At 69.7% G+C, this 53,301-nt stretch carries 61 protein-coding genes, 4 pseudogenes and 2 riboswitches (1 of these 67 only partly in view); of the genes and pseudogenes, 26 read left to right on the top strand and 39 right to left on the bottom strand.

The features are described 5' to 3' along the window. The 11 genes from ABVF28_RS14980 to ABVF28_RS14930 all read right to left on the bottom strand — a co-directional run. Nucleotides 1-31, bottom strand: the start of a protein-coding gene (locus tag ABVF28_RS14980; RefSeq protein ID WP_371031103.1) for an SDR family NAD(P)-dependent oxidoreductase. 764 nt of this gene lie to the left of the window's left edge; only the first 31 of its 795 coding nucleotides appear in the window; the start codon lies at nt 29-31; its stop codon lies off the left edge, out of view. A 41-nt stretch (nt 32-72) separates the two neighbouring features. Beyond that, nucleotides 73-1,635, bottom strand: a complete 1,563-nt coding sequence (locus ABVF28_RS14975; RefSeq protein WP_371031102.1) for a CHAD domain-containing protein — start codon at nt 1,633-1,635, stop codon at nt 73-75. A 48-nt stretch (nt 1,636-1,683) separates the two neighbouring features. Then, entirely contained in the window at nt 1,684-2,091 is a 408-nt protein-coding gene (locus tag ABVF28_RS14970) for a DoxX family protein (RefSeq protein WP_371031101.1), read from the bottom strand. Between the two features lie 78 nt (nt 2,092-2,169). Next, nucleotides 2,170-2,973, bottom strand: a complete 804-nt coding sequence (locus ABVF28_RS14965; protein ID WP_308807258.1) for an alpha/beta hydrolase — start codon at nt 2,971-2,973, stop codon at nt 2,170-2,172. A 73-nt stretch (nt 2,974-3,046) separates the two neighbouring features. Next, nucleotides 3,047-4,333, bottom strand: coding sequence for an adenylosuccinate synthase (locus tag ABVF28_RS14960; RefSeq protein WP_371031100.1), 1,287 nt, complete (start codon nt 4,331-4,333; stop codon nt 3,047-3,049). Between the two features lie 146 nt (nt 4,334-4,479). Next, nucleotides 4,480-4,917, bottom strand: coding sequence for a DUF3151 domain-containing protein (locus ABVF28_RS14955; RefSeq protein WP_179555904.1), 438 nt, complete (start codon nt 4,915-4,917; stop codon nt 4,480-4,482). Nucleotides 4,918-5,009: 92 nt separating this feature from the next. Then, nucleotides 5,010-5,453, bottom strand: a complete 444-nt coding sequence (locus ABVF28_RS14950; protein ID WP_371031099.1) for a PaaI family thioesterase — start codon at nt 5,451-5,453, stop codon at nt 5,010-5,012. Nucleotides 5,454-5,584: 131 nt separating this feature from the next. Further along, entirely contained in the window at nt 5,585-5,770 is a 186-nt protein-coding gene (locus ABVF28_RS14945) for a hypothetical protein (protein WP_371031098.1), read from the bottom strand. A gap of 77 nt (nt 5,771-5,847) precedes the next feature. Further along, entirely contained in the window at nt 5,848-6,411 is a 564-nt protein-coding gene (locus ABVF28_RS14940) for a MarR family winged helix-turn-helix transcriptional regulator (RefSeq protein WP_371031097.1), read from the bottom strand. A 165-nt stretch (nt 6,412-6,576) separates the two neighbouring features. Then, a complete protein-coding gene (locus ABVF28_RS14935) occupies nt 6,577-7,002 on the bottom strand; it encodes a hypothetical protein (RefSeq protein ID WP_371031096.1) in 426 nt (141 codons plus the stop codon). Beyond that, nucleotides 6,999-8,621 (bottom strand): AAA family ATPase, encoded by a 1,623-nt coding sequence (locus ABVF28_RS14930; protein WP_371031095.1) that lies wholly within the window; start codon nt 8,619-8,621, stop codon nt 6,999-7,001. The genes ABVF28_RS14935 and ABVF28_RS14930 overlap by 4 nt, the downstream gene beginning before the upstream one ends. Before the next feature lie 223 nt (nt 8,622-8,844). On the opposite strand from ABVF28_RS14930, the gene ABVF28_RS14925 reads away from it, so the two are divergent. Continuing rightward, the gene (locus ABVF28_RS14925) at nt 8,845-10,215 is read left to right on the top strand and encodes an NAD-dependent succinate-semialdehyde dehydrogenase (protein ID WP_371031094.1); all 1,371 of its coding nucleotides are present in this window, start codon (nt 8,845-8,847) and stop codon (nt 10,213-10,215) included. Nucleotides 10,216-10,318: 103 nt separating this feature from the next. Further along, complete coding sequence (locus tag ABVF28_RS14920; RefSeq protein WP_371031093.1) at nt 10,319-11,485, top strand: AAA family ATPase; 1,167 nt, start codon at nt 10,319-10,321, stop codon at nt 11,483-11,485. An 18-nt stretch (nt 11,486-11,503) separates the two neighbouring features. On the opposite strand, the gene ABVF28_RS14915 is transcribed toward ABVF28_RS14920, so the two are convergent. Continuing rightward, nucleotides 11,504-13,138 (bottom strand): bifunctional 3'-5' exonuclease/DNA polymerase, encoded by a 1,635-nt coding sequence (locus tag ABVF28_RS14915; protein ID WP_104310305.1) that lies wholly within the window; start codon nt 13,136-13,138, stop codon nt 11,504-11,506. Between the two features lie 107 nt (nt 13,139-13,245). Between ABVF28_RS14915 and ABVF28_RS14910 the strand changes: the two genes are divergently transcribed. From ABVF28_RS14910 to ABVF28_RS14900, 3 genes are all read left to right on the top strand, one after another. Beyond that, a complete protein-coding gene (locus tag ABVF28_RS14910; protein ID WP_371031092.1) occupies nt 13,246-13,893 on the top strand; it encodes an SRPBCC domain-containing protein in 648 nt (215 codons plus the stop codon). 74 nt (nt 13,894-13,967) lie between these two features. Then, nucleotides 13,968-14,981, top strand: coding sequence for an LLM class flavin-dependent oxidoreductase (locus ABVF28_RS14905; RefSeq protein WP_371031091.1), 1,014 nt, complete (start codon nt 13,968-13,970; stop codon nt 14,979-14,981). 47 nt (nt 14,982-15,028) lie between these two features. Further along, complete coding sequence (locus ABVF28_RS14900) at nt 15,029-15,358, top strand: DHCW motif cupin fold protein (protein WP_371031090.1); 330 nt, start codon at nt 15,029-15,031, stop codon at nt 15,356-15,358. Between the two features lie 33 nt (nt 15,359-15,391). Here the strand turns inward: ABVF28_RS14900 and ABVF28_RS14895 are convergent, their stop codons facing one another. After that, complete coding sequence (locus tag ABVF28_RS14895; RefSeq protein WP_371031089.1) at nt 15,392-15,676, bottom strand: hypothetical protein; 285 nt, start codon at nt 15,674-15,676, stop codon at nt 15,392-15,394. A 125-nt stretch (nt 15,677-15,801) separates the two neighbouring features. On the opposite strand from ABVF28_RS14895, the gene ABVF28_RS14890 reads away from it, so the two are divergent. Continuing rightward, on the top strand, nt 15,802-16,299 hold the full coding sequence (locus ABVF28_RS14890; protein WP_371031088.1) for an SRPBCC family protein: 498 nt from the start codon (nt 15,802-15,804) through the stop codon (nt 16,297-16,299). A 20-nt stretch (nt 16,300-16,319) separates the two neighbouring features. Here the strand turns inward: ABVF28_RS14890 and ABVF28_RS14885 are convergent, their stop codons facing one another. Beyond that, the gene (locus ABVF28_RS14885; RefSeq protein ID WP_371031087.1) at nt 16,320-17,258 is read right to left on the bottom strand and encodes a LysR family transcriptional regulator ArgP; all 939 of its coding nucleotides are present in this window, start codon (nt 17,256-17,258) and stop codon (nt 16,320-16,322) included. 70 nt (nt 17,259-17,328) lie between these two features. Between ABVF28_RS14885 and ABVF28_RS14880 the strand changes: the two genes are divergently transcribed. The 3 genes from ABVF28_RS14880 to ABVF28_RS14870 all read left to right on the top strand — a co-directional run bounded on the left by ABVF28_RS14880 (nt 17,329) and on the right by ABVF28_RS14870 (nt 18,674). After that, on the top strand, nt 17,329-17,943 hold the full coding sequence (locus ABVF28_RS14880) for a LysE/ArgO family amino acid transporter (protein ID WP_179555887.1): 615 nt from the start codon (nt 17,329-17,331) through the stop codon (nt 17,941-17,943). 102 nt (nt 17,944-18,045) lie between these two features. Further along, nucleotides 18,046-18,192: a hypothetical protein gene (locus ABVF28_RS14875; RefSeq protein WP_167516425.1), complete on the top strand. Its 147-nt coding sequence runs from the start codon at nt 18,046-18,048 to the stop codon at nt 18,190-18,192. Between the two features lie 176 nt (nt 18,193-18,368). Beyond that, the gene (locus tag ABVF28_RS14870; protein ID WP_371031086.1) at nt 18,369-18,674 is read left to right on the top strand and encodes a hypothetical protein; all 306 of its coding nucleotides are present in this window, start codon (nt 18,369-18,371) and stop codon (nt 18,672-18,674) included. On the opposite strand, the pseudogene ABVF28_RS14865 reads toward ABVF28_RS14870, so the two are convergent. Continuing rightward, nucleotides 18,671-19,105 (bottom strand): annotated as a pseudogene (locus ABVF28_RS14865) (winged helix-turn-helix domain-containing protein); the annotation flags it as partial. The gene ABVF28_RS14870 and the pseudogene ABVF28_RS14865 sit on opposite strands and share 4 nt — an antisense overlap. Nucleotides 19,106-19,140: 35 nt before the next feature. Then, a pseudogene (locus ABVF28_RS14860) lies at nt 19,141-19,698 on the bottom strand (MFS transporter); the annotation flags it as partial. A 22-nt stretch (nt 19,699-19,720) separates the two neighbouring features. Here ABVF28_RS14860 and ABVF28_RS14855 point away from each other — a divergent pair. Further along, nucleotides 19,721-20,311 carry a TetR/AcrR family transcriptional regulator gene (locus ABVF28_RS14855; protein WP_371031085.1) on the top strand — a complete coding sequence of 197 codons (591 nt, stop codon included), beginning with the start codon at nt 19,721-19,723 and terminating at the stop codon, nt 20,309-20,311. Nucleotides 20,312-20,325: 14 nt separating this feature from the next. Here the strand turns inward: ABVF28_RS14855 and ABVF28_RS14850 are convergent, their stop codons facing one another. Beyond that, nucleotides 20,326-20,952: a biotin transporter BioY gene (locus ABVF28_RS14850; protein WP_371031084.1), complete on the bottom strand. Its 627-nt coding sequence runs from the start codon at nt 20,950-20,952 to the stop codon at nt 20,326-20,328. Between the two features lie 69 nt (nt 20,953-21,021). Between ABVF28_RS14850 and ABVF28_RS14845 the strand changes: the two genes are divergently transcribed. After that, a complete protein-coding gene (locus tag ABVF28_RS14845) occupies nt 21,022-21,672 on the top strand; it encodes a TetR family transcriptional regulator (protein WP_371031083.1) in 651 nt (216 codons plus the stop codon). On the opposite strand, the gene ABVF28_RS14840 is transcribed toward ABVF28_RS14845, so the two are convergent. Continuing rightward, entirely contained in the window at nt 21,669-22,316 is a 648-nt protein-coding gene (locus tag ABVF28_RS14840; protein WP_371031082.1) for a TrmH family RNA methyltransferase, read from the bottom strand. The genes ABVF28_RS14845 and ABVF28_RS14840 overlap by 4 nt on opposite strands. Nucleotides 22,317-22,391: 75 nt before the next feature. On the opposite strand from ABVF28_RS14840, the pseudogene ABVF28_RS14835 reads away from it, so the two are divergent. The 7 genes and pseudogenes from ABVF28_RS14835 to ABVF28_RS14805 form a co-directional block, all read left to right on the top strand. Then, nucleotides 22,392-23,075 (top strand): annotated as a pseudogene (locus tag ABVF28_RS14835) (NUDIX domain-containing protein); the annotation flags it as partial. Nucleotides 23,076-23,112: 37 nt separating this feature from the next. Then, nucleotides 23,113-24,411 carry a quinolinate synthase NadA gene (nadA, locus tag ABVF28_RS14830; RefSeq protein WP_371031081.1) on the top strand — a complete coding sequence of 433 codons (1,299 nt, stop codon included), beginning with the start codon at nt 23,113-23,115 and terminating at the stop codon, nt 24,409-24,411. Between the two features lies 1 nt (nt 24,412). Further along, on the top strand, nt 24,413-26,188 hold the full coding sequence (nadB, locus tag ABVF28_RS14825; protein ID WP_371031080.1) for an L-aspartate oxidase: 1,776 nt from the start codon (nt 24,413-24,415) through the stop codon (nt 26,186-26,188). Further along, nucleotides 26,188-27,075 carry a carboxylating nicotinate-nucleotide diphosphorylase gene (gene nadC, locus ABVF28_RS14820; protein ID WP_371031079.1) on the top strand — a complete coding sequence of 296 codons (888 nt, stop codon included), beginning with the start codon at nt 26,188-26,190 and terminating at the stop codon, nt 27,073-27,075. Before nadB ends, nadC begins: the two co-directional genes overlap by 1 nt. 1 nt (nt 27,076) lies before the next feature. Beyond that, a complete protein-coding gene (locus ABVF28_RS14815; protein WP_371031078.1) occupies nt 27,077-28,306 on the top strand; it encodes a cysteine desulfurase family protein in 1,230 nt (409 codons plus the stop codon). Further along, nucleotides 28,303-28,443, top strand: coding sequence for a hypothetical protein (locus ABVF28_RS14810; protein WP_371031077.1), 141 nt, complete (start codon nt 28,303-28,305; stop codon nt 28,441-28,443). The genes ABVF28_RS14815 and ABVF28_RS14810 overlap by 4 nt, the downstream gene beginning before the upstream one ends. Beyond that, nucleotides 28,444-28,599, top strand: coding sequence for a hypothetical protein (locus tag ABVF28_RS14805; RefSeq protein ID WP_371031076.1), 156 nt, complete (start codon nt 28,444-28,446; stop codon nt 28,597-28,599). Nucleotides 28,600-28,685: 86 nt separating this feature from the next. Here ABVF28_RS14805 and ABVF28_RS14800 read toward each other — a convergent pair whose 3' ends face one another. Beyond that, nucleotides 28,686-29,591 carry a site-specific DNA-methyltransferase gene (locus ABVF28_RS14800; RefSeq protein WP_371031109.1) on the bottom strand — a complete coding sequence of 302 codons (906 nt, stop codon included), beginning with the start codon at nt 29,589-29,591 and terminating at the stop codon, nt 28,686-28,688. 118 nt (nt 29,592-29,709) lie between these two features. Here ABVF28_RS14800 and ABVF28_RS14795 point away from each other — a divergent pair, with 118 nt between their 5' ends. Next, the gene (locus tag ABVF28_RS14795) at nt 29,710-30,288 is read left to right on the top strand and encodes a sugar O-acetyltransferase (protein WP_371031075.1); all 579 of its coding nucleotides are present in this window, start codon (nt 29,710-29,712) and stop codon (nt 30,286-30,288) included. Between the two features lie 17 nt (nt 30,289-30,305). Beyond that, nucleotides 30,306-30,980: a TMEM175 family protein gene (locus ABVF28_RS14790; protein ID WP_371031074.1), complete on the top strand. Its 675-nt coding sequence runs from the start codon at nt 30,306-30,308 to the stop codon at nt 30,978-30,980. A 106-nt stretch (nt 30,981-31,086) separates the two neighbouring features. Here the strand turns inward: ABVF28_RS14790 and ABVF28_RS14785 are convergent, their stop codons facing one another. From ABVF28_RS14785 to ABVF28_RS14730, 12 genes are all read right to left on the bottom strand, one after another. Next, on the bottom strand, nt 31,087-32,154 hold the full coding sequence (locus ABVF28_RS14785; RefSeq protein ID WP_371031073.1) for an ABC transporter substrate-binding protein: 1,068 nt from the start codon (nt 32,152-32,154) through the stop codon (nt 31,087-31,089). Nucleotides 32,155-32,182: 28 nt separating this feature from the next. Continuing rightward, nucleotides 32,183-32,992 (bottom strand): ABC transporter permease, encoded by an 810-nt coding sequence (locus ABVF28_RS14780; protein ID WP_371031072.1) that lies wholly within the window; start codon nt 32,990-32,992, stop codon nt 32,183-32,185. A gap of 101 nt (nt 32,993-33,093) precedes the next feature. Next, a riboswitch (FMN riboswitch) is annotated at nt 33,094-33,220 on the bottom strand. A 75-nt stretch (nt 33,221-33,295) separates the two neighbouring features. Further along, a complete protein-coding gene (locus ABVF28_RS14775) occupies nt 33,296-33,493 on the bottom strand; it encodes a hypothetical protein (protein ID WP_371031071.1) in 198 nt (65 codons plus the stop codon). A gap of 26 nt (nt 33,494-33,519) precedes the next feature. Next, the gene (locus tag ABVF28_RS14770) at nt 33,520-33,708 is read right to left on the bottom strand and encodes a hypothetical protein (RefSeq protein WP_371031070.1); all 189 of its coding nucleotides are present in this window, start codon (nt 33,706-33,708) and stop codon (nt 33,520-33,522) included. A gap of 98 nt (nt 33,709-33,806) precedes the next feature. Then, on the bottom strand, nt 33,807-34,232 hold the full coding sequence (locus ABVF28_RS14765) for an SRPBCC family protein (protein ID WP_104310269.1): 426 nt from the start codon (nt 34,230-34,232) through the stop codon (nt 33,807-33,809). Nucleotides 34,233-34,271: 39 nt separating this feature from the next. Beyond that, nucleotides 34,272-34,814, bottom strand: a complete 543-nt coding sequence (locus tag ABVF28_RS14760; RefSeq protein WP_371031069.1) for a septum formation family protein — start codon at nt 34,812-34,814, stop codon at nt 34,272-34,274. 11 nt (nt 34,815-34,825) lie between these two features. Continuing rightward, nucleotides 34,826-35,374 carry an orotate phosphoribosyltransferase gene (gene pyrE, locus ABVF28_RS14755; protein ID WP_371031068.1) on the bottom strand — a complete coding sequence of 183 codons (549 nt, stop codon included), beginning with the start codon at nt 35,372-35,374 and terminating at the stop codon, nt 34,826-34,828. Between the two features lie 29 nt (nt 35,375-35,403). Beyond that, nucleotides 35,404-35,607, bottom strand: a complete 204-nt coding sequence (locus ABVF28_RS14750; RefSeq protein ID WP_371031067.1) for a hypothetical protein — start codon at nt 35,605-35,607, stop codon at nt 35,404-35,406. 280 nt (nt 35,608-35,887) lie between these two features. Continuing rightward, a complete protein-coding gene (locus tag ABVF28_RS14745; RefSeq protein WP_371031066.1) occupies nt 35,888-36,724 on the bottom strand; it encodes an alpha/beta fold hydrolase in 837 nt (278 codons plus the stop codon). Nucleotides 36,725-36,840: 116 nt separating this feature from the next. Beyond that, a complete protein-coding gene (locus tag ABVF28_RS14740; RefSeq protein ID WP_371031065.1) occupies nt 36,841-37,917 on the bottom strand; it encodes a GNAT family N-acetyltransferase in 1,077 nt (358 codons plus the stop codon). Continuing rightward, nucleotides 37,914-39,014, bottom strand: a complete 1,101-nt coding sequence (locus ABVF28_RS14735; RefSeq protein WP_371031064.1) for an LLM class flavin-dependent oxidoreductase — start codon at nt 39,012-39,014, stop codon at nt 37,914-37,916. Before ABVF28_RS14735 ends, ABVF28_RS14740 begins: the two co-directional genes overlap by 4 nt. Then, nucleotides 39,011-39,877: a DUF1684 domain-containing protein gene (locus ABVF28_RS14730; RefSeq protein WP_371031063.1), complete on the bottom strand. Its 867-nt coding sequence runs from the start codon at nt 39,875-39,877 to the stop codon at nt 39,011-39,013. Before ABVF28_RS14730 ends, ABVF28_RS14735 begins: the two co-directional genes overlap by 4 nt. Nucleotides 39,878-40,110: 233 nt before the next feature. On the opposite strand from ABVF28_RS14730, the gene ABVF28_RS14725 reads away from it, so the two are divergent. From ABVF28_RS14725 to ABVF28_RS14715, 3 genes are all read left to right on the top strand, one after another. Further along, entirely contained in the window at nt 40,111-41,379 is a 1,269-nt protein-coding gene (locus tag ABVF28_RS14725) for an ammonium transporter (protein WP_104310262.1), read from the top strand. Nucleotides 41,380-41,521: 142 nt separating this feature from the next. Beyond that, nucleotides 41,522-42,100, top strand: coding sequence for a hypothetical protein (locus tag ABVF28_RS14720; protein WP_371031062.1), 579 nt, complete (start codon nt 41,522-41,524; stop codon nt 42,098-42,100). A 100-nt stretch (nt 42,101-42,200) separates the two neighbouring features. Then, nucleotides 42,201-42,497 carry an ATP-dependent DNA ligase gene (locus tag ABVF28_RS14715; protein WP_179557073.1) on the top strand — a complete coding sequence of 99 codons (297 nt, stop codon included), beginning with the start codon at nt 42,201-42,203 and terminating at the stop codon, nt 42,495-42,497. Here the strand turns inward: ABVF28_RS14715 and ABVF28_RS14710 are convergent. The 3 genes from ABVF28_RS14710 to ABVF28_RS14700 form a co-directional block, all read right to left on the bottom strand. Beyond that, complete coding sequence (locus ABVF28_RS14710; protein ID WP_371031061.1) at nt 42,494-43,156, bottom strand: lytic transglycosylase domain-containing protein; 663 nt, start codon at nt 43,154-43,156, stop codon at nt 42,494-42,496. The two genes, ABVF28_RS14715 and ABVF28_RS14710, sit on opposite strands and share 4 nt — an antisense overlap. 423 nt (nt 43,157-43,579) lie before the next feature. Then, nucleotides 43,580-43,942 carry a multidrug efflux SMR transporter gene (locus ABVF28_RS14705; protein ID WP_104310258.1) on the bottom strand — a complete coding sequence of 121 codons (363 nt, stop codon included), beginning with the start codon at nt 43,940-43,942 and terminating at the stop codon, nt 43,580-43,582. Between the two features lie 2 nt (nt 43,943-43,944). Next, nucleotides 43,945-44,259 (bottom strand): multidrug efflux SMR transporter, encoded by a 315-nt coding sequence (locus tag ABVF28_RS14700; protein WP_211892149.1) that lies wholly within the window; start codon nt 44,257-44,259, stop codon nt 43,945-43,947. 10 nt (nt 44,260-44,269) lie between these two features. Further along, nucleotides 44,270-44,336, bottom strand: a riboswitch (guanidine-III (ykkC-III) riboswitch). 188 nt (nt 44,337-44,524) lie between these two features. Between ABVF28_RS14700 and ABVF28_RS14695 the strand changes: the two genes are divergently transcribed. Then, on the top strand, nt 44,525-45,865 hold the full coding sequence (locus ABVF28_RS14695) for an APC family permease (RefSeq protein WP_371031060.1): 1,341 nt from the start codon (nt 44,525-44,527) through the stop codon (nt 45,863-45,865). Between the two features lie 129 nt (nt 45,866-45,994). Beyond that, nucleotides 45,995-46,948, top strand: coding sequence for a manganese catalase family protein (locus ABVF28_RS14690; protein WP_371031059.1), 954 nt, complete (start codon nt 45,995-45,997; stop codon nt 46,946-46,948). Nucleotides 46,949-47,100: 152 nt separating this feature from the next. Here ABVF28_RS14690 and ABVF28_RS14685 read toward each other — a convergent pair whose 3' ends face one another. Next, a complete protein-coding gene (locus tag ABVF28_RS14685; protein ID WP_371031058.1) occupies nt 47,101-48,582 on the bottom strand; it encodes a DUF222 domain-containing protein in 1,482 nt (493 codons plus the stop codon). A 113-nt stretch (nt 48,583-48,695) separates the two neighbouring features. On the opposite strand from ABVF28_RS14685, the gene ABVF28_RS14680 reads away from it, so the two are divergent. Continuing rightward, nucleotides 48,696-49,196 carry an MSMEG_6728 family protein gene (locus tag ABVF28_RS14680; protein WP_371031057.1) on the top strand — a complete coding sequence of 167 codons (501 nt, stop codon included), beginning with the start codon at nt 48,696-48,698 and terminating at the stop codon, nt 49,194-49,196. Here the strand turns inward: ABVF28_RS14680 and ABVF28_RS14675 are convergent. The 4 genes and pseudogenes from ABVF28_RS14675 to ABVF28_RS14660 all read right to left on the bottom strand — a co-directional run. After that, nucleotides 49,132-50,700, bottom strand: coding sequence for a PepSY-associated TM helix domain-containing protein (locus tag ABVF28_RS14675; RefSeq protein ID WP_371031056.1), 1,569 nt, complete (start codon nt 50,698-50,700; stop codon nt 49,132-49,134). The two genes, ABVF28_RS14680 and ABVF28_RS14675, sit on opposite strands and share 65 nt — an antisense overlap. Further along, nucleotides 50,697-51,962 carry a Dyp-type peroxidase gene (locus tag ABVF28_RS14670; RefSeq protein ID WP_371031055.1) on the bottom strand — a complete coding sequence of 422 codons (1,266 nt, stop codon included), beginning with the start codon at nt 51,960-51,962 and terminating at the stop codon, nt 50,697-50,699. The genes ABVF28_RS14675 and ABVF28_RS14670 overlap by 4 nt, the downstream gene beginning before the upstream one ends. Continuing rightward, nucleotides 51,962-52,567, bottom strand: a complete 606-nt coding sequence (locus ABVF28_RS14665; protein ID WP_371031054.1) for a copper chaperone PCu(A)C — start codon at nt 52,565-52,567, stop codon at nt 51,962-51,964. The genes ABVF28_RS14670 and ABVF28_RS14665 overlap by 1 nt, the downstream gene beginning before the upstream one ends. A 49-nt stretch (nt 52,568-52,616) precedes the next feature. Further along, a pseudogene (locus ABVF28_RS14660) lies at nt 52,617-53,165 on the bottom strand (copper resistance protein CopC); the annotation flags it as partial. Nucleotides 53,166-53,301: the final 136 nt, after the last annotated feature.

Here is a 53,301-nt window from a genome sequence, read left to right as displayed (position 1 = left end):
GGGCGGCGCGATTCGACAGATCGATGTTCATGGCAGCGATCCTGGCACCACCGCCTGACCGCGTCATGCAGCTCAGGTCACGTTGTCGAGCGCGTCGCGAGCGGTGTCGAGCCCCTCGCCCCGGCGACGCCGGACGCGCTCGCGCACCTCCTCGAAGACGGCGACCGTTTCCGCGACGGCGTCGCCCTGCTCGCGTTCGTGATCGGCGTCGAGGTTCTGGATGATGACGGCGAGCTCCGCGTCGAGCATCGCGGCGTCCTGGAGCTCGCCGAACGCCTGCGCGAGGTGCTTCCACTCCTTGCGCTGCTTCTTCGCCTTCGCATCCGGCAGCTCGTCGATGGCCTCGTACCCGTAGCGAACCGACTTCGCCGCCTTGCGGACGTCATGCCACCGCTCGAGCTTCCTCGGCTTCTTCCGCGCCCGCTCCGCACGCTGCTCGACCGTGACGATCGCCGCGCGGGTCAACCGCCGCATCGCGCCGAGGGCACGCCGATCGGCGTCATCCGTGAACGGCGGCGCCGTGATGAAGGAGACGAGTCGATCGTGGAGCGAATCCCAGCGGTCCGAGTCGACCTCGGCCCTGAACGACGCGAGGGCGGCGTCGTGGCGCTCCGCGAGCACCTGCTCGATGCGAGTTCGAGCTCGCTCCACGGCCTCGGGCCCCGCGTCGAGCTCCGCCAGGACCAGCTCACGAAGCACCTCGGCATCGCGGGGCGCTCCGAGCACTCCGCCAGCCCATTTCAGCTCGGTGGCAAGCTGCTTGACCGCGTCAGCTTCGAAGAGAGAGCCGAAGACCTTCAGCAGGCTGCGCAATCGACGCAGCGCGACCCGCGCCTGGTGGACCGCATCCGGGGCATCTCGCCGAGCCCCGTCCTCGTGGGCCTGGAACTCCCCGAAGCGGCCCGCGATCGCGAAGACCACGGCCTCCCCCGCTGTCGCCTGTCCCGTGGGCGCCTGCGCGGCCTCGACTCCGTCGAGCGTGCGCACGAGCTTCGACGTGTGCACGGACGGCGTCAGGCCGGCGTCGAAGAGCACCGCCTCGATCTCGTCGAAGACCCGAGTCGAGGCGCCCTCAGCCAGCTCGACCTCGAACTCCCGCCACTCCAACGTCCGCTCATCGCCGATGCGAAGGACTCTGGCACGCACGACGTCGTCGCAGATGAGGGCGGCAAGCGCGTCGTCGTCATCTCTGGTGCCTCCGGCGGACCATGCGCCGCCGCCGCGGACCTCGGTGGTCGTGCGAATCGTCATCAGCTCGACGAGCGGGAGCACGGGTCGCTCGCCGATGAGCTCGGCGAACTCGGCGCGGAGCTCAGGCGGGATGCGTCGCGGGGCGCCGACGGGCGCGTGGACCTCGATGCGCTCGTCTCCGCTTCGCGGTCGCTTCAGATGCCAGCCCTCGTCGTCCCCGCCGGTCCGGCGCCGCAGCACGCAGCGGGCGCCGAGGATGGCGAGCTCTGGGGTGTCGACGTACTCAGCGACGAGCGTCTCGGTGCTGGCTCCACCCGCGCGCAGTCCAGCGCCGAGCTTCGACAGCTCAGGTTCACCAGCCCCCTCGGGGATGTCGTACTTCCGCTCGATCTCCCGCTGCTCGGAGGGCGTCCTGACCCGCTCGCTCTGCGCTTCGATGCTCATTCGAAAAGGCTAGCGCGCTCAACTTGCGAGGAGTCGGACTCGAGCGCGTCAGCGCAGCGCGGCCTTGATCAGCGGGATCTGCAGTGGCAGGCGCGCGACGGAGATCGCGAACGCGGCGAACGAGGATGCGTTCCTCTTGCGGAGCACGCGACGCCCGAGGTCGACGCTCATCTGCATGTTCGCGGGCCAGACCGCCAGCAGCACGGCCGCGCTCGCGAGACCGGCGAGGGGTCGCGTCGAAGGATGCAGGAGCCCGGCCGCGCAGGCGAGCTCGGCAACCCCTGATGCGACGACCAGCTCGCGTCCGCGCGCTCGCAGCGGCTCCGGGATGATCGGCTCGAAGACCGCAGGCTTCACGAGGTGGATGACACCGGAGATGGCGAACGGCAGGACCACGATCCACGGGATCGACCCGTCAGGCCTGGTGGTGCGACGCGTGAGTGACGTGGGCGACATGCCCGCATCCTGCCCGCCGCGGCCGAGAGGCATCCCAGACGCCGTGCGGCGCCGTCGGCTACGTGCCGCTGAGGGCGGTCAGCTCTCCTCTGCCAGGAAGGCGAGGGCCGCCGCCCGGAAGTCACGCGAGCCGGGTGCGTTGAAGTGGTGACGCTCGGGGATCTCGAAGAAGCGAGCCTGTGGCGTCGCGGCCGAGAGCGCCTTCGACCCCTCGATGATGCCGTCGAGCGATCCTGTCGCGAACAGGACCGGCTGCTGCGGGACGCGGCCGAGGTCCGGGTCGGCCTTGCCGGAAGCGCGCATCCCCTCAGCGATCGCGAGGAGCGCACGGAGGTCGTTGCCGCCGACCCGCTCCGTCAGGGCGAGGTAGTTCTGCGTCACCGGGTCCTGCACGGGGGTGCCGTTGTCGATGAGCTCGCGTACCTGGCCGATGTCGAGGCGACCCAGTGGAACGCCGTCGGGAACCCCACCGAGGACGACCCGCGGGATGCGGTCGGCGAAGTCCTGCGCGACCTCCCAGCCGACGCGCGCACCGAGCGAGTAGCCGACGTACAGGGCGGTGTCGACGAGGTAGGCGTCGAGCACTGCTTCGACGTCCGAGGCGAGCGTGCGGATGTCGTAGTCGCGGCCCTCGTGGGGCTTGTCGCTCTGCCCGTGCCCGCGCTGGTCGAGGCCGAGCACCCGGTAGCCGGCGCGCAGCAGGTCCCGCACCCAGCCCGTCGCGACCCAGTTGTCCTTCGTGCTGGATGCGAAGCCGTGCACGACGATCACGGTCGGCGCGTCCGTGTCACCCCACGTGTAGGTGGCGATGCGGTGGCCGTCGCCGACCATCACGAACTGGGGGTCGGGTAGCACGGTCAGGGCGGCGGGAACGCTAGTCACGTCGTCGATTGTCTCAGGCCGCGAGAGCCCCGCCGCGCACGCCCGCAACGTGGCGACTCGCCGCCGGCTGACGTCAGTCGATGAGGTCGTGGATCTGGATGATCTCGTCGCGCTTCGGGCCGACGCCGATGGCGGAGATGCGGGCGCCGGAGAGACGCTCGAGCGCCTGCACGTACAACTGAGCGTTCTGGGGCAGCTCGTCGAAGGTGCGGCAGCCGGAGAGGTCTTCGGTCCATCCGTCGAAGTACTCGTAGATGGGCTTCGCGTGGTGGATGTCCGACTGCGAGACGGGCATCTCGTCGAAGCGGACGCCGTCGACGTCGTAGGCGACGCAGACGGGGATGCGCTCGATGCCGCTGAGCACGTCGAGCTTCGTCATCACGAGGTCGGTGACGCCGTTGATGCGTGCCGTGTAGCGGGCGACGGGCACGTCGTACCAGCCGGTGCGACGCGGGCGGCCCGTGGTGGTGCCGAACTCGCCGCCGCGCGTGCGGAGCAGCTCGCCCCACTCGTCGAACAGCTCGGTCGGGAAGGGGCCAGCGCCGACGCGCGTGATGTACGCCTTGACGATGCCGATGATGCGGTTGATCTGGGTCGGGCCGACGCCTGCACCCGTGGACGCGCCTCCCGCGGTCGACGAGGACGACGTCACGTACGGGTACGTGCCGTGGTCGACGTCGAGCATCGTCGCCTGGCCGCCCTCGAAGACGACGTTGCGGCCCGCGTTGAGGGCGTCGTACAGCTCGAGCGACGTGTCGCCGACCATGGGGCGGAGTCGCTCGGCGTGGACGAGGAGCGCATCCACGATCTCGTCGACCGTGATCGCGCGGCGGTTGTAGACCTTGACGAGGAGGTGGTTCTTGCCGAAGAGCGCGGCTTCGGCCTTCTGGCGGAGGATGTTCTCGTCGAAGAGGTCCTGCACGCGGATGCCGATGCGGTTGATCTTGTCGGCGTAGGCCGGGCCGATACCGCGGCCCGTCGTGCCGATCTGGCGCTTGCCGAGGAACCGCTCGGTGACCTTGTCGAGGGTCGTGTGGTACCCCGTGATGAGGTGGGCGTTCGCGGACACACGCAGCTTCGAGGTGTCGACGCCTCGTGCCTCGAGGTGGTCGATCTCGTGGAACAGCACGTCGAGGTCGATGACGACGCCGTTGCCGATGACCGGGGTCACGCCTGGCGTGAGGATGCCAGAGGGCAGCAGGTGCAGCGCGTACTTCTCGTTGCCGATCACGACCGTGTGGCCGGCGTTGTTGCCGCCGTTGAACTTCACGACGTAGTCGATGCGGTCGCCGAGGAGGTCGGTCGCCTTGCCCTTGCCCTCGTCGCCCCATTGGCCGCCGATAATCGCTACGCCTGGCATGTGTGCCCCTGTTCTCTGTCGGATCGGCGCAGCTCGCGCCTGTCGTGTGCGTGGCGTCAGCCACGCGGTCGGTATGACCGGCTCGACGGCCCCGCCCTGTTCCCTGCTGGTGTTGCCGTGACTCGAGCTGTCGCGCTGGTGGGCGCCTAGCTGGCCGCGTGCATCCGCTCGATCTCGGTGATCGCCTGAGGGTCGGCGTCGTGCAGCAGGTCGGCGAGCCGCTCTGGCTCACCTTCCTCCCCGATCTCCGCCGCGCTTCGCCGAAGCGCGTAGAACGCACGGAGGACTCCCCGGTTGGGCTCGTGCGACCACGGCACCGGGCCCTGCCCGCGCCAGCCCGCCTTGCGGAGGGCGTCGAGGCCGCGGTGGTAGCCGACCCGCGCATACGCGTAGGAGGCGATGGTGTTGCCGTCGGCGTGTGCCGCATCCGCGAGGGCCGCCCAGGCCAGCGAGGACGCCGGGTGCTTCTCGACGATGGCCGCGAGCGCGGCCTGGTCATGAGGCAGGTTCGAGAGGTCGTCGACGACCTCTGGCTCAGCAGCGAGGCGTGTCTCGGGGATGCCGAGGAGATTCGTTCCGGTCACGGGCCCGATTCTATCCTGTGGATGTTTCGGGGCGCGGTCGGGGCGGATTGCTGTGGAGAGCGCGCTCCGTTTGCCCAGCGGATCGCCGCGTCTCAGCTCACCGGGAAGATCGCGCAGGTGCTGGTCGCGGTGGCGAGGAGCACGTCTGTCGAGTCTCGAAGCTCCGCCTCGACGAACGCCGCGCGCGCTCCGGACTTCACGACCCGACCGCGAACGCGCACGGGCCCGGTATCCGCCGTCATGGGCCGCAGGAAGCTGACCTTGATCTCCAACGACGTGTAGGCCTGGCCTGGGCGGAGGGTCGTGTGGACAGCGGTGCCGCAGGCGGAGTCGAGCAAGGTGGCGGCGAAGCCGCCGTGCACGGTCCCGATCGGGTTGTAGTGCGTTCGGTCGGGCACCCCCTCGAAGACGACCTCGCCCGCGGCGAAGCTCACGACGGTCATGCCGAAGTGCTGGGCGATGGGAGCGATCTCCGCACCGCTGGCGAGGTGCGCCTGCAGCTGCTCGAGTCCGGTCAACGTTCTCGGGTCGGTCATGTCGCTCCTCTGCACCATCGCACCCAGGCGGATGCACACAGGGAGCCTCGCACCGATCCGTCAGTCGAACCAGCCGATTGTGCCGAACATCCAAGCGGCCGGGAGCACGCTCACGACGGTCCTGCGCCTGGCTACCAGGGCATGAAGGCGAAAAAGGACACGGCGACGCCGATCGAGATCGTGGCGCCGACGAAGCACAGGGCGAGGAGCTCACCTGGCATGACGGTCCGCTGGTAGGCATCCCAGTAGCGGTCTTCGGCACGTCGTCGAGCGTCGGCTACTGCAGTGCGGGTGAGCCTTCGTCGTTGTCTGAGCATATATGTAGCTTATTTAACTAAATAAGATCTGCTCAAGGGTTGACGCCCGCTCATGCGACGGGTATCCCGCGAGCCGCCTAGGAGGGATGCGCGACCATGACGGGAGCTGCATCCGCCACGCCGTCGGCCGTCGGGGCATCGTGAGCGGCGGGCGCTTCGACCGAGCCGACCATGCCAGAGAGGAACTTGGCGACGCCATCGAGTTCCTCGGTGCTGAGGGAGTCGACCACCGCGATCATCCGCTGGTGCATGACCCCCAACGTCTCTCGGACTTCGCGGTCAGATTCGACTGTCGGGGCGATGATCGAGGCCCGACGGTCCGTGGGGTGCGGGCGGCGCTCGACATGCCCGCTCTTCACGAGTCGGTCCACAAGGCCGGTCACCGACGCAGAGGAGATGTTGAGGCGCTGCCCCAGGTCCTTCTGCACCACGACCTTGCCGTGGCGCTGCTGCTGGAGGAGGAAGCGGAGAGCCAGGAGGTCGTTCTCGTTCATGCGCATCGACGACCGCGTCCGCGCACGCATCTTCGCCTCAGCCTCACGGTATTCACGGAGCAGGTTCAGCACGTCGACCGACGTCGCGTGCTGCCCTCCCGTCGGGTACCAGTACCCGGACGAGTGCTCGGCTGGCTTCTGCGCCATGATCCTCCTCGTGCTGGCGCACCGAACGCCAGGAAGCTAGTTCATCAAACTAGCAAAGACCGACGCGCGACCGGAAGCTAAACAGCGGCCGGCCCGCACATCGGTGTTCTCGCAGGACACCGGCCGGCCGGAGCGGCCGCGCGACGACGTCGCGGAGCAGCAGCATCAGTCGATGCAGGGGCCCTCATGATCGAAGTGGACCCCGCGCAACTGGCACGACGCCGCCTCCTGGTCGACACGGTCGATGCCCGTCTTGCCGGCGAAGTCCATCACGATGAAGTGCGACTGCGCGCCGTCGGCGAGCCCCTCGGTGAACTCGGTCGCCGCGTCTCGCGTCGCGAAGCGGTAGTAGTCGGCCTGGTCCGTCGACCATGCTTCGACGCAGTCGACCTCGTCGCCGCAGGCCGACTCCGTGATCTCCGCGGGGTTGCTGGCGTAGTCCGGGCCCGTGTACTCCGCGTCGATCACCGCTTGCCTGATCGTGAGCCCGTACTGCGGGATGAGGATCGAGCATCCGCTCATGGCGAGCAGCGCGCCGACGCCGACGCACACGGCCCCGACAGATCTGCCCCAGACGGACACCGCGTTCACGCTCCGTCCGGCCGCTGCGTGTCCGGATACTCCGGCCCCGATGGCACGCTCGTCGCTCCGGGCTGGGAGCTGTCGCCCGAGGCGGGGACATCCGCGGTCCAGCCGAAGTCGGACTGGACGCCGAGCGGAACGTACGTCGTCGAGTACCGTGCCGGCCCCGTCCCCTCGAACAGCGCAGCCCGCGCCTGAGCCGCTGCGGCTGACATCCCACCTTCGTCGTCACTGCCGTCGCCGATTTCGTCAGGCTCGCCGCCGTCGCCGAGGAGCCGACGCGTGAGGGCGGACTGCGCCGACATGAGCTCGTCGAGTTCGTGGAGCAGGATGTCGTCGTCGACCTCGACGCCCTTCCTCGCCGCCGTGAGCACTGCCCGCCGGACCAGCTCCTTCGAGAACGAGCCGGTGGTCTGCTCGGCGCGTTGCGCCGCCTCAGCCAGCGCCGCCTCGCTGAACGGCAGCCCCGCCGCGTACTTCTCGAGCAGGCGGAAGCGCTCCGGCCTGCCGGGCAGCGCGATCTCCACGGCGAGGTCGACGCGACCCGGCCGGGAGACGAGAGCACGCTCGAGCACCTGCACGCGGTTCGTCGTCATGATGAACGCGACGTCGGCGTCGCCGTCCAGCCCGTCAAGCGCGTCAAGCACTTCGAACAGCAGCGGCTGCGGCGAGGCGTGCCGTTCCATGGCGACGAGGTCGATGTCCTCGAGCCCGACGATCGATGGTTGCAGGGTGCGGGCCAGTTCCGCGGCCGCGCTGATGTGCTGGATGCTCGACCCGGTCAACAGCACGGCGGTCACCCCCTCCGTGCGGCTGAGGAGGTGCCTGACGGTGAGCGTCTTGCCGGTCCCGGGCGGACCGTAGAGCAGCACGCCGCGCTTGAGGTGCTGGCCCGCGGCGAGCAGGACCTCGCGCTGGCGTCCGATCTCGATGACGTGCGCGACCACGGACTCGAGCACGCCGAACGGCAGGATGACATCGCCCTCGGCGACGTCCGGCCGCTCCAAGAACGTCGCACCGGCATCCATCCGGAAGTCGCTGCTCTCGAACGCCAGCACCTTGCCGCGAAGGACGCTGCGCTCGACCATGAGCGAGCGCACCTCACCGAGCAGCTCGGAGACGAGCGCCGGCTCGGCGGTGGTGAGCACCTCGAGCTGGCTCTGCGGCCGCCCCATGTCGGGACGGGATGCGCGCTGCATGATGACGACCCGCGCCCCGCGGTAGGAGAGGAGTCGGGCACCGAAGCTCACGACCTGCCTGGTGGTCTTCGGCCCGGTCGCCTTCTCGGCGAACTCGGCCGGGCCCGGCTTGAAGGGGAGGTGAGGGCTCGAGATGAGCTCGGCGAGTCCGGCGTGCGCATGGGCCGAACCGCCCGCGACACCGACGAGGCGAGCCTCCCCGCGGCCGGCGATCTCCTCGAGTGCGATGTCGGCGTCGACGATTCGGTAGCTCGCGAACTCCTCGACGACCACAGGGAGCGCCTCGGCATCCGCACCGAGGAAGTCGCTCAGCTCCTCGCCGAACGGCGTTCGCGGCACCCTCGCGTCTGGCGGCGTCTCGTTGACCCGCTCGAGGAACCGCTTGAAGGAGCGGTAGAACTGCTCATCGGCGACCTGCGTCTCGCTCATGTCATCCCCTCGCCGGCGGGCGCGTCCCGCCGATCGCGAGCCTAGGACGACGCCGCTGGAAAAGGCACGCTCGGCGCCGCTCCTCGGCGCTGACCATCCCACATCTCGTAAATGAACGAGATTCAGTTAATTCGGCGCGAACCCTGGGTTTCCAAGGCCACATCTCCTAGGCTTCACCCAATCGCGCGATGCTGCGCGCACGCATCCAATGTCTGGAGTGAGTTTGAGCACCTACGTAGTTGTGAACCCAGCGACCGGCGAGCAGGGAGAGGAATTCCCGCTCGTCACCGAGGACGGCATCGAGACTGCGCTGCAGAGCCTCGATACCGCGTACCGCACGTGGTCGAAGCCCAGCTCCGTCGCAGAGCGCGCCGCCCTCATGCGCCGTGCCGCCGAGCTGCACCGCGAGCGCCGCGAGGAGCTCGCCCAGATCATCACCCGCGAGATGGGCAAGCCCATGGAGCAGTCCTACGGCGAGGTCGACTTCAGCGCCGACATCCTGCAGTACTACGCCGACAACGCAGAGAACTTCCTGAAGGACGCTCCGATCGAGCTGCTCGGCGGCGAGGGAACCGCCCTCATCCGGCGCTCGGCCATCGGGCCCCTCCTCGGCATCATGCCCTGGAACTTCCCCTACTACCAGGTCGCCCGCTTCGCCGGCCCGAACCTCGTGCTCGGCAACCCGATCCTGTTGAAGCACGCCGGGCAGTGCCCCGAGTCGGCAACCGCGCTCGAGCAGATCTTCGCGGACGCGGGCTTCCCGACGGGCGCGTACGTCAACATCTTCGCCACCAACGAGCAGATCGCCGACATCATCGCCGACGACCGCATCCACGGCGTCTCGCTGACCGGTTCCGAGCGTGCCGGGGCGGCCGTCGCCGAGATCGCAGGGCGCAACCTCAAGAAGGTCGTGCTCGAGCTCGGAGGGTCCGACCCGTTCATCCTGCTCAGCACCGACAGCGTCGACGAGGCTGTCGAGGCCGCGGTCGCCGCCCGCCTCGACAACTCCGGCCAGGCCTGCAACGGCGCGAAGCGCATGATCGTCATCGACTCGCTCTACGACGAGTTCGCCGAGAAGTTCACGGCCGCGATGACCTCGGTGGCCCCCGTCGACCCGACGAAGGACGACGCCGAGCTCGGCCCGCTCTCCTCGGCGCCAGCCACGAAGAACCTCGCAGAGCAGGTCGAACGCGCGGTCGCTCAGGGCGCGCAGCTGCTCGGAGGCGGCGGTCACGACGGCAACTTCTTCGAGTCGACGGTGCTCGCCGGCGTCACGCCCGACAACGACGCCTACACGGAAGAGTTCTTCGGCCCCGTCGCGGCGCTCTACAAGGTCAGCAGCGAAGAGGAGGCCATCGAGCTCGCCAACGCGACCCCGTTCGGCCTCGGCTCGTACCTCTTCACGACCGACCAGGAGCAGGCACAGCGCGTTGCCGACGCCATCGAAGCCGGCATGGTCTACATCAACGGCGTCGGCCTCGACAGCCCGGAGCTGCCGTTCGGCGGCGTGAAGCGCTCGGGCTTCGGCCGCGAGCTCGGCTCGCTCGGCATCGAGGAGTTCGTCAACAAGAAGCTCATCCGCCAGGTCAAGTAGTCCTGGTCGATCGGGAGCCCCTCGGGCCGGAGCTCACCTCCGCCCGAGGGGCTCTTCCGCTCCCTCAAGCGACATTGTCGGTGGCACCTCCTAGCGTGTGAGCATGCTTGAACTCCTCGCCATCGAGAACTATCGGTCCATCAAGAGCGTCACGGTGGCACTCGAACGCCTCAACGTCATCACCGGCGCGAACGGCAGCGGCAAGTCGAACCTGTACCGGGCCCTGCGCCTGCTGCACGACATCATCCGCGAGGGCGCCCTGTCGTCGCTCGCCATGGAAGGCGGGCTGCGAGCTGCACTGCACGCGGGCAAGCGCTCCCCTGGCACGCCCGTCACCCTCAAGCTCGGCCTCCGCACCTCGACCGCCTCGTACGCGACCGACCTCGGCATGCCTCCTCACGAGCGACCCGGCTCGAGGCCCTTGCAGAACTTCGCGATCGATCTGGGCATCCCCGTCATCTCAGACTTCCCGTTCGACCCGGTCGTGAAGAGCGAGCTCGTCTGGTCGAGTGAGCTGCTGCGACCCTCCACGACCCTCGTCGAACGGCGAGGCAACCTCGTCAAGGTGCGCGACGCAAACTTCAAGCTGGTGCATGCCGAGTGGAGCGTGCGCGAGGCCGAGTCGATGCTCGCCACCCTCGCCGACCCGTCGACGGCGCCCGAGCTCTACGCACTCCGCGAGTCGGCCCGCGGCTGGCGCTTCCTGGACTACCTCCGCACCGACGCAGCAGCCCCGGCGAGGCTGCCGAGCCCCGCGACCTTCACCCCAGTGCTGCCGGATGACGGCTCGCGCCTGCCCGCGGCCCTCGCGACGGTGCAGCGGGTCGGCAACGCGAGAGCGTTCCACGCCGCTATCGATGCCGCCTTCCCCGGTTCCCGGGTGGGCATCGAGGAAGACGCGTCCGGCATGGCGCGGCTCGTCATGTCGCAGCCCGGCCTCGCAAGGCCGCTCGACGCCCGCGAGCTGTCCGACGGCACGCTGCGGATGATCCTCCTCGCCACCGCCCTGCTCTCGCCCCGCATGCCCGAGCTGCTGGTGCTCAACGAGCCAGAGGCGAGCCTCCACCCGAGCCTCCTCCCGACGCTCGCGGGCCTCATCCGCAGCGCATCCGAGCAGACGCAGGTCATCGTCGTCACGCACTCGCAGCCGCTCGTCGAGGGCCTCCGCGACGACGCGAACGTCATCGAGCTCGAGAAGGAGGCGGGCTCGACGAGCATCCGCGGCCAACTCCAGTTCGAGGGTCCGCAGTGGGTGTGGCCGAAGCGCTGAGCGCGCTCCTTCGCTCAGCTACTTCGCCTCGCCGTAGCTGTCGACGACGTGCGCCACCACGGGGAAGGTGACCTGGCTGCCCGAGAAGAGGAGTCGTCCGGCCTCGGCGGCTGCCGCGACGACCTCAGCCGCTGCACGGTCTGCCAGCTCGGCGGGCGCGTGCACCACCACCTCGTCGTGCAGGAAGTACGCCAGGTGCGGGCTGCGCTCGAGCGGCGCATCCACAACCGATCCAACTCCGAGTCGGGCCAGCCGCTGCCGGATGCCGGCCATCCAGGTGAGCGCCCACTCGGCGGCCGTGCCCTGCACGATGAAGTTGCGGGTGAAGCGTCCGAAGTCGCGCGGCGAGAACTCGGCGGGCGGCCACGGAGACGTTCGTCCGAGCCAGGTGTGCACCTGCTGTCCCCGTTCCCCAGAGCGGGCGGCCGAAGCGACGAGCGCCATCGCGTGCGGGTAGGCGCGCTCGAGGCCCGGCAACAGGATCGCGCTCTGCCCGCTCGTCGCGCCGTACATCGCGCCGAGCATCGCCACCTTCGCACTGTCGCGGTCGGGTACGACGCCCCGATCTACGAACGCGGTGTACATGTCGCGCTGCGCGCCCGCTCTTGCCATGGCCTCATCGCCGGACATGGCAGCAAGGATGCGCGGCTCGAGCTGCGCCGCATCGGCCACGATGAGCTTCCAACCCGGGTCGGCCACGACCGCGCTGCGGATCTCCTTGGGGAGCTGCATGGCCCCGCCGCCGCTGGTCGCCCAGCGTCCCGTCACGACGCCGCCCGGAACGTAGTCGGGCCGGAAGCGTCCGCCATGGATCCACTCGTCGCGCCAGGTCCATCCGTTCGCCGTGAACAAGCGGTGCAGACGCTTGTAGTGCAGGAGCGCCTCGACAACCGGATGGTCCTTGCCCCACAGCTCCCACTTGCTGGTGCTTGCCACGTCGAGCCCGGCGCGGCGCAGTGCAGCGAGCAGGTCCTTGGGAGAATCGACGTTGAGGGTCGGCTCGTCCAGCGCGGAACGCACCACCGATGCCGCGGCCTCGAGCTTCGCGGGCCTGCCGCCAGCGCCCCGCGACCCCAGCGCCTCCACGAGGACACGCTCGTGGCGCTCGATGCTGAACGGCATGCCAGCAGCCCGGAGCTCCGCCGCGACCAGGGCTCCCGCGCTCTCGACCCCGACGAGGAACGCGAGCGCACCCTTCCGGGATCCCCCGTGGTTCGCGGCCTCCAGGGCCGCGAGCTGCGCTTCGAAGAGCTCGCGGGTCGCGGCGGGCGTGCCCGGGTTCTCGGCGTCGAGGTCGAAGAGGCCCTCACCGGGCTGAGACCCGCCTCGCGCGTCCGCCACATCGAGGCTCGCATCGAGATAGCCGGCTGTGATGAGGATGCGGCCCGCGAGCCGAAGGTCGTGGCACCGGCCCACCCGCACCCCGTGGGCGAGCAGCCGGGGCACGATGTCCTGGCTGTTCCACACCCAGCGAATCGGGTCGCCTGCTGGGGCCGACCGCTCGCACTCGGACACCAGCTGCGCGAGCCCGATGGCGTCCGGGACGATCCGCACGCGAGGGGCGTGCGAGGAAGCAGCGTCGGCGGTGGGTGCGGCGTCGCGTCGATCTTCGAGCGCGAAGCCGCGCTCGAGCGACGTGACCAGGATGTGCATCCGTTCATTGTGGGGCAGACCACGGACAAGATCCGCCTCGAAGCCGCGCCCTTGCACAATTCCCCGGGTCTGCGCCATTCCACAACAACGCCAGGCACGCTGACCACATGGAAACGAAACCGGTGTCCCCCGCCGGAGCGTCGACCGAGAGCCTGGAGAACGTCACGCGCAGCGTCGCGCGAGACGGCACGAGCTACGTCGTCACGCTCGAGCGCACCTTCCCGAACTCGCCTGAAGCCGTGTGGACGTCGTGCACAACACCAGAGGGCCTCTCGCGCTGGTTCGAACCCGTCGACGGCGAGCTCGCAGAGGGCGGGAGGTACCGGCTGACCGCCAGCGGCACATCCAGCACCATCGAGCGCTGCCAGCCGCACACGGAATTCCGCGTGACGTGGGAGTACGACGGCGACGTCAGCCGCGTCCGCCTGACACTCGACCCCGCCGGACCGGGCACCCGCCTGACACTGCACCACACGGTGCCGGACAACGAGCACTGGGCTCAGTTCGGCCCGGCCGCCACCGGCATCGGCTGGGACGGCGCCCTCCTCGCCCTCACCCTCGCACTCGCTCTCGGCGACGACGGCACCGACGTGCAGGCGGCTCTCTCCACCTTCAACGACACTGCGGAGGGCAAGCGCTTCGTCGAGTGCGCGGCCGACCGCTGGTGCACCGCCCACCTCAGCGCTGGTGCTGACCCCGACGACGCACACGACTCCGCTGCCCGCACCGCCTCCTTCTACCTGGGCGACGAATAGCCACACGGGCTGCGCACGACACGCGACCGCACGCCGGTGGGAACACCTGACGGGGCTCGTGGGTTGCATTCAAGGTGACTGTTCCTCTCTCCCTCCTTGACCTCGCCCCCATCGCCCCTGACCAGACCGTCAGGGAGAGCTTCCAGGCGAGCGTCGAGCTCGCCCAGGCCGCCGAGCGATCCGGGTACCGCCGCGTCTGGTACGCCGAGCACCACAACATGCCCACGATCGCGTCGAGCGCGACGAGCGTCCTCATCGGGCACATCGCATCGCAGACCTCCACGATCCGACTCGGGGCCGGCGGCGTCATGCTGCCCAACCATTCCCCGCTGGTCATCGCCGAGCAGTTCGGCACCCTCGCGACCCTGTATCCGGACCGCATCGACCTCGGCCTCGGACGCGCCCCCGGCAGCGACCAGGCGACGTTCCGGGCCCTGCGCCGCTCCCCCGCGTCCGCGAACGAGTTCCCGCAGGACGTTCTCGAGCTGCAGGCCTTCCTCCGCGGTGAGTCGACCATCCCGGGCGTGCAGGCAGTGCCAGGTGGGGGCACGAACGTGCCCCTCTACATCCTCGGATCCAGCCTCTTCGGCGCGCAGCTCGCGGCGCAGCTCGGACTGCCGTACGCGTTCGCGTCGCACTTCGCGCCAGACCAGCTCTTCCAGGCCGTGGCCCTGTACCGCGAGCGCTTCCAGCCGTCGGAGCAACTCGAGGCACCCCACCTGATCGTGGGCGTCAACGTCGTCGCGGCACTCGACGCGGCTGAAGCGCAGGAGCAGTTCACTCGATCCAGGAGGTCCCGCCTCCGCAGCGTTCTCCTCCGAGGACCCAACTCCGACTTCACGGACGAGCAGATGGACCAGATCCTGGCGAGCCCCCAGGGGCAGCAGATCGCGAACATGATGCGTTATACGGCCGTCGGCACCGGGCCGGAGGTGCGGGACTATCTCACGGAGTTCGCCGAGACGACCGGGGCTGACGAGCTGATCATCGGACACGGCGCGCTGCAGAGCGCCGACCGCATCCGGTCGCTCGAGATCACCGCCGAGGCGATGCGCGCATCCCAGCCGCTCGAGAACGCCGACAGGTAGCCCGACCGGCGGTGAAGGGCGGCTGCGCACGGCGGTAGCGTCGAGCCATGGATCTTCTCGGGCACGCCTTCACCACCACCGACTGGGCCTCACTGGAGCCGACCGTCCACACGGGCACCACGGGCGAGGCGCGGTGGCGGACCCAGCAGATCGGTGACACTCGCATCCGGATGGTCGACTACTCGCCCGGCTACCTCGCCGACCACTGGTGCTCACGCGGACACGTGCTGTTCGTGCTCGACGGCACGCTGGAGACCGAGCTCGACGATGGCCGCCTGGTGACGCTGAGCGCTGGCCAGAGCTACCAGGTCGGGACCGACATGGAGGCCCACCGCTCGCGCACGGAGGCCGGCGCGCGGTTGTTCATCGTCGACTGATCGAAGACGACCGGGCCTGACCCGTGCGACTCGTCAAGCCCCGGCGCGGCGCGCGCCGCCCATGCCACCGGTGCCGTCGTCGTCAGGGTCCGGCGGCAACGTGCCATCGGCCGTCGCGGTCGCCGACGAGGCGTCGGAGAGCTTCCCGAACGCGAACACGTTCGCGAGCTTGCCCACAGCCGCGAGCACGTCGCCCTTCTCACCGGCCGGCTCCGCGCCCGACTTCTCCTCGCTGGCAGTCAGGTCCGCGGGGTCTCCGATCGGATCGCCCGGGATCGAGTCCCCGAGTCGCTCGTCGCTGTGCTGGTTGTCCTTCATGGTTGCTCCCGCCGTTTGCGTCCGTCAGCCACCAGGCAAGCACGTCATCCTCCGCGAACCTGACAAGACGGCGCATCCGTGAGCGCCTCCGCACGTTGCGGGATAGCCCCGTGTGACGATGGGGCATGCCCGTCGTCGAGTCCCGCTGCGTTGTCCCCGTCGACCCAGCGACAGCCTTCGCCGTGTCCCAGACGACCGGCGACGTGCGACTGCGATGGGACCCGTTCATCCGCCGCCAGCGCTTCCTCGACGGAGCCGAGCGGCCGGCGAAAGGGGTGCGCACCTTCACCGTGCACCGTCTCGGGTTCCGCATGATCAGCGAGTACGTCTCCTACAAGCCGCCGTCGAACGTCGGCATGAAGATGACACGAGGATCCTGGTTCTTCGAGCGACTCGGCGGGGGTTGGCGGTTCAGCCCCGCCGAGGACGAGTCCGGCGGCGGCAGACCCGCGACACTCGCCACCTGGCGGTACAACTTCGCCTGCAGGCCGAAATGGCTTGCCCCGCTCGCCGAGCGCATCGGCGGGGCGATCCTGCAACGCGACATCGGCCGTCGCATCCGCGGATTCGCCCGAGGATGCGCGGACCCGGTGGTGCTCGCGGCGGTCGCAGCGGGCCGCTGACGTGGGCTGCCCGTGTGGCGTCAGATGGATGCCCGTAGGGCCACGCGTGCGGCGGCGGACACGGTTGCCGCCGTCCGCCCGAGCGCTTGCGTGTGCAGCTGCCACTGCTGCCAGAACAGGGGCACGTCGACCCAGCCCCGCGGGTCGATCCGCACCAACGAAGGTTCGTCCTCGAGTTGTTGCTCCGGGACGAGCCCCCAGCCGAAGCCGAGGCGGATGGCCGTGACGAAGTCGGCGGACGACGGCACGTAATGGCAGGGCGGGCTTCCGGGGTCGACCCCCACGGCCTGCAGGTAGCGGTCCTGCAGCGTGTCGGCTCGGTCGAAGACCACGACCGGGGCGCCATGCAGGGCATCCGTAAGCGTCTCCCCTGGAACCTCGAACCAGCGAGCGGCGAAGCCGGGAGACGCCATGGGCACGTAGCGCATGGCGCCGAGCAGCACCGAGGTGCAGCCCTGGACGGGCGCCGGGTCGGCGGTGATGGCCGCCGTCACCGTTCCTCGCCGGAGCAGTTCCGTGGTCTGCGTCTCGTCGGCCCGTCGCAGCTCGAACGCGATCTCGTCGGCGAGCGGCGCGATCGCGGGCAGCAACCACGTGGCGAGCGAGTCAGCGTTGACGGCGATGGGGAGGCGCTCGAGGGCGGGTCTCGCGTGATCCGCTCCCGTGCCGGTTCCGGGACCGGCCCCCACGCGGCCGAGGATGCTCGATGCCTCCCGTCCGAGCGCCTCGAGCTGCCTGGCGAGGCGCAGCAGCACCTCACCGGACTCGGTCGGCGCGACGGGTTTGCTGCGCTGCAGCAGCACCCGGCCCGTCTCGCTCTCGAGCGCCTTGATGCGCTGGCTGATCGCGGACGGGGTCACGCGCAGTTCGCGGGCGGCGGCTTCGAAGGTGCCCGTCTCGACGGCGGCGCGGAGCGCGGCGAGACGTTGGGGGTCGAACGCGGACGCAGCGATTGGCATGAAGCAATGCTAATGATTGCGAAGGAAAATGGGCTGGACCCGGATATTCAACGCGCCATATCGTCGCGGCATGACCCTGGACCTGCTCACCCCTCTCGCCGGCTTCGGCTTCGGCCTGTCGCTCATCGTCGCGATCGGCGCGCAGAACGCGTTCGTGCTTCGGCAGGGGCTCCTCCGGAAGCACGTGCTCGCCGTCGTCGCCGTCTGCGCGCTCTCCGACGCGCTCCTGATCCTGCTCGGCGTGGGCGGAGCCGGCATCGTCTTCACCGCGCTCCCCTGGCTGACCACCGTCGTGCGCATCGCTGGGGCAGCGTTCCTGCTCGGCTACGCGCTGCTCGCGGCCCGCCGGGCGATGACGCCGAAGGCGATGGATGCGGACAGCCCGGCGGCATCCTCTGCCCTGCTCCCGACCGTGCTCACGTGCCTCGCGCTCACCTGGCTGAACCCGCACGTGTACCTCGACACCGTGGTGCTGCTCGGGTCGGTCGCGAACACGCACGGCGAGGCGCGCTGGCTGTTCGGTGCGGGCGCGGCTGTCGGAAGCGTCGTCTGGTTCGCCGCCCTCGGCTACGGGGCGCGCCTCCTGCAGCCGGTGTTCGCGAAGCCCGTCGCCTGGCGTGTCCTCGACGCCATCATCGCCGTCGTCATGGTCGGCATCGCGGCGTCGCTGCTGCTTGGGCTGTGAGGAACGTCTGGTTCGCCTCGCCCGAGCGGATGCGGAAAACCCTTCAGCGTCGGACGCTATCGTCGCCTCAAGTCAGAGCAGACCCCGAACGGAAGGCCCACGATGAGCGACCAGAACATCTCCCACGACAGCGACGGCGACGAGAAGCCGAACGGCCTCGGCGAAGACGGCACGATCCCCGACTCCGATGACGGGGTCGCGGTCGGCTACGACCCGGACGCCTCCACGTTCGAGCCGGAAGAGGACTGACCTCCGAGCCACGCAGCGCAGATGCGAGAGGGCCGGGCACGTCGCACGACGTCCCGGCCCTTCTGTCTGCGCGGGCGCCTGACGCGGGCACGCCTACCCCGGGACCCTCAGCGACTCACGGCCTCCGCACACGCACAATTGCGCGCGCACCCAGGACGAGACCGCAAGCTCGCACGATGAGCCATCAGATGCACGACAGCGAAGACAGCCTCCCCGAGAGCGACCAGCTCGAGAAGGACACGAGCTACTCCCCCGGCAGCGAGACGGAGACGCAGGAGAAGCAGGAGACGAGCACCGAGCGCGTGGATGAGGTCGACGGCCACGTCGACCACGACATCGACGCCGACCAGGTGAACGTGCGCCCCGGCACGGGCGGCCCGGACGACGTGGGCGACATCGATGTCGACGTGGATGACATCAACTTCCCGAGCGCCGAGGAGGCGAGCCGGGCAGCCCCCTTGGACGACGCTGCGACGAACTAAGCGACGCCGTCCGGCTGGAGCACGAGCCGGTACCCCATGCCCGCCTCCGTCAGCAGGTGCCGCGGCGACGACGGCACCGGCTCGAGCTTCCTGCGCAGCTGCGACAGGTACAGCCTCAGATAGCCGGTGTCGTTGACATGCTCCGACCCCCAGATGCTGGTGAGCAGCATCTGCCGGGTCACGAGACGCCCGGCGTTGCGCACGAGCAGCTCCAGCACCTGCCACTCCGTGGGAGTGAGGCGCACGTGCGTCGACTCCCCGCCGACCGTGCGAAGGACGCTCTTCGCCGCCAGATCGACGGACACGTCGCCGAACACGACGACCGGCTCACCGCCAGCCTGTGGGACTCGGCGCGACAACGCTCGGATGCGCGCGAGCAGTTCGTCGCTCGACCCGACGACGGCAGCACCGTCGAGGGCAGCGCGGTCGACGTGAGCACGGCGAACGCGGAGAGGAACGTGACGACCGCCGCGGCCGCCCATGCCAGGCGCCAGTCGGGCAGCAGGAGCAACGCGAGTGCTCCTGCCAGCACGAGGCCCGGTCCGGTGCCCGCGTTGACGACGACCTGGAGGCGTTGCCCGCGGTCTCCGCTCACGGCCCGCCTGAGGAGCTCGACCAGGGCGGGGGACGCGAGGCCGGCCCCGGCTGAGCTGACGATGGCGAAAGCGGCGAAGCCCTCGACCTGTGACGCGACTGCCATGCCGAGGGCCCCGCCACCGGCCGTCGACGCCGCGCCTGCCACGAGGATGCGCGGAATGCGGCCTGCCAGGAAGAACCCCACGATCGCGGCAGCGCAGTACATCGCGGACGCGCCGCCCGAGACCACGCCGGCCATCGAGGCGTCGAGGCCGAGCTCGACCTCCACATCCGGCAGGTAGAGCCCGTACGCGAGGCGCACGAGGCCGTAGCAGGCGGCGATCAGGCCGACGCCGCCCACCACGAGGAGCCGCTGCGAGCGCCGCTGCCGGGTGCCCTGCCCCCGGCTCTGCTGGACGATATCCCCAAACGAAAACGTACGTTTCATATTTTGAGCTTAGGGTGTGTACATGAGCATCCGCACATCGAGCGCGACGAAGCTCCTCGATGCCGCCGAGGAGCTGTTCTTCACGCGGGGCATCCACGCGACCCCGGTGGATGCCGTCATCGAGCGCGCGGGCGTGTCGGCGGCGACCATGTACCGCGGGTATGCGAGCAAGGAGTCACTCCTGGCGGCGACGCTGGCTCGTCGGCACGCGGAGTGGCTCGTGGCCTGGGATGCGGCGATCGCCCGCCAGGACTCGTGGGAGGGACGCGTCCTCGCCGTGTTCGACGCCCTCGACACGTTCCGCGAACATCCCGTGCGCGCCCAGTGGTGCGCGTTCCTCGGCTCTGCCGCCGAGTACGCAGACGCACCGGCGGAGGTGCGCGCGGCCGTCGACACCGACACCGATTCGCTGCGACGGCGACTCACTGCATTCATTACCGACGACGCGCTGAACGCGACCAGCCGCGATCGAGAGCTCGCCGACGAGCTGCTGCTGGTCGTCTCCGGCGACCTCGCGATGCGACTCCGCGACCCGGGACACACAACCGCATCAGCCCGGCGCATCGCGACGGCACTCCTCCGCGAGCACGCCGCCGCGGACTCAGACGCCTAGCGATCCACCGGTGCTCAGCGCTTGAGCAGCTTCCAGGCGGAGGGCAGCAGGGCACTCACGGCCGCGATCTTGATGGCGTCGCCGATGAGGAACGGCACGACCCCGAGCGCGAGGGCGGTGCCGAGGTCCACGCCGAGCGAGACGGCGAGCCAGGGGACGCCGGCCGCGTAGACGAGGAGCGTCCCGAGCACCGAGGCACCGACGGTGGAGAGGACGTGGCGGTCAGCTCGGCGACGGGCGAGCGCCCCGACGGCGACCGCGGCGAGCACGTAGCCGACGATGTAGCCGAACGACGGGAACAGGACCCCGGATGCGCCGTCGGCGAAGATCGGCGCCCCCAGCGCACCGAGCGCGAGGTACAGGCCAGCACTCGCGGCGGCACGGACGGGGCCGAGGGAAGCCCCGGTCAGCAGCACCGCGAAGGTCGCGAGGGAGACGGGCACGGGCGTGAACGGCAGCGGGATGACGATGAAGCCGGCGGCGATGAGGAAGAGGGTGCCACCCAGCACGAGCGCGGCGTTCCGGAGAGCCCCGCCTCGAGCGCGGGCATGGGTGCCGGCCCCGGCCACGAGGTCAGCAAGAACACGGGGCACGGCGCGGCCGGCGGGACGCCCGGCGGCGGTGATCGAATCGGCACTCATAGGGGGTGGGACCTTTCTCTGGAACTTCCTGAACGGTGTTCAGTGAACAGTGTTCAGTAGATTAGCGGCATGACACCCCGCGGTCCAGCCGGAGGCTCCGGCCTCGAGAAGCTCAGCCGGACAGAGATCGTCACGACCGCCCTCGAGGTGCTCGACGAGCACGGCCTGCCGAATCTCTCGATGCGACGCATCAGCGACTACCTCGAGGTGCAGCCGAGCGCGCTCTACTGGCACTTCCCCAACAAGCAGTCGCTGCTCGCGGCCGTGAGCGACCGCATCCTGCATCCCCTCACCGCCGAGACGTGGCTGCCCCCAGGGGCCGGGGTCGAGCCCGGCATCCGCCAGACCCGCACCCTCGCGATACAGCTCCGCACAGCGCTCCTCTCCCGCAGGGATGGCGCCGAACTCGTCTCGAGCTCATTCGCGCTCGACCTGCTGACGGTCGACCTCGTGCGGATGACCTCCAGCGCCGCGCACAGCGACTTCACCCTCGGCGATGCAGGCAGCCGCACCTGTGCGGACGCGGTCGTACACTACACGATCGGGCAGGTCTTCCACGAGCAGCAGCAGGCGCACGCCGCCGCCGTCGGCGCCGTCCAAGCCCGCACCCCTGATCCGCTCAGCCGGCAGGACCCCACGGATCGCTTCACGGCAGGCCTGGATCTGATCCTCGCCGGCGCCGCGGGACTGGCGACGGACGAGACGACCACCGCCCCTTAGGCGAAGTCGACGTGCTGCAGCACCCACGTGTGCATCGCGACGGCCGCCGCAGCTGAGGCGTTGATCGAGCGGGTCGAGCCGAACTGGGAGATCTCGAGCACCGCATCCGAGACCTCGACCGCCTCCTCCGAGACCCCTGGCCCCTCCTGCCCGAAGAGCAGCACGCACCGTTCCGGCAGCTCGTAGGTCTCGATGGGCACGCAGCCGGGCACGTTGTCGATGGCGATGACCGGCATCTCCTCGCTCCGCGCCCAGTCGATGAACGCTGCGACGGTCTCGTGGTGGACGACATGCTGGTAGCGGTCCGTGACCATCGCGCCGCGCTTGTTCCAGCGACGCTTGCCCACGATGTGAACGGTGTCGGCCGCGAAGGCGTTGGCACTGCGCACGATCGAGCCGATGTTCATGTCGTGCTGCCAGTTCTCGATGGCGACGTGGAAGGCGTGGCGCTTCGTGTCGAGATCGGCGACGATCGCATCCATCGACCAGTACCGGTAGCGGTCGATGACGTTGCGCCGGTCGCCGTTCTCGAGCAGCTCCGCGTCATACCAGGGCCCCTCCGGCCACGCGCCGCGACCACCAGGCCAGGGGCCGACCCCGTGCGGGGCGTCGTCTTCGCTGCCGAACTGCTGCTGATCGCTCACCGCCACAGCCTAGGCGTGCGTGGCGTACACTGCACTTAGAGTCGAACTGACTCTAAGTCAGAGAGGAGGTGGGGGATGCCATCCGACAACGCGACCCTCGCCGTCTCCACGGTGATCTTCGCGCTGCGCCCGTCACCTCCCACGTCGCACCGCGCTCCCGCACCCACGATCTGGGTGCCGCTGGTACGACGGCAGCGGCAGCCGTTCATCGACCTCCTCGCCCTGCCAGGCGGGCCGCTCGGCGACGAAGACCTCGCCGCCGCCGCGTCACGCACCCTCTTCGAGACGATGCGACTCGCCCCCAAATACCTCGAGCAGCTCTACGCCTTCGGCGATGCCGACCGCGTCTTCGGGGCCGACCCGCGGGTCGTGTCCGTCGTCTACTGGGCGCTCGTCGGCAACGAGGAAGCGAGCTCGGCGCGCCTCGGCGACAACGTCCGCTGGCACCCCGTCGACGACCTCCCACCCCTCGCCTTCGACCACCGCCGCATCATCGACTACGCCCTCTGGCGGCTGCGGAACAAGGTCGAGTACAGCTCCATCGCGCACAGCTTCCTCGGCGAATCCTTCACCATCGCCCAGCTCCGCGAGGTCTACGAAGCCGTCCTCGACCGCCCCATCGACGTCGCCAACTTCCGCCGCGACATGCTCGCCTCGAAGTCGCTCGCCGAGACCGGCGAGACCCTCGCCGGCACCAGGCACCGACCCCCGAAGCTCTACAGGTACATCGAGGCCCCAGCCCCGTCCGAGCAGAGCCCCCTCCTCACGACCTCCCCCGCCGCGAAGGGCAGCCCCCATGACCACAACCGCCTCAGTGCACACCACGATCACGCGCATCCAGACCGGGAAGCAGGCCGGCGAGAGCTGCTCGCCGGAGCTCGTGAAGTCGCCGTGGGCGTTCGACCTGCAAGCGCCGTCCTACGGGCCTGGGGCGTCAATGGCCGACCGACTCCCGCCGACGGCGCCAAGGCAGGAGCTCCTGCCCGAGGAGTACCGGACCGCGACTGACGCGGAGATCCACGCCCGCATCCTCGCCGCCAAGGCGACCCTCGGGGACCGCGTCGTGACCCTCGGCCACTTCTACCAGCGCGACGAGGTCGTGCAGTACGCCGACTTCATCGGCGACTCCTTCCAGCTCGCCAACGCCGCGAAAGCGAAGCCGGAGGCAGAGGCCATCGTGTTCTGCGGCGTGCACTTCATGGCCGAGACGGCCGACATCGTGTCCGGCCCCGAGCAGGCGGTGATCCTCCCGAACCTCGCCGCCGGATGCTCGATGGCAGACATGGCCGACAGCGACTCAGTCGAAGAGTGCTGGGAGCAGCTCGCCGACCTCTACGGGACGGAACCGGACGCCGCTGGGCGCGTGCCCGTCATCCCCGTCACCTACATGAACTCCTCCGCCGAGCTCAAGGCGTTCTGCGGGCGCAACGGGGGCATCGTCTGCACCTCCTCCAACGCCGAGACCGTGCTGCAGTGGGCCTTCGAGCGTGGGCAGCGGGTGCTGTTCTTCCCCGACCAGCACCTCGGCCGCAACACCGCGAAGGCCATGGGCGTGACGATCGAGGAGATGCCGCTCTGGAACTCGCGCCGCCCCCTCGGCGGCCAGACCTCCGAGACGCTCGACGCCGCCAAGGTGATCCTCTGGAACGGCTTCTGCTCCGTGCACAAGCGCTTCACCGTCGCCCAGATCGAGAAGGCCCGCGCCGAGTACCCGGAGGTGCGCGTCATCGTGCACCCGGAGTGCCCCATCGCGATCGTCGACGCCGCCGACGAGTACGGCTCCACCGACTACATCACGAAGGCCATCGCAGCTGCCCCCGACGGCTCGGTCTTCGCGATCGGCACCGAGATCAACCTCGTCCAGCGCCTCGCCGCCGAGTACCCCCAGCACACGATCTTCTGCCTCGACCCGGTCGTGTGCCCGTGCTCGACGATGTACCGCATCCACCCCAGCTACATCGCCTGGGTGCTCGAGGGACTCGTGGCCGGCGAGGTGCGCAACCAGATCAGCGTGCCGGCGAGTGTCGCCGAGCCTGCCAGGGTCGCGGTCGAGCGGATGCTCGCGGCCCGGCCGGACACGACGATGGCGTCCTGAGATGGATGCGGGCGCTGATGCTCGGCGCGCGGACGCTCGGCTGCGGGTGCTGGTCATCGGCAGCGGCATCGCGGGTCTGACCACAGCGTTGGCGGCGGTCGCCGACGGGCACGACGTGGTGGTCGCCACGAAGGCGACGCTCGGCAATACGGCCACCTCGCATGCTCAGGGCGGAATCGCGGCAGTGCTCGCGGCTGGTGCTGATGCGAGCGCTGGTGACAGCGTCGAGTCGCACGTGCGCGACACGCTCGCGGCTGGCGCGGGGCTCGGCGACCGGCGCGCGATCGAGGTGCTGTGCGGCTCGGCGGATGCGCGCATCCGCGACCTGGTCGCCCTCGGCGCGCGCTTCGACGCTGGCACGAGTGGTGCCCTTGCGCGCGGGCTCGAGGCCGCGCACTCGCATCCGCGCATCCTGCACGCCTTCGGAGACGGCACCGGTCTCGAGATCCAGCGAGCGCTGAACGACGCCGCCCGCGCGGCGGCCGAACGCGGCGAGCTCCGGTTGCTGGAGCACACCTTCCTCGTGGACCTCGCCGTGAGCACCGCAGCAGACGACGTCGATCCAGCAGCCACGCGTGTGGTCGGCGCGTGGCTGCTCGGCCCGGATGACAGAACGCCCGGCTTCTTCGAGGCCGACGGGGTTGTGCTCGCGACCGGCGGCGCCGGGCAGCTCTTCGCGCACACGAGCAACCCCGAGGTCGCGACGGGCGACGGCATCGCAGCCGCCGCGCGGGCCGGAGCTGAGATCGCCGACCTGGAGTTCGTGCAATTCCACCCGACCGTGCTCGCCGGATCCGGAGGTGCGCTCATCTCCGAGGCGGTGCGCGGCGAGGGCGCCCTGCTGCTCAACGACGCGGGTGAGCGGTTCCTGGTCGGCGTGCACCCCGACGCCGAGCTCGCCCCGCGAGACGTCGTGGCGCGCGGCATCGCCGACGAGATGGCGAAGCAGGGCGGGCGGCCAGTGCGGCTCGACGCGCGGCACCTGGGCCGGGGCTTCCTCGAGCACCGGTTCCCGAGCATCACGGCCCGCCTCGACGAGGCCGGGCTCGACTGGTCGCGCGAGACGGTGCCCGTCACGCCCGCGGCGCACTACCTGATGGGCGGCGTCGTCACCGACCTGCTCGGGCGGACGAGCATCCCCGGCCTCTACGCCGCGGGCGAGACCGCCCGCACGGGCGTGCACGGCGCGAACCGGCTCGCGTCGAACTCGCTCCTCGAGGGCGCCGTCTTCGGGCACCGCGTCGCGGAGGCGCTCCGCGAGCAGGCGCCGCACGACCAGGCCCGACTTGACCGCGCCTCGGACGTCGCGGTCTCCCCCATCCCTGACCAACTTCAGTGCAAAAACACCTCGATTCGAGCGCTTCGGGTGATTTCGGGCCGAAATCGCACTGATGTTGGACACCGAACGGCGAGCGGACGCGCTCCCGCATTCTCGCGGGCGGCACTGCAGACGCTGATGTGGGCGTCCGCGGGCCTGCATCGCAGCGGCCCCGCACTCGACGACGCCGCGCGGACCCTCGCGGCCTGGGCCGCTGACCGAGACGCGGCCGGACCGGACTCGTCGGTCGCCGCGCGCGAGGACACAAATCTGCTCACGCTCGCCCAGCTCACCGTGGCGGCTGCCCGGGCCCGCGGCGAGTCGGCGGGCGCGCACTTCCGAGCTGACCGTCCCAGCGCCCTCGAGCCTCACGCCCAGGCGCCGCCCTTGTCCCCGAGCCTGTTCCCACACCCACACCCACGCCCACTCCCTCTCAAGCCGAAGGCCATGGCGCACTGATGCTCACTCCTGCCCACATGATGACCACCGTGAGCGCCGCCCTGCTCGAGGACGCCCCCTGGGGTGACATCACGGCCTCGACGCTCATCCCGCACGACGCCACCGCGAGCGCCACCCTCGTCGCGCGCGAGGCGGGTGTGCTGTCGGGGATGGAGGTGTTCGCGGCGGCCTTCCGGCTGACGGACGCGCGCATCCAGGTCGATCTGCACGCCGACGACGGTGACGAGTTCGCCCCAGGGGATGTGCTGGCGGCCGTCGCGGGACCCGCGCGTTCGGTGCTCACGGCGGAACGGGTGGCGTTGAACTTCGCGCAGCGCATGAGCGGCATCGCGACGCTCACTCGCAGCTACGTCGACGCGGTCGCGCACACGTCGGCGCGCATCACGGACACGCGCAAGACGACGCCGGGACTGCGCGCCTTCGAGCGGCACGCCGTCGCGAACGGTGGAGGCCGCAACCACCGCTTCTCGCTGTCGGACGCGGTGATGGCGAAGGACAATCACCTCGCCGTGCTCCTGCAGCAGTCCGGCCTCGGGTTGACGCAAGCGCTGCGGGCGGCGAAGGACAAGCTGGGCCACACGACGCACTTCGAGGTGGAGGTCGACCGGCTCGACCAGGTCGCTCCGGTGCTCGCGGCCGGGGTGGACACGATCATGCTCGACAACTTCTCGCTGGCTGAGCTGCGCGAGGGCGTCGCGCTCATCAACGGGCGGGCGGTCGTCGAGGCGAGTGGCGGAGTGAACCTCGACACGGTCGCGGCGATCGCGGAGACGGGCGTCGACGTCATCTCGGTCGGCGCCCTCACCCACAGCGCGCGGGCCATCGACCTGGGCCTCGACATGGCGCTCGAGGCCGCGGCCGCGCCCACACCTGAGGCCGGGCACTGACGTGCTCTACCTCGATGCGGCCGCGACGTCCCCGGTCCTGGAGGAGGCGCTCGCCGCGGCCTGGCCGTTCCTGACAGCGTCGTTCGGCAACCCGTCGAGCACGCACGGGCTCGGCGAGCAGGCTTCTGCGGCCCTCGCCGACGCTCACAAGGCGGTGGCCGGTGTCCTCGGCTGCCGGACCGCCGAGGTGGTCTTCACGTCGGGTGGTACCGAGGCGAACAACCTCGCGATCAAGGGCATCGCCCTGGGGGCTCCACGCGGGCGGCACCTCGTGACGAGCCGCCTCGAGCACGAGTCCGTGCTCGCATCCGCCGACTACCTCGCGCGTCTCCACGGTTTCGAGGTGACGTTCGTCGACGTGGATGCGTCTGGCCTGGTCAGCGAGGAATCGCTCGCCTCGGCCCTCCGCGAGGACACGACCCTCGTGTCGCTCGCAACGGCGAACAACGAGGTCGGCACGGTGCAGGACATCACCGCGCTGGCCGCCGTCTCCCACGCCCGCGGCGTGCCGTTCCACACCGACGCCATCCAGGCGGCCAGCTCGCTCGACGTGTCCTTGACCGCGACGGGCGTGGATGCGGTGAGCCTCTCGGGTCACAAGCTCGGCGCCCCGAAGGGCGTCGGCGTGCTCGCGGTGCGCTCGCGGCTGCCGCTCGAGCCCCTCATCCACGGCGGCGGGCAGGAGCGAGGGCGCCGCTCCGGCACGGAGAATGTGGCGTTCGCGGTGGCGTTCGCCGTCGCGCTGCGGCTCGCCGATGCTGACCGGCGTGCGGAAGCCGAGCAGCGGCCGCCTGCGAGCACCCGTGACCTGCCCGCGCGCCCACGAGACGCGTTCGTCGCCGACGTGCTCGCGCGCATCCCGGATGCACGGCTCACGGGCCACGCATCGGATCGCCTCCCCCGCCACGCGTCGTTTGTGCTGCCGGGGGTGAACGGCGAGACGGTGCTGCTGGAGCTCGAGCGGCGAGGCGTGCTCGCGTCGGCGGGGGCGGCCTGCGCGGCGGGGCACGACGAGCCGTCGCACGTGCTGCTCGCGTTGGGGATCCCCGAGGACGACGCCCGCACCGCCCTGCGGTTCACGTGGGGAGCATCCACCACCTCGGACGACCTCGGCGGCGTCGCCGAAACCCTGGCTGCCGTGCACGAGACGGTCACCGCCCTGAGCCGCTCGGCCACGCTGCACGAGGGTGTGGCGTTGCAGCACTCGCGCGACCGCGGAGGAACGGCATGACCTACGGACACGCCCCGGCCGGCCAGCCGGCTCTTGACGAGCCCTACTACGGGGCTCCGTTCCCTGAGGCCATCACTCGCTTCGTCAAGAAGACATTCGTGTACCGCGGCCGCGCGAGCCGCAGCGCGTACTGGTGAGTGGCGCTCGCCCTCGCGGGAGTCACGATCGTCTTCAACGCGATCGCCATGGGCTTGGACTTCAGCAGCGGCTCGACCCGCACCTGGGTTGTGATCGGCGGCGGCCTGTTCGGCCTACAACGCACCGAACCAGTACCCGCCAGCGCCGCAGTCTGACCCGTACTCAACGGACCCCGGCCAGACACGCTAGCCCCGCACACCGGGCCAACCTGCCAGGCTCAACGGCGCAACAACTCGGCGGCTCAGCGGTTTCGCTTGGCGCGCTTCGGTGCGGCCGACAGCAGGCGCGAGCCGTCTTTCGTGAGCTTGCGGTACTCGACGCCCTCCGGGCCGAGGCGCCCGCGCATCGTGCGCAGCGCATCCACTGAGGCGTCGACGGTCACGACCCTGCGGCCGCACTCCCGGGCGACGGCTGCCGTCGTGCCGGAGCCGCCGAAGAAGTCGGCCACCCAGTCGCCCTCGCGGCTGGATGCGCGGATCATGCGCCGCAGCAGCCCGGCGGGTTTCTGCGTCGCGTAGCCGGTGCGCTCCTTGCCGGTCGGCGACACGATCGTGTGCCACCACACGTCGGTCGGCAGCTTGCCGCGCTCGCGCTTCGCCTCGGTCACGAGGCCGGGTGCCATGTAGGGTTCCCGGTCGACCTCGGCGGCGTCGAAGTGGTACCGCTTCGGGTTCTTCACGTAGACGAGGATCGTGTCGTGCTTCGCTGGCCAGCGCTTCGAGGTGCGCGCCCCGTAGTCGTAGGCCCAGATGATCTCGTTGAGGAACTTGTCGCGCCCGACGAGCGCGTCGAGCACGACCTTCGCGTAGTGCGACTCCCGGAAGTCGAGGTGCAGGTAGAGGGTGCCGGTCTCGTCGAGCAGCCGCCATGCCTCCACGAGGCGCGGTTCGAGGAAGCCCCAGTAGTCGGCGAACTCGTCGTTGAACGCGGACAGCTCGCCGAGGGTGTGCTCGTAGCTGCGGCCCTGGAAGCCGGTGCGGGTCAGCGGGGTGGATGCGAGCGCCTCGCCGAGTTCGGCGGCCTCGACGGCTTCCTCAGCCGGGGACTGCCGCTTCACCTTGATCGACTGGCGCTTCTGCTGCTTGCCGGTGTTGAAGGGCGGGTCGAGGTAGATGACCTGGAAGGCGCCGTCGGGGAGGCGGCGCATGGCGTCGAGGTTGTCGCCGTGCACCACGAGGTCGGGGCCGGCGGCGTTCCACAGCGAGGTCACCTGTCGAGATTAACGTGCCTCTGCGGTGTGAGGGCGCAGGCTAGGGTCTTGTGGCATGACGGTGAACTTCGACGACGGCCGCACGATGAAGCAGCGGATGCTCGCCGGTGAGCTGTATCTCGCGGACGATCCCGAGTTGACGGCCGGCGCGGAGCGCGCGGTGCGGCTGCAGGCCGAGTACAACGCGACGTTCCCGGTTGACGGGGAGCGCGCGTCCGAGATCCTCGCGGAGCTCATCGGCAGCCTCGGCGAGGGGGTAGCTGTGAAGGCGCCCCTGTACGTCGACTACGGCTCGAACATCACGATCGGCGCTGGCACGTTCGTGAATGTGGGTCTCGTCGCCCTCGACGTGACGCCGATCACGATCGGGGCGCACTGCCAGATCGGGCCGAACGTGCAGCTGCTGACGCCGACGCATCCGCTCGACCCGGAGCCTCGACGCGCGGGCTACGAGGCGGGCGAGCCGATCACGCTCGGCGACAACGTCTGGCTCGGCGGGGGCGTCATCGTCTGCCCCAGCGTCACGATCGGCGAGAACACGGTCGTGGGTGCCGGAGCCGTCGTCACGAAGGATCTGCCGTCGAACGTCGTCGCCGTCGGCAACCCGGCGAAGGTCATCCGCACCCTCGATTAGCACGGAGCATCCCCCACATGGCTTCACGCAGCTACGCACGCGGCACCATCGAGTTCGACCGTGGGCTGACGTTCTTCGATGCCATCTACGCGGTGGCCATCACGATCCTCATCGTTGGCATCGAACCCCCGACGGCCGATCACTGGGCGAGCTGGGATGCGCTCGCCGGTTCGGGTGTGCTGGGCCAGTTGCTGGCATTCACGATCAGCTTCTTCGTGATCGCGAACTTCTGGAAAATCAACCACCGGCTCATGGGCCAGGTCTCGGCGCTTGACGGCGCGCTGCTGAACGCCAACATCATCGCGATGTTCTTCATCGTCGTGCTGCCGTTCTCGACCGCTGCCATGAGCGAGTCGACGCTCGACATGCAGCCGCTGCCTGTGGTCGTGTACGCGGTGACGATCATCTGCGCGTCTCTCGCGCAGCACATGATCTGGGTCGTCGCCGTGCGCCGCGGGCTCACCGAGAACTCGGCCGCCGCCCGCCGACGCTCGGCCTTCACGTTCGTCGTTCCCGCCGTGTTCGCGCTCTCGATCCCGGTCGCGTTCGCGTTCGGCCCGGATCCGGCCCGCTACAGCTGGCTGGTCCTGCTCCTGACCGGGCCCGTCACGTCCGCCATCCAGAAGCGGATGGCGGGACGTGACGGTGAGCTGGACGACGAGGCCCAGCCCGACGGCGCGGCGGCGGTGTAAGCGTGAGCTAGATGCACCCTTCTACCGGCAGGACGATGTATCTGGCTCACTCATGCGGCCGGGGAGAGCAGGACCGGGAGCCGAACCGCTGCGCGCCAAGTGCCTCCTAGCCCTGCGGCACGTACGCGTTCGTGAAGGCGTCACCCTCGAGCGGCTTCTCGAGCAGGTCCTGCTCGCTCATGAACGTCGCCATCGTGGCCCACACCTCGGCGTCGTTCGTGAAGAGCGGCTGCCCGTCCTGTGCGGACAGGAACGGGATGGTCGCCTCGAGGGTCGCGAGCGCGTCGCTCTTCGCCTCGTCGGTGTAGAGGGTCGGGATGTACTCGGCGGCGATGTCGATCGACTCGTCCGGGTTGTCGATCACGTACTGCGTCGCGAGGGCCAGCGCTTCGAGCACGGGCGTGATCGTGGCGTCATCGCCCTCGATGATCGAGTCTGCGACCCCGAGGGACGGGCCGACGAGGGTCGGCGCGTCCGCCGGCGCGATCTCGATGGTGCGCACCGGGAAGCCGGCCTTCTCGAACTGCACCGCGTCGTTGTTGACGTACCCCATGACCCCGTCGACGGCGCCGGTGGTGAGCGCCGCCTGTTGCGTGTAGCCGATGTGCTCGATCTTCACGTCGTCCGCCGTGAGCCCGTTGCTCTGCAGCAGCGACAGCAGCGCGAAGTACGTCTGCCCGTAGGGGCCGGGCGTGCCGATCGTCTTGCCGCGCGCATCCGCTGCCGTCTTGATGTCGGAGTCCTCCGGCACAATGAGCGTCGCCGGGTACGTGTTGTAGAGCGTCGCGACCGAGGTGACCGGGATGTCTGCGGCACGGGCCTGCGTGATCTCGTCGCCGCCCGCGTACACGAAGTCCTCGGTGCCGTTCGCGAGGGCCCCGAAGAGGTCCTCGCCCTCGCCATGGTGGCGCAGCTCGACATCGACGCCCTCATCCTCGAAGAAGCCCTTCGCCTCGGCCACGTAGAACGGCACGAACTGGATGTTCGGGGTGTACGTGAGGCCGATGGTGGCGGCTCCCGCAGGCTCGGCCGTCACGTCTGTGGCGTTGCCATCGGGGGAGATCGAGCATCCGGCGAGCACGGCCATGGCCGCCGCAGCACCCGCAGCGACCAGGGAGCGCAGTACCCGAGGGCCGCGAGCAGCGCGGCCTGCGGTGGTGAGGTGAAGGTTCATGAGCGTCTCCTGGTCGAGATGGGCAGGGTCAGGCGGGGAGGGGTTCGTCGGCGAGCACGCGGGCTCGTCGCTTCGTCTTGGGCTCGTCGTCGTTCCAGGTGACGGCGTTCTGGAACAGGCGCATGAGGATGTACAGCGCGACGGCCAGCACGACGAGCATGAGGAGCGTGGAGAAGATGCCCGGGATGTCGTTGGCGTCGCGGTTGAGGGTGAGGAGCATCCCGAGGCCCCGGCCGCCCATCGTGAACTCGCCGACGACGGCACCCGTGATCGACAGCGTCACGCCGGCACGGATTCCGGCGAGCACGCTCGGCAGGGCCAGCGGGGCCTCGACCCACCACAGCAGCTGGTACCAGTTGGCGCCGTCGATGCGGCCGGCCTCGATGACGTCCTGCGGGAGCTGCCGCACCCCGAGCACCGTGGTGACGATCATCGGGAAGAACGACATGATGGCGCACAGCACGACCGTGGGCGCGAGGCCGTAGCCGATCCACAGCACGAGCAGCGGGGCCAGCGCGATGGCCGGCACGGCCTGCGACGCGGCGACGTACGGGGTGATCGCGACGTCGACCCAGGGCAGGCGCGCGATGAGGTAGCCGAGCGGGACAGCGACGAGGATCGCGAGGAGGCTGCCGAGCAGGGCCGCGGACAGCGTCACCCAGGCGTGGGAGAGCATGGGGCCCTGCGTCACGTCGAGCCAGAAGCGCTCGGCGAGCTGTCCCGGCGCGGGGAGGAACTGCGGCGAGATGAGACCGGCGGCCGTGACGGCCCACCACACAGCGAGCACCGCGACCGCCACCGAGATCGGTGCGGAGATGCGTGCTGACGTCGTGTTCATCTACCCGGCTTTCGTGGAAAGCTCCGGGGATGACGAGGCGCGTGGGTTCGCCGTACAGGTCAGCGGATTCCACGAGCTGACGGTACGCCGAGGCGTGCCGTCACGTGCACCTCCCTTCCGGACTTTCACCGTCGGTTCCGGAATTTCACCAGATCAGCCACTCCCTTGCGGGAGCAGGTCGCGGACTATAACCGCCGGCTCGGAATTACACCGACCCCGGAGCACGTGGACTCTGCTGTCAGCGTACGACAGGTCCCTGCGAAGCGCGACCTCGTGACGCTCCGCGTCAAGCGAACAGCGGGGTCAGGCCTCAGTCGAGTGGTCGCCCCGCGCGACCTTGATGGCGTAGTCGACGGGGCTGTCCGGCGCGTCGACGCCCTCAGCGGAGTCCGGCTTGTCGTCGATGACCGTGTCCGAGTCGACAGCGTCCGGCTCTGCGGGCTCGAGGCCGTTCCGGTCGGGCATCGTGCTCAGGTTCGAGAACTCGTTGGTGTCGCTCATGATTCCTCCGTCTCGGCTGCGGTCGTTCAGCGGTTGATGTCGTCGTCGAGGCCCGCGTCTTCGATGGCCTGCTCCTCAGGGTCGGGCGGCGGCAGGACGTCGGGCTGCTGGGCTGGGGACTCGGCTCCGGCGGCACCTGGCGCACCTGGGCCGGGCTCGAAGGCGGCGGGCACCTCGCGCTGTTCGTGGGGGCGGGGGATGAATGGTTCTGCCATGGACATGCGTCCATCGTGGGCAGATGGCGCTCGGCCCTTCAAGGGTCTTCAGCGGAGGCTCACCGGGCTATCCGCTCCCGCCCAGCTTCCCGCACGCGCTATTGCGCGGCCTGCGCCTCCGCACTCTTCTTCGCGTTGCGGAGCTCGCTGGCGATGGCGGCAGCGGCGATGGGCTTCGCGAGGCCGAGGCGCTCGGCGATGCCGCCGGCGTCGAACTCGGCGTCGACGGTCACGCGGGTGCTCGCTGGCGTGATCGCCTCGGTGCGCACCTCGGCGGCGAAGGACGCGCGCCCCTCGACCGACTCCCAGCGCAGGCGCTCACCCGGCTCGTTGACGACGACCCTCGCGTCGATGGACCGACGCTGGCCGACGAGCTCCACATCCCACCGGATGAGGTCGGGGCCGAGCACCTCGACGTGCTTCACGATGCTGAGCACGCTGGGGAGCGACTCCGGCTCCGCGTACAGGCTGAACAGCACGTCGACGGGCACATCGATGTCGATGGATTCACTCACGAAGGTCATGCGATCAGGGTAGTCGTCGCGCCCTGGGCTGCCGCCGGACTACTCGCTGGCAGTGAGCGAGCCAGTCGTGGATGCTCCCGGTGTGGAGGCGAAGCAGCGGTAGCTGCGGTGCCCTGCGTCCCAGTCGTCCTGGCTCAGCGGGTAGCTGGCCTCGATGACGAGTCCGGGGACGGTCGCCGCGACGGTCGTGTCGAGGACGTCCGTCGCCTGGCAGGTGATCTGGGCGCGGTCGCGCAGCGCTTCCTCGCCCGGGTACTCGTCGCTCTCGGAGAGGGGTGTCGCCTCGACTTCGGCGAGCAGCTGTCCGGAGTGCTCGAGGGCGCAGTCGACGACCTCGAAGCGTGGCTCCCACGCCGACACGAAGTCCTGGATGCACTGGCCAGGCTCGAGCAGGGAGGCATCGACGCCGGCGAGCGGCACCGTCGTCGTGGGCGGGCCGGCAGTCTCTTCTGGCGGCACGGTCCCGTCGCCGAACGGCTGGAGCCAGACTCCGAGCGCAACCCCGCCGAGGACGAGCGCGCCGAGCAGCGCCGCCAGCACGCCGCGGTTGCGGCGCCCAGCAGCTCCGCGGATGTTGGTCACGCCGCGAGCGCCTAGGCGAGGCCCAGGTCTTCGAGGTCGATGGCGGCACGGTACGGGTAGCCCGCGGCCTCGATGATGCCCTGCGCTTCCGTGGCGCGGTCGACGATGACGGCGACGCCGACGACGTTCGCTCCGACCTTCTCGAGGGCCTCGATGGCCTTCAGCGGCGAGCCGCCCGTCGTGGAGGTGTCCTCGAGCACGACGACCCGCTTGCCCTTCAGATCGGGTCCCTCGACCTGGCGGCCGCGGCCGTGGTCCTTCGGCTCCTTGCGCACGACGAACGCGTCGACGACCTTGCCCTGCGCGAGCCCCTGGTGCATGACGGCGCTCGCGAGCGGGTCGGCGCCCATCGTGAGGCCACCCACAGCATCCACGGGCCCGAACTCCTCGATGAGGTCGAGCAGCACGCGGCCCATGAGGGGAGACGCGCGGTGGTCGAGGCTCAGCTTGCGCAGGTCGATGTAGTACGTCGCCTTCTTCCCGCTCGTGAGGGTGAAGTCACCGTGGAACACGGCTTCGTCGCGGATGAGTTCGATGAGGGCGTCGCGGTCTGTCGTCACAGGCCAAGCCTAATCGCCCGCCGCGCCCGTCAGTGCGCGGCGATGGCGTCCGCGATCGTGGCCCTGGGATGCGCGCGGCGCCACTCCAGGAGGGCGGCACCCGTCGGCAGGCCGTGGGCGTCGCGGCTCGGGCTCCCGCCGCCGCTGGGTGCCGCGGCAGGGCGGGCGCCTTCCACTGCGGTTGACGCGGTCGCGTCGAGTTCGCTGGTTTCAATCACGCTGTTCGTCTTCATCACGCCTCCTCCGGCCGGCGCCTGCCTGGCCTTCGTCGTCTCGGGATGCTTCGGTTCTGCGGGTCGATCTGCCTCCAGATCATCAAGGCGGTTGTCATCCTGTCAACGTGAGGCCGGTGGCATCGGGCTGCAATCCGTGGCCTCCGCGATTGTCAGCGAACTCTGCGTCGCCCGGAACGACGGGGATCTGGGCGCTTCCGCGTCGGGCGCAGGCTGGCCAGCTGTGAGCTCCCGCACAAGTCCGGTCACCCCTGCGAGCCGGTCGTCAGGGGACACGCGGTCAGCGGCTGAGGAACTCCAGCACGACCCGGTTCCACTCTTCGGCGTGACTGACGTTGACGCCGTGGGGCGCATCCGCCACGACGTGCAGCTCCGAATCGGCGATGGCCTCATGCGTGCGCAGGCCCGAACCCTCGAACGGGACGGTCGCGTCGCTATCGCCGTGGATGACGAGCGTCGGCACCTTCACCGCCTGCAGGTCGTCGCGGAAGTCGGTGTTCGCGAACGCCGCCATGGCCTGCAGTGCGGCTGGCTTGAACGCCTGCTCCGTGAGCTCGACAGCTGCCCGCCGCTCGGCCTCGGAGACGACGAGGGTGCCGTCGACCGAGTAGAACGTGGTGATGAAGTCGTCGTAGAACGACTCCTGGTTCGCGGTGAGCGCCGCCGTCATCTTCGCGGCTTCCCCCGCTTCGAGGGGGCCGTCGGGGTTGGCGGGCGTCTTCAGCAGGTACGGCGGCACGGCGGATGCGAAGACGACGCTGTGCACGCGCTCGTCACCGAACTTGGCGAGGTAGCGTGCGACCTCGCCGCCTCCCATGGAGAACCCGACGAGCGTCACGTCGCGCAGGTTGAGGGCCTCGAGGACGGCCTGCAGGTCGTCCGCGAAGTCGTCGTAGCTGTATCCGGTCAGCGGTTTGTCGCTGCGGCCGAAGCCGCGGCGGTCGTAGGTCACCACGCGGTGGCCGGCCGCCTCGAATGCCGGCACCTGGTGATTCCAGGCTTTGCCCGAGAGGGGCCAGCCGTGGATGAGCACAACAGGGCGGCCAGTCCCGCCCGTGTCGTCGACGTGGAGCTTCGTGTCGGTGAGCAGGCCGTGGTGAGCGAGGATCTCAGTCATTGGTTGCCTTCCCGCGCCGCGCTCTGCGACGCTTCCACCATCATTCGGAACCGACCTCCGCGTCGGATCGGTGGCTCCTGGGCAACGTCCAGACTCGCGCGGGGCGGCTCGCTAGGTCACACGTCGATCGAGAACGCGAGCAGCTGGAACGGCGCGCGGCCGTCACCCGGATCGACGGTGCGCACGCGCGACTCGAGGATCGAGAACCCGAGGCGCTCGTACAGCCGGTGGGCGCGCACCATCTGCGGTCCGCTGTTCATGACGACTCGACGGAGTCCGCGCAGCCGTGCGAGCTCGATCACGAGCGTCGTGAGCGCGGCCCCGACACCGCGCCCGCGGGCACCCGGGTCGACCGCGAGCAGCCGGAAGTCGAGCTCGTCATCACGCTGCGGCAGCGACGTGAGGTGCTCCCCCGGCTTCGGCGTCGCGACGGACCCGAGCAGCTCGCCGCTCTGCGCATCCACCGCCACCCACACCTGGTGGGCCGCCGCTCGCTCGCCGACGGAGACGATGTCGTCGCGGTAGTTGCCGGAGATGGTGTACTCGAGCTCGTAGGCGCGCAGCGACAGCTCGGCGACGGCGTCGACCTCGCTGGGCCGCACGAGCCGCACGACGACGCCCGGGGCGGGTTGCAGCTGCAGCCGGTAGTCGACGTGCGGGATGCGTCCCTCGGTTTCGTCGGACTGGCGCGGCTCGTTGGTGCGCCGGTACCCGAGGCCCTCGTAGAGCGCCTGCGCCCCGAAGTTGCGGTCTCCCGTGTCGAGCACAAGCGCGGATGCGCCCCAGCCGAGGGCGGTCTCGCTCGTCGCGAGCATGAGGCGCCTCGCGACGCCGAGCCGCTGGGCGGTGGGCGAGACGGCCAGGAGCCGCACCTCGGCCTCGTCGGCGACCGCCAGCCGCGACGGGCCCGTGCCCGCCCGGGCGATGCTGAGCGTGCCGACGATCTCGCTGGCCTGCTCGACCAGACGCTCCGCCACGAGCACGCTGCCCGCCGCGGCCCGGCCTTCGACGTCCTGCACGAAGCGCCGCCGCTCCTCGCCGACGGGCAGATGCCCGTATGGGCCGGCGGCGAAGGCAGCCTCGCTGACCCTGACCACCTCCGGCCAGTCCGCTGGCTGCGCTTCGCGAACCCGCAGTGGGGCGGGTGGCGTCGCGTGTGCATCCTGGGTCGCGACGGGTGCAGTCCGCGTCATGCGGCGGATGCTCCAACGGGCTCTGCACTGCAGGCCCGACCGAGCTGCGCGTCGCCGTCGCCCCAGAGCGTCGTGGGGAACTCCTCGCGGAGCGCGGGGATGACGGCCGTCGCGAAGTACTCGAGCTGCTCGAGCTGCTGCTCGTGCGGGAGCGTCGTCGGCAGGCTGATCGACTGCAGGTCGTGGCCGAAGGCTCCGTGGAAGCGTCCGATCTTGTCGATCACCTGCTGCGGGCTGCCGACCAGCGCTGGTCCCTCGGCGATGGCGTGGTCGATGTCGCGGAAGACGGAGTTGTTGCCAGGCACGTTCGTCGCGGCGACGAGCGCCTCGTAGACGGGGCCGTACTGCTCCTTCGCCGCCTGGCTGGTCTCCGCGATGAACAGAGATCCGGCCCCGGCGCCCACGTACGCCGTGTTCGGGTCGTGCCCGTGTCGCTCGAACTCGTCGCGGTAGTGGCGCACGAGCACCTCGTAGTTGCGCAGCGGCTGGATGGCGTTCGCCGAGAAGAGCGGGTCGCCCCACTTCGCGGCGAGGGCAGCAGAGGCGAGCGTGGTCGCCGAGCCGTGCCAGACGCGGGGCGGTCCGGCGTAGGGCCGCGGCAGGGTCGTGACCTTCGTGAGGGGTCGCGTGAACTCGGTGCCAGGCCAGTCGAGCTCAGTCTCGCGCCACAGCTGCCGTAGGAGCGCGTACTTCTCAGCGAGCAGCTCCCACTGGTCGTCGATCTCGAGGCCGAACAGCGGGAACTGGGCGACCTCGTTGCCCTTGCCGATCGTGATCTCCAGGCGTCCGCGGGAGAGCTGGTCGATGGTGGCGAAGTCCTCGGCCACCCGAACGGGGTCGAGGATCGACAGCACCGTCACCCCCGTCTGCAGGCGGATGGTCGACGTCTGCGCGGCGATGGCCCCCAGGAGCACACTCGGCGACGACGACAGGAAGCGGCCGGCGTGGCGCTCCCCCACCGAGAAGGCGTCGAAGCCGAGTTCCTCAGCCCTGCGCGCGAACTCGAGCGTCTCGTGGAGGCGCTCCGACGGTGTCAGCTGCTCCCCCGTGACCGGGTTCGCGACGTACGGGACGATGTCGAGGACCTGGAACTTCACGCGGGCTCACTCCCCGCGTCGTCGCCGGCCTTGGACAGCGGCGTCTTCTCGCCAGCTTCGATGCCCACCGGCAGCCGGTTCTCGGCGGGAGGCAGCGGGCACGTCGCGAAGACCGTGTACGCGCACGGCAGGTTCACGGCGCGGTTGAAGTCGACCGTGACGCGGCCGTCCGCATCCGGAGCCGAGACCGAGAGGGCGCGGTTCGCGGCGTACGTCGTGAGCCCGCTCGTCGCATCCGTGAACAGCACGAGCAGCGAGCCGGCCTCGTGGCCGTTGAAGGCCGTGAGCGAGAACCGCTCGCCTCGCAGCTCGAAGGTGACCTTGCCAGGTGAGGAGTACACGTGCTCGAGCCCCTCGACGGCCGCGCCGACCGTGACGTCGCGGGGCTCGTCGAACGCCTCGAAGCTGCCCTCGGCGCGCCAGCGCAGGTTGGGCAGGTACGTGGGGGTGCCCGAGTAGGAGGCCAGATAGTCGTAGTCGGGGTCGCGGGGGCGCACGATCGTGAACCCGCCGCGCTTGGCGATCTCGATGAGCACCTTCCCAGCGCGGGCGCTGACCCCGTCGCGCTCGGCGATGCACGGGAAGCGGTGAAGGCGCGGACCCTGCAGCAGCAGCCCGTCGGCCTCGAGGGTCTCGCCGTCTGCGAGGTCGACAACCGCCTGACCATCCTCAAGCGACCAGGCACCTGGGATGCCCTCGATGGCCTGCGGTTCCTCCGAGAGGAACGTGAGGCTCGTCACTGCGAGGAATCCGTGGCCGTCGGCGCGACGCCGCTCGTGCTCGACGTGCCACGCCTCCCAGTCTCGGTTGAACTGGGCGCGATCGACGGATGCGTCTTGGACGAGGAAGGCCGAGGTGCTCATGCGGGGATGGTAGGCAGACCCCGCCCGCAACCGTAAGACGGCGACTACGCCGGACTACTCAGGGCGTCACATAGCGCAAGGCGAGACCGCGGTTCGTGCGACACCGCGGAAACACGCCGGACATGAACTTCATTCGTTCGCGTAACACCACGGCCTCACAGGCGAAACAGCCTGAGCGCAAGCTGAGTGCACCCCGACGCCCACGGCGTCCCCTTGCAGAGAGGTCTACAACGATGGATCAAGGAAATACCGCATTCATCCTCTTCGCGGCGGCGCTCGTGCTGCTGATGACACCTGGACTCGCCTTCTTCTACGGCGGCCTCGTGAAGGCGAAGAGCGTGATCAGCATGATGATGATGAGCTTCGGCGCGATCGGCCTGATAGGCGTGCTGTGGGTGCTCTACGGCTACTCGATCGCCTTCCCGGCAGCTGACGGCCTGAGCCCGCTCTTCGCGATCGACCCGTCCGCGATGGGGCTCTCCAGCCTCCTCGAGGTCCCGGAAGACGCCGCCTACCCGCCGCTCGCGTTCGCCGCCTTCCAGGCGACCTTCGCGATCATCACCGTCGCCCTCGTGTCCGGCGCCATCGCCGACCGCGCGAAGTTCGGTTCGTGGATGATCTTCGCCGGCATCTGGGCGACCGTCGTCTACTTCCCCGTCGCCAGCTGGGTCTTCAACTTCGGGCTCGCCGACGACGGCTCCTTCGCCTACGGCGGCTGGATCACCTACGGGCTGCAGGAGACGTTCGGCGTCGGCGTCATCGACTTCGCCGGTGGCACGGCAGTGCACATCTGCGCCGGTGCGGCGGCCCTCGCCCTCGCCCTCGTCCTCGGGCGTCGCGTCGGCTTCGGCAAGGGAGCGCACGTCCCACACAACCCGCCCTTCGTCCTCCTGGGCGCAGGCCTCCTCTGGTTCGGCTGGTTCGGCTTCAACGCCGGCTCCGAGCTCGCCGCTGACGGCGTCGCCGCCCTCGCCGTCGTCAACACCATCGCGGCCCCCGCGGCGGCGCTCCTCGCCTGGCTCGTCGTCGAGAAGATCCGCGACGGCAAGCCAACCTCGGTCGGTGCCGCGTCCGGTGCCGTCGCCGGTCTCGTCGCCATCACCCCGGCCTGCGCATCCCTCGACCCGGTCTGGGCGATCCTCCTCGGCGTCATCGCCGGTGCGGTCTGCGCCCTCGCGATCGACTTCAAGTTCAAGCTGGGCCTCGACGACTCGCTCGACGTGGTCGGCATCCACCTCGTCGGCGGCCTCATCGGAACCCTCTACCTGGGCTTCTTCGCCAACGGAACCGGCCTCTTCCTCGGCGGTGACGGCACGCAGCTCCTCGTGCAGGCCATCGCAGCCTTCGCGGTCATGGCCTACTCCTTCGTCGGCGCGTTCATCATCGGGTTCGTCATCCACAAGACGATCGGCTTCCGCGTGAAGGACGAGGACGAGATCGCAGGCCTCGACACCGTCTCGCACGGTGAGGCCGGCTACGTGCTCGAGGATGCCCGCGTCTAGCATCCGCCCCGCACGACGAGCATCCGCTCACTGACCATGAAGGTGGCGGCACAGTCTGCAGACTGGCCGCCACCTTCTGGCCTCTCCCCCCCTGACAACGGGGTTCCCCAGCAACTGAGCTTCGTAGATTGGATGCCGTTCGATGAAGATCGTCACGCCGCAGTCGCTGCCACGGGAACGGCTCGGCACCGACCTTCGCTCCGGGAGCGTGCACGAGATCTGGCGCGACCCGGACGACGAGGTCGATCCGAGGTGGAGCCTGTCGCTCGTCGACGTGAAACGCAACGTGAAGTCGCTGCACCGGCCCGAGGGAACCGTCGACCACTGGCTCGGCATCAGCGGCCCGCAGCTGCGACTCGTGGATGGCACCCGGCAGGAGAAGGTGCGGGCCGACCACCAGATCGTCGTCGAGTCGACGACCCCGCTCCTCTTGCTGCGCAGCTCCATCGGGCGCGCGAAGAGCACCAGGCTGCTGCGGGTGACCCGCAAGTCGGAGATGCAGCCCATCATCCTCGGCCGGGCCTTCGTGAGCGACCCCATCGAGTTCGACCCCGACGTTCGCGCCATCTACCTCATCAGCGGCCGCCTGAGCCTCGGCGGCACCGAGCTCGCCGAGGGCGAGGCCGCGATCTTCGACGAGTCCGCCCCACCGGTGATGCACTCGGACGGGGCGTTCGTCGCGACCATGGCGATTCCCTGCGTCGAGGTCGGCCATGAGTAGAGGAAACTCTATGATTTGTCAAGAGATTCGGCGCTAACTGCCAGGGTCAATAGCGTCGTCTGGCGCGGAAATGCTCACCGCATCCGCGCCAGACAACACTATGGGCACCTTCATCTATGACAACACACCAACCGAGTTCGACGACCGGGTGCTCGCGCACCTCGAAGCCGTCGTCGGAACGAAACTCAGGCGCGGCGAGTCGTTCCTGTTGAGCTGGCGCAACGACGCGCTCACCGGCGGCGGCCGCGACGCCGTCTGGATGAGCGCCAACGTCCCGGTCCTGTTCAACTACCGAGGCGAGCGGCCGACCGACCTCGACCGGCGCGTCCTCGCGCACCTGCTTCGCATGGCCAACAGCCCGGGCGGCGTCGTGGCGCCGAGCGCAGAGGAGCTCTAGCTCGCGTAGAGCTCCGCGTACCCCGCGACTTCGCGCGCGTACTCGGCCGGCAGGTTGTACGCCGAGATCGCCGTGTTCCACCCGTCGTCGGTGGTGAGGTCGCCGCCCCGCTCGCACAGGTAGGCGGCCGCCGTCTGCACGGCGTCGTCGATGTGGTGGGGGTCGGCGACCCCGTCGAAGTTCGCGTCCTGCCCGTGCTTCGCCCACGTCTCCGGAATGAACTGCATCGGGCCGACTGCCCGGTCCCATTCGGTATCACCGTCGAGGGCGCCGCCGTCGGTGTCCGGAATCGCGAGGAATCCCTCGCTGCCGTCGAGGGGCACCCCGATGATGGGCGGCTCGACCTGGCCGGAGTCCAGCACTTGCGACCCGCCGTAGGTGCCGTGCTTGGACTCGACCGCGCCGATACCGGCGAGCGTGTTCCAGCCGATGCCGCACTCCGGCCGCGTCTCCGCGACCCGGATCGCGGCCCCCGCGTATGCCGAGAGGGCGCGGACCGGGATGCCCGTCGCATCGGACGTCGCCTGCGCCCAGGCGGGCGAAGCGAGCTCCGCAACTGGCACATCCCAGATGCCGAACCCGGCCGACTCGGGCAGCTGCTGCGGCGGCGCCACCGGGTATCCCTCAGCGGCAGGGTCGAGGTAGGGCTCCGTCTGCACCTGCGGCTCCTGCGCCCCACTCCCCACCTCGTCCTCGCCGTACGCGGGCGAGAAGAACGACCCGGCGCATCCCGTCAGCAACGAGGCCGACGCGACGCCGGCGCCGAGAGCCGTGAGGAGACGGGCGCGAGCGGGGGAGCTTGCGGACGAGACGATGATGCGGGCCCTTCCTGGGGTCGGGACGTGGGGGTGCCTGGCGTCGAAAGGGACAGCGTACGTGCGGCCACGGACGCTCGACTGGATGCGCGCCGAGGGCCGCCACGATCGCGGTTCGCAATTCCGGTCGCCGACACGACCAGCAAACTTCGGTGACGACGGGGGCGTTCGCGTCCGTTGAGCGTCCGTCAGGCGCGAGTTGTCGCCGAAGTCTGCCGCACAGCTGTCCGCCAGGAGGAGGTGGCCGCGATCAGCGCGCGGCCCAGGTCAGAGCGCCGGAGGCGCCACGGGCTCAGCGACCGCTTCCTTCTTCTTGTCTGGCACGAGCTTCAGCCCGATCACGGCGAGGATGATGCCGGAGATGAAGACGGCCTTCCACGGGGAGAACGCTTCGTCGCCGGTCGCCATCGCGTAGATGACGGTGAGGGCCGCCCCGATGCCGACCCAGACGGCGTAGGCGGTGCCGATCGGGATGCGCGCCGCCGCCCAGCCGAGGCCGAGCATGCTGAGCACGACCCCGACGAAGAAGACGATCGTGGGGAGGGGCTGCGTGAACCCCTCCGACTGGCCGAGGGCGGTGGCCCAGACGGCTTCGAGGATGCCGCTGATGACGAGTGCGATCCACGCCATGGTCAGCTCACCACCTTGAGGCCGATGACCGAGCCGACGAGCAGCACGAGCAACAGGACCCGTGCGACGGAAACCCGCTCCTGCTTGGTGACCATCGCCCAGATGACGGTGAGCGTCGCGCCGATGCCCACCCAGACCGCGTACGCGGTGCCGGTCGGCAGCTGCGTCATCGCCCACGCGAGGCCGGCCATGCTGATGGTGAGCGACACCAGGAAGACGACGACGGGGACGGGCCTCTTGAAGCCCTTCGAGGCGGACAGAGCTGAGGCCCAGACGGCCTCCAGCATTCCAGACAGAATCAACACGAACCAAGCCACGACGGCTCCTTCTGAGTCAGTCTTGTCGTGGTGCGGGTACTGCTCCCTCGTCCGCAAGCCCGATTCCGGGGCTTCAAGGTTCAACGGTAGCAACGGGCCGCTCCATTGGCCAGGCCGGAGTCGCGTGCAGTGCGGATGCACAGGGCCTCGGGTGCTCAGGGCCGCGGCTGCACGGGACCGCGGGTGCACGGGCGGCGCCGTTGCATACGGCGACGCACCTGACAAGGGCGAGGACTGCCCTCCGGATGCGCGCGACAATCGGGGCATGTCCCCCACATCTTCCCCGTCGTCGACCCCGGCCCTCAAGCGCGACGTCACTGGGCTGCTCCTGTTCGTGTTCATCCTCGGCGACGTGCTCGGGGCTGGCATCTACGCTCTCGTCGGCACCATCTCCGGCGAAGTGGGCGGCGTCACCTGGTTGCCCCTGCTGGTGGCGCTCGGCATGGCGCTGCTGACGGCCGCGTCCTACGCCGAGCTCGTCACGAAGTACCCGAAGGCGGGTGGTTCGGCGGTGTTCGCGCAGCGCGCGTACCGCTCCGAGTTCGTGTCGTTCATGGTGGGGTTCTGCATGCTCGCGGCGGGTGTCGTCAGCGCGGCCAGCCTTGCTCTCGCGTTCAGCGGCGACTACCTCGCCACGTTCATCGACCTGCCGCCGGTCGTTGGCGCGTCCCTCCTGCTGGTGCTCATCGCGCTCGTCAACTTGCGCGGCATCAAGGAGTCCCTGCGCTCGAACATCGTCATGACCTGCATCGAGCTGACGGGCCTCGTCCTCGTGGTGGTGCTCGTCGGGGTGCTCGTCGGGAACGGCGGCGGTGACATCGGCCGGGCTGTGTCGTTCGGCGACGACATCAACCCGTTCCCGGCCGTGCTCGGCGCGGCCCTCCTCGCCTACTACTCCTACGTCGGCTTCGAGACGAGCGCGAACCTCATCGAGGAGGTGCGCGAGCCGTCGAAGGTCTACCCGAAGGCGCTGTTCTTCTCGCTGCTCACGGCGGGCTTCATGTACATGCTCGTCGGCACAGCAGCATCCATCGCCGTCCCCTCCGACGAGCTCGCCGAGTCCACCGGTCCGCTCCTCAACGTCATCGAGGCGACCGGGGTGCCCGTGCCGGCCTGGCTGTTCAGCGCGATCGCCCTCATCGCGGTCGCCAACGGCGCGCTGCTGACCATGATCATGGCCAGCCGCCTCACCTACGGCATGGCGGGCCAGGGGCTGCTGCCTCGCATGCTGGGGCGCGTGCTCCCCGGGCGACGCACCCCGTGGGTCGCGATCATCGCCACGACGGTGTTCGCGATCGTCCTCACCGCGACGGGCGGCATCGCCGTGCTCGCGGAGACCGTCGTGATCCTGCTGCTCATCGTGTTCCTCAGCACGAACCTCGCCGTGCTCGTGCTGCGCCGAGACAAGGTCGAGCACGCCCACTTCAAAGCCTGGACCGTGCTGCCCGTGCTCGCGATCGTCTCCTGCATCGTGCTCCTCACCCAGCAGAGCGGCGAGGTGTGGCTGCGCGGCGGCATCATCGTCGCCGTCGGCGTCGCCACGTACTTCGTGCTGCGCGTCACCCGCCGCTCGAAGTCCTCGCGCGAGGTGACGCCCGCAGAATAGGCGGTTTCGCGCGTTCTACACCTTCAGCCCCGGTTCGCGGTACCCCTCTTGAAAACACAGTCGCGGTTGATGGTCTCTCGGTACCGGCGCATCCGCGTCGAACCGGAACGATGACGAGGAGACTCCCCCATGTACTTCCACGCACAGACCTGGATCAACGACATCGCCGACGGGGAGCCAGACCCCGCAGCCGCGAACGCCCTGCAGGAGGGGCTCGGCGGGCAGTTCGGTGAGATGCGCACCATGATGCAGTACCTCTTCCAGGCGATGAACTTCCGCGGCCCGACGGCGAAGCCGTACCGCGACCTCATCCAGGGCATCGGCACCGAGGAGATCAGCCACGTCGAGCTGATCGGCACGACCATCTCGCGGCTCCTCGACGGGTCACCCGAGTACACGGGCAAGCTCACCGACCCGCTCGACAAGCCGGGTGCCGGCGGCGCGACGCCCTTGAAGATCGCCCTCGACACGAACAACATCCACCACTACCTGGTCGGCGCGCAGGGCGCTCTGCCCGTGGATGCGGCGGGCAACCCGTGGAGCGGCAGCTACGTCTACAACTCCGGCAACCTGCCCCTCGACCTGCTCTACAACCTCATGCTCGAGTCGACGGGGCGCCTCCAGAAGTGCCGCATCTACGAGATGACCGACAACCCGACGGCGCGCGGAACGATCGCCTACCTCATCGTGCGCGACCAGGCACACGAGAACGCGTACGCGAAAGCCCTCGAGACGCTCGGCGTGAACTGGAAGTCGCTGCTGCCCATCCCGAAGACGAACGCCGAGTCGTTCCCCGAGGTGAAGGAGCTGCTCGACCTGGGCCTGCAGAGCAAGCAGTACTCGTTCGACCTCGACGGCAAGTCGGAAGCTGGGAAGATCTTCCAGGGCGACTCACCCTCGAAGGACGGCACGACGCTGGACGCTTCAGAGCAGGCCCCCGTCGGAGCTCCGTCGTTCATCGCCCACGAACGCCTGGAGGAGTTCGCGCCTGGCCTCGACACCGACCTGCTCGCCCTCATCCAGGCGACCGCAGAGCTCGAGCTCTCCGAGATCAACGGGTTCTACGGGCCGACGACGGCGTAAGTCCAGGGCACAGGCCGGGGCAGGGCAGCCCAGCTCCTCACCGCAGCTCCTCCGCTCTGCAGCTCCTCCGCTCTGCTGCTCCTTGTCGCCGCACCGCGCGGCGGCGGGAGCTGCGGGCGTTCACGAGAGTCGGGGAACGAGTCGGAGCCCGGTCAAAACGGCGGAGGGTCGAGGCCCGGCATGACGCTCGGCTCCTCGCCGGTCCTCAGTCCAAGCCCGAGCCCCGGCGGCTGCACCCGGTAGGCAGTTCCTCCGATCTCGAGGCCCGGTTCGCCGGGCGGGGAGGGCCCGAAGGTGACGCCCCTCGGTTCGGGAACATCCTTCAGCGGGATGCCCGTGGGCGATGTCCATTCCATGACTCCGCCGGGCAGCTGGCAGACCTCCCAACCGGTGTTGCCTTTGACCGTGTGGTTCCAGCGACAGAGGTCAGCGAGGTTGACGAGGCTCGTCGGCCCGCCTTCAGACGCCGGGATCGTGTGGTCGAGGTCGCAGCGCTCTGCAGGGAGCCGGCATCCCGGGAACCTGCAGTGCACATCCCGCGCCCGCAGCCACGCGCGCATCGCCTCCGTCGGCCGGTAGCGGTCGACCTCGACGACCGTTCCAGTGATCGGGTGGGTCAGGATGCGCTCGAAGGCTGGCGCGTTGGCGGCGAGCGCCTTCGCGACGCTCATCGGGATGGGCGTGACGCCGTCGAGGAGCGCGGGCGACGTATCGAGCGCGCGGCCGTCGGCGTCGCCGTCGCTGGCGCCGTCGCCGTCGCCGTCGCCGTGCTGAGCGTGGAGCATCGCGAGCACCGGCAAGGTGATGGACACCTTCGCCGTGATGCCCGCCGCTTCCGGACAGGTCGTCAGCCTGCCCGTGAGCAGCAGCTCGGCAAACACGTCGGCCCGCACCTGGTGGAAGGTCCGCGGGTCGTCGGAATCAGAGCCCCGCGCCGCGATGATGGCCTTCGCGATCTCGGACAACCGCCCATCGATCGCCGTGAGCACCGGCAGCGAGTGCCGCGCCCCGAGCGAGCCCATGCCATCCGCCTCACTCGAGACGAGCACGGCCCGGGACTGCATCGACTGCTCGTAGCGTTCCTCAAGCGACGACGCCGTCAGCCGCTCCGCCTGCTTGATGGCGAAGTCCTTCAGCCTGCCAGGTGACGTCGAACGCGCCTTCTCGAGCGCGAGCTGCACGAACAGCTCGCGACGCGCGGCCTGTTCCGCGGGGTCCTCGTGCACGACGATCGTTCCCGCCTCGCACACGATGCGGGCATGCGCCATCGACACCTCGCCCGCCGCGAGCGCGGCATGAACGAGCGGAAAGTCCTCAGTGAGGATCGCCGAGCGGCCCATGATGCCAGACACCGCCTGCCTCGAAGTCCTCGTGACCGCGGCGATCTCCGCCTTCCACGAGCGAAGCGCCCACTCCTGCTCCAGTGTGCCCTCGCGCTCGTCCTCTGCGAGGGCCGTCCGAGCCGCGAGTGCGTAGACGCGCGCCTGCTCAGCCTGAGCGCGGGCGAGATCAGCGTCGGCATCGGCGATCGACCGGACCACCAGGAAGCGCTCGAGCATTCGCACGCGCTCCACCAACGAATCGGGTGGCCTCCACCCCGCCGGGATTCTCGTCGCGAGCACTTCATCGATCATGCGATCAGCTTCCACCCGACCACCGACATTCTTGGTCCGGTCCGAGAAGATCGTTCGGGAAGCTGCCGACACCCTCCCCGCGTCCGCGGATCCCCGCACGGTAGAACGGATCGATGCAGACGTTCCTCCCCTATGCAGACTTCGCAGAATCCGCGCGGGTGCTCGACCGGCAGCGCCTCGGCAAGCAGCGCGTCGAGACCCTGCAGGTCATGAAGGCGCTGACCGTGCCCGGCTACGGGTGGCAGCAGCATCCCGTCGTGAAGATGTGGATCGGCTACGAACGGGCCCTCCTCGACTACCAGGGCGCGTTCTGCGCGGAATGGGTGGGACGCGGTTACGCCGACACCTGCGCCGAGAAGACGCTTGCCATCTTCGAGGAGGCGGCGACCAGCAGAGGGCCGGACTTCAGGGTGTCCGACCCTCCACCTTGGCTGGGCGACGAGGCACTCCACGAGTCGCACCGCTCGAAGCTCATCGCCAAGGACGAGGAGTTCTACGGCGCTCTGTTCCCCGACGCGGAACGCGGCCTCGACTACGTGTGGCCCGGCGTCACCTCGAGTCCAAGCTCGAACCCACGCTCCGACCCGCACTCGAGCCATCGCTCGCGGGACTGACCCCGCCGGCCCGCTGACCGCGCGTCAGGTCGGACGGCCGCGCCCCGGATCGCGATCGCGATCGCGATCGCGATCGCCGACGAGCGAGCATCCCGACCGTGACGTCGACGACCAGGAAGACGATCAGGCTCACGCCCATCAGCGGCAGGAACATGCCCAGCGCCACGGCCACGGCGAGCGCGAGCAGCATGCCCCACCTCGGCGCGCGGCGCAGCGCTCCACGAAGCGGAGCGGCACCGACCAACCGCGACGGGTCGTGCCTCGGCCGACGCTGCCACCACATCACGTACCCCCACACGACCATCGCCGCCATACCCACCGCAACCGCGAAGAGGACCAGCTGATTGGCGAGGCCGAACAGCGAACCCATGTGCAGGTCGATGCCCCAGCGGCTGAGCTTCGCGACCGGCCCGAACTCTGCGAAGTCGACCCGGTCGACCACCTGCATGGTCGTGCCGTCGATGGCAACCGCATCCACCTCCGTCGGGAAGCTGCGCTGGATCTCCTGCACGACCCACGCCGTGCCGGGTTCCGCCGGCGGCCGGATCTCGACGAGCCCGGTGTTCACGTTCACCTCGCGCGCGATGGAGAGCACCGAGTCGTAGGCGCCCGGGCTCAGCTCGCCAGCATCGAGGCTCGGTGTCCCGCTGCCGTGCCCGTGGTGCCCGTGCCCGGCGTGCTCATCGGCGGCTGCATCGCCGGCCGCGTCGAGGCTCGTCGTGAGCGCCGGGGTCGTCCACCCCACGGACGCGCGCAGCTCCGTGAAGTTCGCTCCCCCGTACTGCGACCACGTGATGCCCGTGGCCGACAGGAACAGCGCCCCGGCCAGCACCCAGATGCCGGTGGATGCATGCAGGCTGCGGGTGCGCGCGAACCCCGTAGCGAGCAGGTTCGGCCGCAGCAGGTTGCGCTGCTGCGTCGCCCGTTTCGCCGTTCGCGCCCGCCGGTACCTGGTGGCCCAGAGCCCTGCCCCTGCAAGCGCGACGGCCCCGAGCCAGGATGCCGCGAGCTCGCTGTAGAGCCGGCCAGCATCACCGAGGTGCAGGCTTCGGTGCAGCTCGGAGATCCAGGTGCGCAGCGGCAGCGAACCGGACGTGCCGTAGACGGGCAGGTCACCGCGCACCTCTGCCGTCGCGGGGTCGAGGAACACCGCCCGCGTCGTGCTCTCCCCGAGCGTCGCATCCGCGTACATGACCCGCGTCGTATCGCCCGGGTTCGGGGCCGGACGCACGGCGACGATCGTCTCGTCCTGCCCGACGTGCGCGTCTGCTGCCTTGATCTGCTCTCCGAGCGGCAGGGCGCTCTCGGAGACCGGCGCATGCAGCTCGTGATCGTAGACCAGCTGCTCGAGTTGCGGGGTCAGCGCGTAGAGTGCGCCGCTCAGCGCCGCCACGAGGATGAACGGGCCGACGAAGACGCCCGCGAGGAAGTGGAGGCGCATCAGCAGCTGCCCGACCCATCCCGTGCTCGAGACGCGCCGGGCGCGCGGTCTTGGTCCGCTCATCCGAGGATCCCCTCGCCGACGTAACCGCCTTCCGCGCATCCGGGCGGCACGACGAACACGGCAGACCCGATGGGCGTCGTCCACTCGTTGAGCAGGTCGAGCTCGTCGAGCCGCTGCTGGATGGGCACGAATTGCGCATCCACGTCCGCCTGGAAGGCGATGAAGAGCAGCCCCGAGTTCGAGATCTCCTCCCCCGTGGGCGCATCGTCGTAGTTGTAGGCGCGACGGAAGAACCGCTCCGACGCGTCCTCGGATCGCGCCCGCCGGATGTGCGAGAACTCGGCGATGACGGGAAACCCGGCCGCGTTCTCGGCCGAGAAGTCCGGCTCGTCGTGCTCGTCCGTGCCGGTCAGCGGGGCACCGTTCGCGAGCGTGCGGCCAACCGACTGCTCGCGACCGCTGCGGTCGAGCCTGTCCCACTTGTCGAGGTCCATGCGGATGCGCCGCACGACCATGCCCGTCCCGCCCGCGAACGCGCCCTCGCGAATCCAGACGAGCTGCTCGAAGTCGAGCGTCGGAGGCGCCGGGTTGACGGTCCCGTCGACCTGCCCGAACAGGTTCCGCATCGTGGTGCCCGGGGCCTCCGACCCGCGCGCCCGGCGGAACCCGGGCTGCGTCCACCGCACCGTCGCGAAACTGCGCGTGTCCTTCAGCAGCATCCGCAACGCGTGGGCGACCGTGAACGGGTCGTCGGACGCGACCTGCAGCAGCAGGTCGCCGTCGCTCCACGCCGCCTCGAGCCGATCGATGCCGAACGGCGGCAGCGGGCGCAGCCAGGCGGGCGCCTGCATTGCAGTGGTGGATGCGCGCCGCACGAACTCGGGACCGAACCCGAACGTCACCGTCAGGTTGGCCGGCAGGTGCGCGAGCTCGGGTTCGGAGTCGGCCAGTGCCGGCTCACCGCGGGTGAGGCGCGCCGCATCGTCGGTCAGGAGCTGCATGAGTCGCCGCAGCCCAGCGCGGTCGATGCCGTCTCGCAGATCGAGGGCGACGAGCGTCGCGTGCGCCTGCGGCACGGTCGCGATGCCCGCCTGGTGCGGCCCGTAGAACGGGACGACGCCTGACCCGGTCAGCTCACCGGCACCGCCCGGGCTCGCGTCGGCAGCCGCATCCGCCGCTCCCGCTGGCTCTTGGCGTCCCGCGAGACGGAGCGCCTGGTCGGCGCCCACGGCCGCGACCGCGCCGAACCCGGCGACAGCACCCCCGAAGAGGAGCTGTCGCCGAGTCGGGCGGGGGCGACCAGGGCTCTGGTCGCCGGGCACTAGCTGTTGTCCGCGTCGTCGCCGTGCTCGGCGTGGTCCATGTCGGAGTGGTCCATCTCCATGTCGCCGCCCATGTCGCCGTCTTCGTAGTTCTCGTTGGCCCCGGCGTAGTCCTTGGCCGGGGCAGTGAAGTCGAGGGTCGACTCGTCCGAGAACGTGAGCGTGAAGCTCAGCTCGTCCCCCGCGACAACGGGCTCGGGCAGGTCCATGAGCATGATGTGGTTGCCCCCGGGTTCGAGCGTCAGCGTCTCGCCGGGGGCGATCGTGAACCCGCCACCCTTCTCACGCATCGTCATCTCGCCCGTCTCGTTCTCGACGGTCTCGTGCAGTTCGAGCGCGGTGGATGCTGGGCTCGCGACCGACACGATCGTCACGTCTCCCGCACCCGTGTTCTCGATCTCGCCGAACGCCGCTGACATGCCGGAGTCGGCAGCCTTCACCCAGGCGTTCTCGACGGTGACGGATTCGGCGGCGGGACCCGCCGAGGCGGCGTCGAGGGTGGCCGTCGAGCTGGCGGCCGTGCATCCGGTGAGGGCGAGCGCAGCAGCAGCGAGGAGGGCGGCCGCTGCGAGGGGGCGAGGGAGGTTCGTGGTGGTACGGGTCATGAGCGTGGTTCCTTTGCGGAGAGAGAAGAGAGAAGGAGTGGCGGCGGCGTCAGCGCGCATCGGTGTCGGCCTCAGCCGATTCAGGCTGCGCCTGACCGCCCTTGCGTGCCCGGACGATCAGCCAGGCGACGCCGAGCGCGACGAGCGCCCCGAGCGCGCCGATGAGCAGCATCCGCGGCACGTCGAACGCCGCTTGCGAGGTGATCTCGGACGTCGGCTGGGTCGTCGCGCCGGAGGGTGACTCGGATTCGGAGGGCGCCGCCTCAGTGGGGGCGGGGTCGGCCGTCGTCGGGGCAGCGGTGGCCGGGTCCGAGGGTGCCGGTGCCGCGGGCGCGTCCGCCGCCGTGGGATCGCCGACCGTGAACGGGATGGTGCCCGTGATCGGGTGCCCATCTGAGGAGACGACCCGCCAGTTGACGGTGTACGCGCCGTCGGGCAGGGCGTTGACGACGGTGCTCGTGACCGTCGTCCCGTCGATGACGGGCTCGCCGATCGCCCAGTCGCGGCCCGCGGCGTCCTGCAGCACGATCATCGGGCCGATCTCCATGATGTTCGCGGAGTAGCTGAGCGTGATGTCAGGCGGTGACGTGTCGAGCGATGCGTCCGGGGGCCTTGACCCTCGATCGTGGACACGGTGTCGGTTCGGTTATGCCGCTTCCGCGAGGGTAGCGGATGTGGTCGCCGTGTAGGCGGTCTCGTAGCTGTTCGGGGTGATTTGGCCGATCGCGGAGTGG

The organism is Pseudoclavibacter sp. JSM 162008, assembly GCF_041366455.1.
GTDB lineage: Bacteria > Actinomycetota > Actinomycetes > Actinomycetales > Microbacteriaceae > Pseudoclavibacter.
This window is presented reverse-complemented; position numbering and strand designations above follow the sequence as displayed.

Bases quoted from the DNA above. Each gene is read 5' to 3' on its own strand.
- ABVF28_RS14900 (WP_371031090.1), top strand. From the start codon at position 15,029: ATGGATCTTCTCGGGCACGCCTTCACCACCACCGACTGGGCCTCACTG.
- ABVF28_RS14960 (WP_371031100.1), bottom strand. From the start codon at position 4,333: ATGCCAGGCGTAGCGATTATCGGCGGCCAATGGGGCGACGAGGGCAAG.
- nadA (WP_371031081.1), top strand. From the start codon at position 23,113: ATGACCACAACCGCCTCAGTGCACACCACGATCACGCGCATCCAGACC.
- ABVF28_RS14975 (WP_371031102.1), bottom strand. From the start codon at position 1,635: ATGAGCATCGAAGCGCAGAGCGAGCGGGTCAGGACGCCCTCCGAGCAG.
- ABVF28_RS14970 (WP_371031101.1), bottom strand. From the start codon at position 2,091: ATGTCGCCCACGTCACTCACGCGTCGCACCACCAGGCCTGACGGGTCG.
- ABVF28_RS14845 (WP_371031083.1), top strand. From the start codon at position 21,022: ATGACACCCCGCGGTCCAGCCGGAGGCTCCGGCCTCGAGAAGCTCAGC.
- ABVF28_RS14725 (WP_104310262.1), top strand. From the start codon at position 40,111: ATGGATCAAGGAAATACCGCATTCATCCTCTTCGCGGCGGCGCTCGTG.
- ABVF28_RS14890 (WP_371031088.1), top strand. From the start codon at position 15,802: ATGCCCGTCGTCGAGTCCCGCTGCGTTGTCCCCGTCGACCCAGCGACA.
- ABVF28_RS14740 (WP_371031065.1), bottom strand. From the start codon at position 37,917: ATGACGCGGACTGCACCCGTCGCGACCCAGGATGCACACGCGACGCCA.
- ABVF28_RS14940 (WP_371031097.1), bottom strand. From the start codon at position 6,411: ATGGCGCAGAAGCCAGCCGAGCACTCGTCCGGGTACTGGTACCCGACG.
- ABVF28_RS14685 (WP_371031058.1), bottom strand. From the start codon at position 48,582: ATGATCGATGAAGTGCTCGCGACGAGAATCCCGGCGGGGTGGAGGCCA.
- ABVF28_RS14915 (WP_104310305.1), bottom strand. From the start codon at position 13,138: ATGCACATCCTGGTCACGTCGCTCGAGCGCGGCTTCGCGCTCGAAGAT.
- ABVF28_RS14680 (WP_371031057.1), top strand. From the start codon at position 48,696: ATGCAGACGTTCCTCCCCTATGCAGACTTCGCAGAATCCGCGCGGGTG.
- ABVF28_RS14870 (WP_371031086.1), top strand. From the start codon at position 18,369: ATGAGCCATCAGATGCACGACAGCGAAGACAGCCTCCCCGAGAGCGAC.
- ABVF28_RS14770 (WP_371031070.1), bottom strand. From the start codon at position 33,708: ATGGCAGAACCATTCATCCCCCGCCCCCACGAACAGCGCGAGGTGCCC.
- ABVF28_RS14950 (WP_371031099.1), bottom strand. From the start codon at position 5,453: ATGACCGACCCGAGAACGTTGACCGGACTCGAGCAGCTGCAGGCGCAC.
- ABVF28_RS14800 (WP_371031109.1), bottom strand. From the start codon at position 29,591: ATGCGCCGCCTCCCCGACGGCGCCTTCCAGGTCATCTACCTCGACCCG.
- ABVF28_RS14850 (WP_371031084.1), bottom strand. From the start codon at position 20,952: ATGAGTGCCGATTCGATCACCGCCGCCGGGCGTCCCGCCGGCCGCGCC.
- ABVF28_RS14945 (WP_371031098.1), bottom strand. From the start codon at position 5,770: ATGCTCAGACAACGACGAAGGCTCACCCGCACTGCAGTAGCCGACGCT.
- ABVF28_RS14855 (WP_371031085.1), top strand. From the start codon at position 19,721: ATGAGCATCCGCACATCGAGCGCGACGAAGCTCCTCGATGCCGCCGAG.
- ABVF28_RS14750 (WP_371031067.1), bottom strand. From the start codon at position 35,607: ATGAAGACGAACAGCGTGATTGAAACCAGCGAACTCGACGCGACCGCG.
- ABVF28_RS14790 (WP_371031074.1), top strand. From the start codon at position 30,306: ATGGCTTCACGCAGCTACGCACGCGGCACCATCGAGTTCGACCGTGGG.
- nadC (WP_371031079.1), top strand. From the start codon at position 26,188: ATGCTCACTCCTGCCCACATGATGACCACCGTGAGCGCCGCCCTGCTC.
- ABVF28_RS14910 (WP_371031092.1), top strand. From the start codon at position 13,246: ATGGAAACGAAACCGGTGTCCCCCGCCGGAGCGTCGACCGAGAGCCTG.
- ABVF28_RS14780 (WP_371031072.1), bottom strand. From the start codon at position 32,992: ATGAACACGACGTCAGCACGCATCTCCGCACCGATCTCGGTGGCGGTC.
- ABVF28_RS14880 (WP_179555887.1), top strand. From the start codon at position 17,329: ATGACCCTGGACCTGCTCACCCCTCTCGCCGGCTTCGGCTTCGGCCTG.
- ABVF28_RS14715 (WP_179557073.1), top strand. From the start codon at position 42,201: ATGGGCACCTTCATCTATGACAACACACCAACCGAGTTCGACGACCGG.
- ABVF28_RS14765 (WP_104310269.1), bottom strand. From the start codon at position 34,232: ATGACCTTCGTGAGTGAATCCATCGACATCGATGTGCCCGTCGACGTG.
- nadB (WP_371031080.1), top strand. From the start codon at position 24,413: ATGGATGCGGGCGCTGATGCTCGGCGCGCGGACGCTCGGCTGCGGGTG.
- ABVF28_RS14785 (WP_371031073.1), bottom strand. From the start codon at position 32,154: ATGAACCTTCACCTCACCACCGCAGGCCGCGCTGCTCGCGGCCCTCGG.
- ABVF28_RS14875 (WP_167516425.1), top strand. From the start codon at position 18,046: ATGAGCGACCAGAACATCTCCCACGACAGCGACGGCGACGAGAAGCCG.
- ABVF28_RS14895 (WP_371031089.1), bottom strand. From the start codon at position 15,676: ATGAAGGACAACCAGCACAGCGACGAGCGACTCGGGGACTCGATCCCG.
- ABVF28_RS14665 (WP_371031054.1), bottom strand. From the start codon at position 52,567: ATGACCCGTACCACCACGAACCTCCCTCGCCCCCTCGCAGCGGCCGCC.
- ABVF28_RS14920 (WP_371031093.1), top strand. From the start codon at position 10,319: ATGCTTGAACTCCTCGCCATCGAGAACTATCGGTCCATCAAGAGCGTC.
- ABVF28_RS14720 (WP_371031062.1), top strand. From the start codon at position 41,522: ATGAAGATCGTCACGCCGCAGTCGCTGCCACGGGAACGGCTCGGCACC.
- ABVF28_RS14695 (WP_371031060.1), top strand. From the start codon at position 44,525: ATGTCCCCCACATCTTCCCCGTCGTCGACCCCGGCCCTCAAGCGCGAC.
- ABVF28_RS14775 (WP_371031071.1), bottom strand. From the start codon at position 33,493: ATGAGCGACACCAACGAGTTCTCGAACCTGAGCACGATGCCCGACCGG.
- ABVF28_RS14930 (WP_371031095.1), bottom strand. From the start codon at position 8,621: ATGAGCGAGACGCAGGTCGCCGATGAGCAGTTCTACCGCTCCTTCAAG.
- ABVF28_RS14795 (WP_371031075.1), top strand. From the start codon at position 29,710: ATGACGGTGAACTTCGACGACGGCCGCACGATGAAGCAGCGGATGCTC.
- ABVF28_RS14675 (WP_371031056.1), bottom strand. From the start codon at position 50,700: ATGAGCGGACCAAGACCGCGCGCCCGGCGCGTCTCGAGCACGGGATGG.
- ABVF28_RS14745 (WP_371031066.1), bottom strand. From the start codon at position 36,724: ATGACTGAGATCCTCGCTCACCACGGCCTGCTCACCGACACGAAGCTC.
- ABVF28_RS14730 (WP_371031063.1), bottom strand. From the start codon at position 39,877: ATGAGCACCTCGGCCTTCCTCGTCCAAGACGCATCCGTCGATCGCGCC.
- ABVF28_RS14690 (WP_371031059.1), top strand. From the start codon at position 45,995: ATGTACTTCCACGCACAGACCTGGATCAACGACATCGCCGACGGGGAG.
- ABVF28_RS14810 (WP_371031077.1), top strand. From the start codon at position 28,303: ATGACCTACGGACACGCCCCGGCCGGCCAGCCGGCTCTTGACGAGCCC.
- ABVF28_RS14885 (WP_371031087.1), bottom strand. From the start codon at position 17,258: ATGCCAATCGCTGCGTCCGCGTTCGACCCCCAACGTCTCGCCGCGCTC.
- ABVF28_RS14705 (WP_104310258.1), bottom strand. From the start codon at position 43,942: ATGGCGTGGATCGCACTCGTCATCAGCGGCATCCTCGAAGCCGTCTGG.